This is a genomic window from Streptococcus sp. Marseille-Q8145, from assembly GCF_965112035.1.
On the sequence record NZ_CBCOPQ010000003.1, the window covers coordinates 1 to 57,671 of the forward strand.

At 43.7% G+C, this 57,671-nt stretch carries 55 protein-coding genes (1 of these 55 running past the window's edge); 46 read left to right on the forward strand and 9 right to left on the reverse strand.

The features are described 5' to 3' along the window. From ACWPVL_RS06355 to ACWPVL_RS06365, 3 genes are all read left to right on the forward strand, one after another. The coding region (locus ACWPVL_RS06355; RefSeq protein ID WP_454387695.1) for a DEAD/DEAH box helicase at window positions 1–1,392 on the forward strand (1,392 nt) is incomplete at its 5' end. Beyond that, the gene (locus ACWPVL_RS06360) at window positions 1,392–1,790 is read left to right on the forward strand and encodes a DUF2726 domain-containing protein (RefSeq protein WP_454387697.1); all 399 of its coding nucleotides are present in this window, start codon (window positions 1,392–1,394) and stop codon (window positions 1,788–1,790) included. The genes ACWPVL_RS06355 and ACWPVL_RS06360, both read left to right, overlap by 1 nt. A gap of 32 nt (window positions 1,791–1,822) precedes the next feature. Then, window positions 1,823–2,917 carry a nucleotidyltransferase gene (locus ACWPVL_RS06365; RefSeq protein ID WP_454387699.1) on the forward strand — a complete coding sequence of 365 codons (1,095 nt, stop codon included), beginning with the start codon at window positions 1,823–1,825 and terminating at the stop codon, window positions 2,915–2,917. A gap of 348 nt (window positions 2,918–3,265) precedes the next feature. On the opposite strand, the gene ACWPVL_RS06370 is transcribed toward ACWPVL_RS06365, so the two are convergent. The 3 genes from ACWPVL_RS06370 to rsmG form a co-directional block, all read right to left on the reverse strand. Then, entirely contained in the window at window positions 3,266–3,652 is a 387-nt protein-coding gene (locus ACWPVL_RS06370) for a bleomycin resistance protein (protein WP_454387701.1), read from the reverse strand. Between the two features lie 11 nt (window positions 3,653–3,663). Next, on the reverse strand, window positions 3,664–4,491 hold the full coding sequence (locus ACWPVL_RS06375) for an exodeoxyribonuclease III (protein ID WP_061909737.1): 828 nt from the start codon (window positions 4,489–4,491) through the stop codon (window positions 3,664–3,666). Between the two features lie 210 nt (window positions 4,492–4,701). Continuing rightward, window positions 4,702–5,415: a 16S rRNA (guanine(527)-N(7))-methyltransferase RsmG gene (gene rsmG / locus ACWPVL_RS06380; protein WP_454387703.1), complete on the reverse strand. Its 714-nt coding sequence runs from the start codon at window positions 5,413–5,415 to the stop codon at window positions 4,702–4,704. Window positions 5,416–5,706: 291 nt separating this feature from the next. Between rsmG and ACWPVL_RS06385 the strand changes: the two genes are divergently transcribed. Both ACWPVL_RS06385 and htpX read left to right on the forward strand, forming a co-directional pair. Next, window positions 5,707–6,264 (forward strand): LemA family protein, encoded by a 558-nt coding sequence (locus ACWPVL_RS06385; protein ID WP_454388204.1) that lies wholly within the window; start codon window positions 5,707–5,709, stop codon window positions 6,262–6,264. Window positions 6,265–6,273: 9 nt separating this feature from the next. After that, entirely contained in the window at window positions 6,274–7,170 is an 897-nt protein-coding gene (gene htpX / locus ACWPVL_RS06390) for a zinc metalloprotease HtpX (protein ID WP_454387705.1), read from the forward strand. A 54-nt stretch (window positions 7,171–7,224) separates the two neighbouring features. On the opposite strand, the gene ACWPVL_RS06395 is transcribed toward htpX, so the two are convergent. Next, entirely contained in the window at window positions 7,225–8,448 is a 1,224-nt protein-coding gene (locus tag ACWPVL_RS06395; protein ID WP_454387707.1) for an MFS transporter, read from the reverse strand. A 247-nt stretch (window positions 8,449–8,695) separates the two neighbouring features. On the opposite strand from ACWPVL_RS06395, the gene rsmH reads away from it, so the two are divergent. The 10 genes from rsmH to ACWPVL_RS06445 all read left to right on the forward strand — a co-directional run bounded on the left by rsmH (window position 8,696) and on the right by ACWPVL_RS06445 (window position 21,400). Beyond that, window positions 8,696–9,646 carry a 16S rRNA (cytosine(1402)-N(4))-methyltransferase RsmH gene (gene rsmH / locus ACWPVL_RS06400; RefSeq protein ID WP_454387709.1) on the forward strand — a complete coding sequence of 317 codons (951 nt, stop codon included), beginning with the start codon at window positions 8,696–8,698 and terminating at the stop codon, window positions 9,644–9,646. 5 nt (window positions 9,647–9,651) lie between these two features. Beyond that, on the forward strand, window positions 9,652–9,972 hold the full coding sequence (gene ftsL, locus ACWPVL_RS06405; RefSeq protein ID WP_005591835.1) for a cell division protein FtsL: 321 nt from the start codon (window positions 9,652–9,654) through the stop codon (window positions 9,970–9,972). Next, complete coding sequence (gene pbp2x, locus ACWPVL_RS06410) at window positions 9,965–12,250, forward strand: penicillin-binding protein PBP2X (protein ID WP_454387711.1); 2,286 nt, start codon at window positions 9,965–9,967, stop codon at window positions 12,248–12,250. The genes ftsL and pbp2x overlap by 8 nt, the downstream gene beginning before the upstream one ends. Before the next feature lies 1 nt (window position 12,251). Further along, window positions 12,252–13,235 (forward strand): phospho-N-acetylmuramoyl-pentapeptide-transferase, encoded by a 984-nt coding sequence (mraY, locus tag ACWPVL_RS06415; RefSeq protein ID WP_454387713.1) that lies wholly within the window; start codon window positions 12,252–12,254, stop codon window positions 13,233–13,235. Between the two features lie 100 nt (window positions 13,236–13,335). Further along, window positions 13,336–14,679 (forward strand): DEAD/DEAH box helicase, encoded by a 1,344-nt coding sequence (locus ACWPVL_RS06420; RefSeq protein WP_454387715.1) that lies wholly within the window; start codon window positions 13,336–13,338, stop codon window positions 14,677–14,679. A 208-nt stretch (window positions 14,680–14,887) separates the two neighbouring features. After that, entirely contained in the window at window positions 14,888–15,694 is an 807-nt protein-coding gene (locus ACWPVL_RS06425) for an amino acid ABC transporter permease (protein WP_454387717.1), read from the forward strand. Beyond that, window positions 15,694–16,437 (forward strand): amino acid ABC transporter ATP-binding protein, encoded by a 744-nt coding sequence (locus tag ACWPVL_RS06430; protein ID WP_454388206.1) that lies wholly within the window; start codon window positions 15,694–15,696, stop codon window positions 16,435–16,437. The genes ACWPVL_RS06425 and ACWPVL_RS06430 overlap by 1 nt, the downstream gene beginning before the upstream one ends. 94 nt (window positions 16,438–16,531) lie before the next feature. Continuing rightward, on the forward strand, window positions 16,532–16,756 hold the full coding sequence (locus ACWPVL_RS06435; protein ID WP_454387719.1) for a DUF4059 family protein: 225 nt from the start codon (window positions 16,532–16,534) through the stop codon (window positions 16,754–16,756). Window positions 16,757–16,824: 68 nt separating this feature from the next. After that, complete coding sequence (gene trxB / locus ACWPVL_RS06440) at window positions 16,825–17,736, forward strand: thioredoxin-disulfide reductase (RefSeq protein WP_454388208.1); 912 nt, start codon at window positions 16,825–16,827, stop codon at window positions 17,734–17,736. Between the two features lie 211 nt (window positions 17,737–17,947). After that, entirely contained in the window at window positions 17,948–21,400 is a 3,453-nt protein-coding gene (locus ACWPVL_RS06445) for a GBS Bsp-like repeat-containing protein (RefSeq protein ID WP_454387721.1), read from the forward strand. A gap of 290 nt (window positions 21,401–21,690) precedes the next feature. Here ACWPVL_RS06445 and ACWPVL_RS06450 read toward each other — a convergent pair whose 3' ends face one another. Next, window positions 21,691–21,975 carry a bacteriocin immunity protein gene (locus ACWPVL_RS06450; protein WP_454387723.1) on the reverse strand — a complete coding sequence of 95 codons (285 nt, stop codon included), beginning with the start codon at window positions 21,973–21,975 and terminating at the stop codon, window positions 21,691–21,693. A 523-nt stretch (window positions 21,976–22,498) separates the two neighbouring features. Here ACWPVL_RS06450 and glmU point away from each other — a divergent pair. From glmU to ACWPVL_RS06470, 4 genes are all read left to right on the forward strand, one after another. Then, entirely contained in the window at window positions 22,499–23,878 is a 1,380-nt protein-coding gene (glmU, locus tag ACWPVL_RS06455) for a bifunctional UDP-N-acetylglucosamine diphosphorylase/glucosamine-1-phosphate N-acetyltransferase GlmU (protein WP_454387725.1), read from the forward strand. An 8-nt stretch (window positions 23,879–23,886) separates the two neighbouring features. Then, on the forward strand, window positions 23,887–24,438 hold the full coding sequence (locus ACWPVL_RS06460) for an NUDIX hydrolase (RefSeq protein WP_454387727.1): 552 nt from the start codon (window positions 23,887–23,889) through the stop codon (window positions 24,436–24,438). A 12-nt stretch (window positions 24,439–24,450) separates the two neighbouring features. Next, complete coding sequence (gene macP, locus ACWPVL_RS06465) at window positions 24,451–24,762, forward strand: cell wall synthase accessory phosphoprotein MacP (RefSeq protein WP_015605302.1); 312 nt, start codon at window positions 24,451–24,453, stop codon at window positions 24,760–24,762. An 82-nt stretch (window positions 24,763–24,844) separates the two neighbouring features. After that, on the forward strand, window positions 24,845–25,537 hold the full coding sequence (locus ACWPVL_RS06470; RefSeq protein WP_454387729.1) for a 5'-methylthioadenosine/adenosylhomocysteine nucleosidase: 693 nt from the start codon (window positions 24,845–24,847) through the stop codon (window positions 25,535–25,537). 52 nt (window positions 25,538–25,589) lie between these two features. Here the strand turns inward: ACWPVL_RS06470 and ACWPVL_RS06475 are convergent, their stop codons facing one another. Next, window positions 25,590–26,477 carry a YitT family protein gene (locus ACWPVL_RS06475; protein WP_061423490.1) on the reverse strand — a complete coding sequence of 296 codons (888 nt, stop codon included), beginning with the start codon at window positions 26,475–26,477 and terminating at the stop codon, window positions 25,590–25,592. Window positions 26,478–26,657: 180 nt separating this feature from the next. Here ACWPVL_RS06475 and tmk point away from each other — a divergent pair, with 180 nt between their 5' ends. The 16 genes from tmk (at window position 26,658) to ACWPVL_RS06555 (ending at window position 42,052) form a co-directional block, all read left to right on the forward strand. Next, window positions 26,658–27,290 carry a dTMP kinase gene (gene tmk / locus ACWPVL_RS06480; protein ID WP_454387731.1) on the forward strand — a complete coding sequence of 211 codons (633 nt, stop codon included), beginning with the start codon at window positions 26,658–26,660 and terminating at the stop codon, window positions 27,288–27,290. A 2-nt stretch (window positions 27,291–27,292) separates the two neighbouring features. After that, on the forward strand, window positions 27,293–28,195 hold the full coding sequence (locus tag ACWPVL_RS06485; RefSeq protein ID WP_454387733.1) for a DNA polymerase III subunit delta': 903 nt from the start codon (window positions 27,293–27,295) through the stop codon (window positions 28,193–28,195). A gap of 9 nt (window positions 28,196–28,204) precedes the next feature. Continuing rightward, window positions 28,205–28,522, forward strand: coding sequence for a DNA replication initiation control protein YabA (gene yabA / locus ACWPVL_RS06490; protein WP_005591852.1), 318 nt, complete (start codon window positions 28,205–28,207; stop codon window positions 28,520–28,522). 2 nt (window positions 28,523–28,524) lie between these two features. Continuing rightward, on the forward strand, window positions 28,525–29,391 hold the full coding sequence (rsmI, locus tag ACWPVL_RS06495) for a 16S rRNA (cytidine(1402)-2'-O)-methyltransferase (RefSeq protein WP_454387735.1): 867 nt from the start codon (window positions 28,525–28,527) through the stop codon (window positions 29,389–29,391). 140 nt (window positions 29,392–29,531) lie between these two features. After that, entirely contained in the window at window positions 29,532–30,623 is a 1,092-nt protein-coding gene (gene serC / locus ACWPVL_RS06500) for a 3-phosphoserine/phosphohydroxythreonine transaminase (RefSeq protein ID WP_454387737.1), read from the forward strand. A 12-nt stretch (window positions 30,624–30,635) separates the two neighbouring features. Further along, window positions 30,636–31,811, forward strand: coding sequence for a 3-phosphoglycerate dehydrogenase family protein (locus ACWPVL_RS06505; RefSeq protein WP_454387739.1), 1,176 nt, complete (start codon window positions 30,636–30,638; stop codon window positions 31,809–31,811). A 135-nt stretch (window positions 31,812–31,946) separates the two neighbouring features. Next, complete coding sequence (locus tag ACWPVL_RS06510) at window positions 31,947–32,300, forward strand: arsenate reductase family protein (RefSeq protein WP_454387741.1); 354 nt, start codon at window positions 31,947–31,949, stop codon at window positions 32,298–32,300. A 167-nt stretch (window positions 32,301–32,467) separates the two neighbouring features. After that, window positions 32,468–33,403, forward strand: coding sequence for a peptide-methionine (R)-S-oxide reductase MsrB (msrB, locus tag ACWPVL_RS06515; protein ID WP_454387743.1), 936 nt, complete (start codon window positions 32,468–32,470; stop codon window positions 33,401–33,403). Window positions 33,404–33,567: 164 nt separating this feature from the next. Further along, the gene (locus ACWPVL_RS06520; RefSeq protein WP_005592291.1) at window positions 33,568–33,810 is read left to right on the forward strand and encodes a hypothetical protein; all 243 of its coding nucleotides are present in this window, start codon (window positions 33,568–33,570) and stop codon (window positions 33,808–33,810) included. Between the two features lie 198 nt (window positions 33,811–34,008). Continuing rightward, window positions 34,009–35,985, forward strand: coding sequence for a transketolase (tkt, locus tag ACWPVL_RS06525; protein ID WP_454387745.1), 1,977 nt, complete (start codon window positions 34,009–34,011; stop codon window positions 35,983–35,985). A 120-nt stretch (window positions 35,986–36,105) separates the two neighbouring features. After that, a complete protein-coding gene (gene yajC, locus ACWPVL_RS06530; protein ID WP_005591861.1) occupies window positions 36,106–36,441 on the forward strand; it encodes a preprotein translocase subunit YajC in 336 nt (111 codons plus the stop codon). A gap of 196 nt (window positions 36,442–36,637) precedes the next feature. Continuing rightward, window positions 36,638–37,387, forward strand: a complete 750-nt coding sequence (locus ACWPVL_RS06535; RefSeq protein ID WP_061909794.1) for an isoprenyl transferase — start codon at window positions 36,638–36,640, stop codon at window positions 37,385–37,387. Between the two features lie 15 nt (window positions 37,388–37,402). Next, complete coding sequence (locus ACWPVL_RS06540) at window positions 37,403–38,206, forward strand: phosphatidate cytidylyltransferase (RefSeq protein ID WP_454387747.1); 804 nt, start codon at window positions 37,403–37,405, stop codon at window positions 38,204–38,206. 69 nt (window positions 38,207–38,275) lie between these two features. Then, a complete protein-coding gene (rseP, locus tag ACWPVL_RS06545; RefSeq protein WP_454387749.1) occupies window positions 38,276–39,532 on the forward strand; it encodes an RIP metalloprotease RseP in 1,257 nt (418 codons plus the stop codon). A gap of 45 nt (window positions 39,533–39,577) precedes the next feature. Continuing rightward, a complete protein-coding gene (locus tag ACWPVL_RS06550; RefSeq protein WP_454387751.1) occupies window positions 39,578–41,428 on the forward strand; it encodes a proline--tRNA ligase in 1,851 nt (616 codons plus the stop codon). A 240-nt stretch (window positions 41,429–41,668) separates the two neighbouring features. Continuing rightward, window positions 41,669–42,052: a PH domain-containing protein gene (locus ACWPVL_RS06555; protein ID WP_185760303.1), complete on the forward strand. Its 384-nt coding sequence runs from the start codon at window positions 41,669–41,671 to the stop codon at window positions 42,050–42,052. Window positions 42,053–42,153: 101 nt separating this feature from the next. Here ACWPVL_RS06555 and ACWPVL_RS06560 read toward each other — a convergent pair whose 3' ends face one another. Together ACWPVL_RS06560 and ACWPVL_RS06565 are read right to left on the reverse strand one after the other, a co-directional pair. After that, complete coding sequence (locus ACWPVL_RS06560; RefSeq protein WP_454387753.1) at window positions 42,154–42,621, reverse strand: hypothetical protein; 468 nt, start codon at window positions 42,619–42,621, stop codon at window positions 42,154–42,156. A gap of 150 nt (window positions 42,622–42,771) precedes the next feature. Continuing rightward, window positions 42,772–43,314 carry a hypothetical protein gene (locus tag ACWPVL_RS06565; protein ID WP_045500872.1) on the reverse strand — a complete coding sequence of 181 codons (543 nt, stop codon included), beginning with the start codon at window positions 43,312–43,314 and terminating at the stop codon, window positions 42,772–42,774. 167 nt (window positions 43,315–43,481) lie between these two features. On the opposite strand from ACWPVL_RS06565, the gene ACWPVL_RS06570 reads away from it, so the two are divergent. The 4 genes from ACWPVL_RS06570 to ACWPVL_RS06585 all read left to right on the forward strand — a co-directional run bounded on the left by ACWPVL_RS06570 (window position 43,482) and on the right by ACWPVL_RS06585 (window position 49,629). Next, entirely contained in the window at window positions 43,482–47,870 is a 4,389-nt protein-coding gene (locus tag ACWPVL_RS06570) for a PolC-type DNA polymerase III (RefSeq protein WP_454387755.1), read from the forward strand. Between the two features lie 19 nt (window positions 47,871–47,889). Beyond that, the gene (locus ACWPVL_RS06575; protein ID WP_045500875.1) at window positions 47,890–48,042 is read left to right on the forward strand and encodes a hypothetical protein; all 153 of its coding nucleotides are present in this window, start codon (window positions 47,890–47,892) and stop codon (window positions 48,040–48,042) included. Window positions 48,043–48,063: 21 nt separating this feature from the next. Beyond that, window positions 48,064–49,305 carry an aminopeptidase gene (locus tag ACWPVL_RS06580; RefSeq protein ID WP_454387757.1) on the forward strand — a complete coding sequence of 414 codons (1,242 nt, stop codon included), beginning with the start codon at window positions 48,064–48,066 and terminating at the stop codon, window positions 49,303–49,305. A gap of 93 nt (window positions 49,306–49,398) precedes the next feature. Next, window positions 49,399–49,629 (forward strand): GlsB/YeaQ/YmgE family stress response membrane protein, encoded by a 231-nt coding sequence (locus ACWPVL_RS06585; protein WP_125372425.1) that lies wholly within the window; start codon window positions 49,399–49,401, stop codon window positions 49,627–49,629. Window positions 49,630–49,694: 65 nt separating this feature from the next. Here ACWPVL_RS06585 and def read toward each other — a convergent pair whose 3' ends face one another. Next, complete coding sequence (gene def / locus ACWPVL_RS06590) at window positions 49,695–50,327, reverse strand: peptide deformylase (protein WP_041826812.1); 633 nt, start codon at window positions 50,325–50,327, stop codon at window positions 49,695–49,697. A 194-nt stretch (window positions 50,328–50,521) separates the two neighbouring features. Between def and ACWPVL_RS06595 the strand changes: the two genes are divergently transcribed. From ACWPVL_RS06595 to ACWPVL_RS06625, 7 genes are all read left to right on the forward strand, one after another. Beyond that, complete coding sequence (locus ACWPVL_RS06595; RefSeq protein WP_454387760.1) at window positions 50,522–51,673, forward strand: MFS transporter; 1,152 nt, start codon at window positions 50,522–50,524, stop codon at window positions 51,671–51,673. 9 nt (window positions 51,674–51,682) lie between these two features. After that, window positions 51,683–52,411 carry a pseudouridine synthase gene (locus tag ACWPVL_RS06600; protein WP_454387762.1) on the forward strand — a complete coding sequence of 243 codons (729 nt, stop codon included), beginning with the start codon at window positions 51,683–51,685 and terminating at the stop codon, window positions 52,409–52,411. Window positions 52,412–52,525: 114 nt separating this feature from the next. Further along, window positions 52,526–53,020 (forward strand): DUF536 domain-containing protein, encoded by a 495-nt coding sequence (locus ACWPVL_RS06605; RefSeq protein WP_125447254.1) that lies wholly within the window; start codon window positions 52,526–52,528, stop codon window positions 53,018–53,020. A gap of 48 nt (window positions 53,021–53,068) precedes the next feature. Next, window positions 53,069–53,260 carry a hypothetical protein gene (locus ACWPVL_RS06610; RefSeq protein ID WP_454387764.1) on the forward strand — a complete coding sequence of 64 codons (192 nt, stop codon included), beginning with the start codon at window positions 53,069–53,071 and terminating at the stop codon, window positions 53,258–53,260. Between the two features lie 52 nt (window positions 53,261–53,312). Continuing rightward, entirely contained in the window at window positions 53,313–55,067 is a 1,755-nt protein-coding gene (locus tag ACWPVL_RS06615) for a glycerophosphoryl diester phosphodiesterase membrane domain-containing protein (RefSeq protein ID WP_454387766.1), read from the forward strand. A gap of 140 nt (window positions 55,068–55,207) precedes the next feature. Continuing rightward, a complete protein-coding gene (locus ACWPVL_RS06620) occupies window positions 55,208–57,184 on the forward strand; it encodes a peptide ABC transporter substrate-binding protein (RefSeq protein WP_454387768.1) in 1,977 nt (658 codons plus the stop codon). Window positions 57,185–57,249: 65 nt separating this feature from the next. Beyond that, window positions 57,250–57,671, forward strand: the 5' end (the start) of a protein-coding gene (locus ACWPVL_RS06625) for an ABC transporter permease (protein WP_454387770.1). 1,075 nt of this gene lie beyond the right edge of the window; 422 of the gene's 1,497 nt are visible here — the first part of the coding sequence; its start codon is at window positions 57,250–57,252; its stop codon lies off the right edge, out of view.

Below are 57,671 nucleotides of genomic sequence, written 5' to 3' on the forward strand. Positions count from 1 at the left end.
GAATATCAACATTTTCAAGATTACATGTCTGATAAGGATCTCTTTGAAGTAGATTTATCAAAGTTATCTCCAAAAGTTCTTTTGGATTTATTGTTAGAGTGTGAAAAAATTTTTGAACAAAATAGAAAAATCGGTTTTATATTTAAAATAAAAAGTATTTTTAAATATAAAATAAGAAATTTTAGTTTTTATAAGCAAAATCCAGATTTTTTAGCTGCAACGATTCAGAAGAAATTCTATGAGACTGAGTTGGAAAAACTTAATAAAAAGTTATCAAAACTCGAAAATGATTATGAAACGAATTTAGGTGATGAATATATAGCCAATATGATAGAATATTCAAAATCTATTTTGAAAAGTGCTTTGTTAGAAAAATATATTCCTGGGGCGCCTCGGAAAGTAAATAATACAGATAACTCTGCAAAGAATAGGCTAAATTTTTCTAAAAAAATTTTAAAAGATTATCCTATAATCTTAAGTACAACATTTTCTGCCAGAAACTGTGTAGCTGATTCTATGTTGTACGACTATTTAATTATTGATGAAGCCTCACAAGTCGATATTGCTACAGGAGCATTAGCTTTATCATGTGCTAAAAATGTAGTAATTGTTGGAGATATTAAGCAATTACCAAATATTGTTACAAGGGAAGCAAAAGAAAAGTCAGAATGTTTACGAAAGGATTTGAAGATAAAACCTATATATAGCTTTAAAAAGAGCCTTTTGGAAGTAATGGTAGAATTATTTCCTGAAGAGCCTGCTACCTTATTGAAAGAGCATTATCGCTGTCATCCTAAAATTATTCAGTTTTGTAATCAAAAATTCTATAATGGGAAATTATGTATTATGACTAAAGATTATGGCGAGAAAGATGTGCTTATTGCTTGTAAGTCTGTAGCGGGGAATCATGCACGCCAGCACTCAAATCAGAGAGAAATTGATATCATAAAAAAAGAGGTGATTGATTATTATCTATTAGATAATAATACTACAGGAATTATTGCTCCATATCGTAATCAGATTGAGTTGTCTCAAAATCAACTGGAGGAATATATTAGTGAAACTGTACATAAATTTCAAGGTAGAGAATGTGAAACAATAATCCTTTCTACAGTAGATAATCAAATAACACATTTTACTGATGATCCCCACCTATTGAATGTGGCTGTTTCAAGAGCTAAAAATCGACTTATTTTAGTTACTTCTGGTAATAAACAAAAATCAAATATGAATATAACAGATTTAATAGACTATATTGCATATCAAAATTGTGATATCAAAGACAGTATGGTTAGATCAGTATTTGATTATCTGTATAAACAATATGAAGAACGTAGACTAAATTATTTTAAAATCGGAGCAAACATTCAAAATATGATTCAGAAAATTTGATGTTTGAATTACTAAAAGAAATTCTTACTTCATATTCAGAGCTTGACTTTATCACACAGTACCGATTAAAACATTTGATAAAAGATTTTTCATTGCTGTCATCTGATGAAGCAACATTTGTTAATCAGAGTCGAACCAGTGTAGATTTCCTGATATTTAATAAGGTTACAAAAGTTCCAGTTCTAGCAATTGAAGTTGATGGGGTTAAGTATCATAGTAATCCTGACCAAATGAAGCGGGATTCGATGAAAAATAATATTTTCAAAAATTATCAACTTCCTTTACTAAGGTTAGCAACAAATGGTAGCGGCGAGGAAGAAAAAATAAGGATTGCTTTGGCTGATTATAAATCAACTGACGAAATCATTCAGTCAAAAGATATGATTAACAATATTTAAATAGTAATAATTCTATATTCGAGGAGGAATTAATGCCTATCACCGGTATTATCGCAGAGTTTAATCCTTTTCATAATGGGCACAAATATCTGCTGGAGCAGGCTTCTGGTCTGAAAATTATCGCTATGAGCGGCAATTTTGTTCAGCGAGGGGAGCCGGCTATCGTGGACAAGTGGACTCGGGCACAGATGGTTTTGGAAGCTGGAGCGGATCTGGTTCTTGAGTTGCCTTTCTTAGTCAGCGTTCAGGCGGCAGACTTTTTCGCTAAGGGGGCGGTGGACATCTTAGAGAGACTGGATATCGAACAGCTGACTTTTGGGACCGAGGAAGTGCTGGATTATGAGAGTATTTCTAGGGTCTATGGTGAAAAGGCAGAGCAGATGGAGGCTTATCTAGCTAGCCTGCCGGATTCCCTATCCTATCCTCAAAAGACTCAGGCCATGTGGCAGGAGTTTGCAGGGCTCAATTTCTCAGGCTCTACGCCCAATCATATTTTGGGCTTGGCCTATGCCAAGGCTGTGACGGGAAAGGTTATAAAGCTGTGCCCGATTCAACGTCAGGGTGCTGGCTACCATTCCTTGTCAGCTGATCAGGAATTTGCCTCCGCAACGGCCCTTCGTCAGAAGTTGGATCAGCCAGACTTTATCAAAAAATTCACTCCAGCCTATCACTTGCTTGACATGGCACCCAAGGTGACCTGGTCGGACTTTTTTCCCTATCTCCGTTACCAGATAGTGACCTGTCCAGATTTGACGGACTTTTATCAGGTCAATCAGGAATTGGCCGTTAGGATTAGAGAGGCCTTGAAAAGCAGTGAGACCATAGAAGAGCTGGTCGAGCAGGTGGCGACCAAGCGCTATACCAAGGCTCGGGTCCGGCGTCTGCTGACCTATATCCTGGTCGGAGCTAGACAAGAAGGGCTTCCGTCAGGGATTCATATATTAGGCTTTTCCGAGCAGGGGCGCCAGCATTTGTCCAAGCTTAAGGGAAAAGTTGAACTGGTCAGCCGAATCGGCAAGGAGCCATGGGACGGTTTGACCCAGCAGGCTGACAAAGTTTATCAGCTGGGCAATCCTGCACTGACGGAGCAGAATTTTGGACGCTTTCCACTACAAAATACTCTCTGATAGTATAGATAGATTTGAGAAGTTTACTTGTAAATAGAGAGTGGGACAGAAATCGGTAATTCGTTAGAATTCGATTTCGTCGTCCCACCTCCGCACAGTTGAGTAGGGCTGTAAAAGCTGATGAAATCAGCGTAGTAGAGCCCACTCAACCACTGCATCTTGCTTGACAATCCAAAGACAATTGAGGAGGTTGGGACAAAAAGATTTCAATTTTTAAAAATCTTAATTATTAAGTCCCTCAAATCTATAATTAAATGCGAAAAGCGAACAAAGCAGAATTCTGATTACCAGAAAACTAGTTTTGTTCGCTTTTTATATTTGAGGTCGGACTTTTGTCCCAGCCTCTTCTTATTCACTAAATCGTAGGAAATATCCATCTGGATCCAAAACCCCAAATTCATGGGGATAAATAAAGCTATCTCCTACTCGAAATTCTCTTTTGGTCAGCGGACGATGGATGGGATAGTCAGCTTCCAGTAGTTTTTTGTGGAGCTGAGGGACATCCTCGATGCCAAAGGAAATATTGACACCGCGTCCGAAAGGATAGGTCAGTTGGGCTAATTCTTCTGCGCTGCCTTCTTCTAGCATAAGTTGGCAGTCTTCAAGCGAGAGGAAGAGAAATTTGTCCTCTGGACGCTCGTATTCGACAGAGAATCCCAGCAAGTCGCAGTAGAAGTGGCGTGACTTGTCGATGTCAGATACCACGAATTCAGGAATGACAGCTTGATAGTCCATTAGCTTTCTCCTTAGAGCTCAATTTCCATGACAATCGGTGTGTGGTCTTGCCGTGCACCAGAGTCAATCATATCAGACTTGGTTACCTTGTCAGCCACGCGATTGCTGGTCAGCCAGTAGTCGATTCTCCATCCTGTGTTGTTGATTTTAGAAGTCTTGCTGCGCTGCGCCCACCAAGTGTATTGGTTAGGGATATCGCCGTGCAAGTGGCGGAAGGTATCGGTAAAGCCTTTAGCCAGCAGGTTGGTAAAGCCAGCGCGCTCTTCGTCGGTAAAGCCTGGTGAACGGCGGTTGCTGGCTGGATTGGCCAAGTCGATTTCCTTGTGGGCCACATTATAGTCACCAGTTGCAAGTACTGGTTTTTGTTCATCTAGTGAAGCCAAGTATTCAGCGTATTTGACATCCCAGACTTGACGCTCTTCCAAGCGTTTGAGACCATCGCCAGCATTGGGCGTATAGACCTGAGTGACGAAGAAGTCGTCAAATTCCAGCGTAATGATGCGACCTTCAACATCCATGGTTGACGGAGCGCCGATTTCTGGGAAGGTCACGATTGGTGTCAGCTCTTTTTTGTAGAGGAACATGGTTCCAGCATAGCCTTTGCGGGCTGGCTCTTGAGACGAACGCCAAGTGTTTTCATAGCCTGGGAAGAGCTCTTCTAAAATCTCAAGATGTTTTTTAGTAGGGCCTTTAGCAGAAAGCTTTGTTTCCTGAATAGCGATGATATCCGCATTTTCTGCTTGTAAGGTCTGAAGGACAGCCTGAGAGAGCTGAGCGCGTGCAGAATCACTGGTCAAGGCAGCGTTTAAAGAGTCAATGTTCCAAGAAATGAGTTTCATAAAATGTCCTTTTCTAGTAGAAATTTCCTGAGTTTATTATACCAAAAGATAGAGTTGATTTATAGCAAAGTGATTGTGAGAGGCTTGAAAAGCATGAAAGCTTTTCGACAATAGTTGGTGTATAAAATTTTAAATACTCGATTATCACAGATGGTGTTGCCCAAATTGATGTCTTGGAAGTTATTGACAAGACTGACGAATGTTTTCTTATTATAGTGGTCTTTTATTTGGCATACCGGCCTTGCGGGGGTATTTGTTGGGAGTTTCTTTCTTCTTTTCAACCACTGTGATAAAGCGGGGATCGCCGTTCGGTAGGGCATAACTGAGGTTGTCTTGGACCTTGCTAAAGAGTAAGTTAAGAGCATTTTTTGCTTCGTCCAGTTCTTCTGGAGCATTGGAAGCCTTGAGCGCCAGCAATTTCCCGCCAACTTTAAGGTAAGGAATGGTCAGTTCAGACAGGACCTGCATCCGAGCAACCGCACGGGCAGTGACTAGGTCAAATTGAGCCCGAAAAGCCTTGTCCTGAGCAAAGTCTTCTGCACGACCGTGGTAGAAATGAACCTTGTCCAACCCGAGCTCCTCTGCAAGTAGTTTTAGGAAGTTGATTCGTTTGTTGAGGGAATCAATGATAGTCACATCCAGCTGGGGACAGATGATTTTCATAGGGAGGCTAGGAAAGCCGGCACCGGCTCCGATATCTAATAGCTTAAGCTCTTGATTATCAATCAGGCCTTGCAAAACGGGCGCAATTGAATCATAGAAGTGCTTGAGATAGACTTCGTTTTTCTCTGTGATAGCCGTCAGATTGATTTTTTCGTTCCATTCGACCAAGAGTTCAAAATAACGCTCAAACTGGTCTTTCTGGCGGTCGGTCAGCTCAATTCCCTGCTGGCTTAGTAGCTGGTAAAATTCTTGCGGTGTCATAGTTTCATCCTTGTTTGTCAGTATTCATTCTATTATATCATAAAACGAGGCAAGGTGCTGCTGCCTATCAGCTTCTTGGGTACCCAAGGATTAGATACTGACTTGCCTTGATTTCCAGAATTTGTTTTCTAGAAAAGTGAAGAAGCTTTTTCTAGATTTCTGACTACTTTAGCGTTTGGATATTACTCAAGCTAAAGCTCTTTTGCTAGATGACATGTCAAGAAAGACAGGTTGAGCTTTTTTTGTTATAATAGGTGCAATCAAATCATAAGGAGTATCTTTATTATGTCCATGTTTTTAATTATTATTGCCGTTGTGGCAGTTGTAGCTATTTTCGTGATTTCTGTTTACAATGGTCTTGTTAAAAGCCGTATGCAGACTCAGGAAGCTTGGAGTCAGATTGATGTCCAGCTCAAGCGCAGAAATGACCTGATTCCCAACCTTTTAGAGACGGTTAAAGGTTATGGGAAATATGAGAAATCAACCTTGGAAAATGTTACTCGATTGCGTAACCAAGTAGCTGCTGCCTCATCACCTGCTCAAGCTATGGAGGCTAGTGACGCTCTGACTCGTTCGATTTCTGGTATCTTTGCAGTTGCTGAGAATTACCCAGATCTTAAGGCAAATACAAACTACTTGAAACTTCAGGAAGAGTTGACAAATACAGAAAATAAGATTGCTTATTCTCGTCAGCTTTACAATTCAGTAACCAGCAACTACAATGTCAAAATGGAAACTTTCCCAAGCAATGTCATTGCAGGTATGTTTGGCTTTAAAGCAGCAGACTTCTTGAAGACACCAGAGGAAGAAAAGGCTGTTCCTAAAATGGATTTTAGCGATTTGGGGTAGGTGGCTACTATGTTGTTTGACCAAATTGCCAGCAATAAAAGGCGTACTTGGGTTCTCCTCGTCGCCTTCTTTGCTCTTTTAGCTTTGATTGGGGCTGCTGTCGGCTATCTTTGGCTCGATTCTCCCTTTGGCGGAATGGCCATTGCCTTTATCATCGGTGGTATTTATGCTGTCAGTATGATTTTTCAGTCCACAGAGATTGTCATGTCAATGAACGGTGCGAGGGAAGTTTCCGAGCAGGAGGCGCCTGAACTCTATCACGTTGTGCAGGATATGGCCATGGTGGCTCAGATTCCTATGCCTCGGGTCTTCATCGTAGAAGATGCCTCGCCCAATGCCTTTGCGACTGGCTCAAAGCCTGAGAATGCGGCAGTGGCTGCCACAACTGGCTTGCTTGCCCTCATGAATCGTGAAGAGCTTGAAGGTGTAATGGGGCATGAAGTCAGTCACATTCGTAATTATGATATTCGCATTTCGACGATTGCAGTGGCGCTTACAAGTGCTGTCACGATGCTGTCTAGCATGGCTGGGCGCATGATGTGGTTTGGCGGTGGTGGCCGTCGAAGAAACGATCGGGACAATGACAATGGCTTAGGAATTGTTTTGATGATTGTCTCTATACTAGCTCTTCTTTTGGCGCCGCTTGCTGCAACATTGGTGCAGTTGGCCATCTCTCGTCAACGTGAGTACCTGGCAGACGCTTCAAGTGTTGAGTTGACCCGCAATCCTAAGGGCATGATCAATGCCCTGCTGAAGTTAGACAATAGCCAGCCCATGGAGCACCATGTAGATGATGCCAGTGCAGCTCTCTACATCAATGATCCGAAGAAAAAGGGTGGCTTGCAAAAGCTCTTCTACACTCACCCACCAATTTCTGATCGGATAGAAAGATTGAAAAATATGTAAGAAGGAAACCTAGGCTTCCTTCTTTTTTTGTATGGAATTGCGACGATTTTTACTCTAGTTATTTTTGAGGCTGAGTAGAAGGCAGACACCACCAAGCAGAGAGAAGACCAACCAAGCGCTTCCCATATTCCAAAGGCCGAGACTAGTGAAAAGCATGCTTCCTAGCGGAATGGAAAAGCTAAAAAGCATAGTGAGAAAGTTGGAGGTTTGGGCTAATACTTCTGGAGGAAGTTTACTCAGTAGCATGCTGTTGATTTTAGGATTGATTTTTCCAGAAATGTACATGAGAAAGGTCAGAAAGAAAATTCCCAAGAGAGCAGGAGCTTGGAGTAAATTGCTGATGCCTAAGAGGAGGAGAGCTAGCGAGCACCAAACGACGAGCCGCATCAGAGAGAGATTGGAAAAATAATCATTTGAGAAGGCACTAGCAGAGATAATCCCAATCACTGTGCAGGACTCGATAACTAGTAGAGACTGGCTCAGGTTTAGCCCCCAAAATGGGTGATCCAATAAATAGAGATTATAGAGTCCCATGATAGAGCCGGCCAGTGCATTTAAGAGGAGGACTTGAAGCAGCACTAGCAGGAAGTTTCCGATTTTCTCTTGTTCAAAAATCATTTGGACATTCTGGTAAAGGTCTTTCATCTGAGTCTTGAAAGGAAGTTTTTGCTCTGAAACAGCAGGGGCGTCATGGGTGAGTTTTTGGCGAATCAGATAGAGAGTGCTTGAGGAGAGTAGGAAGCAGAGGGCGTTGATGAGGGCGACCATAGCGAAATTCTGCTGGCTGATACTCAGTAACCAGACGCCCAAGGCTTGCCCAGCAAAATTTCCTAAAAAAGTAAGAAGTTGAGTGAAAGAGTAAGCTTCCATCAAATCTTTCTCTTCTATATTTTTCTGTAAGATAGGCATCTGTAGGCCACTGCGATAGTCGCTGATAATGTCGGAAAAGATATTGAGAAAGCAGACGGTAGCAAAGGCGAGGTAGGAGGCAGACTTGGTTAGGAGGGCGACTAAGATGAAGAGGAAGGCCTGCAAATAACCTAGATGAATAAGCCAGCGAGCCTTTCGATGGGTTTTGTCAGCTTTCATCCCGACAAAGACTGTGAAAAAGGTAGGAACAAGAACGATAAAATTAGCAATACCAACGGCAAACTTGGGCTGGGGCATGCTAGAAGCAAATACGATAAAAACGATGTTGTAGATAGAAGAGCCTAGGATATTAAAGACCCGTGACAGACTGATAGAGGCAAATAGTCTATTTCTTAAAGCAAGTTTCATAATAAATCTCCTTTGGGGACGAATCAATTTCGGAATGTGAAGGAATTCCAACTCGCAATGCATTGGTAGTTATGATTATAGCAAAATGTGGCATGCCCGCAAGACCTTTTCGCTGACTGGTAGAAGCTGGTAAGCTAAGTGGTAGATTTCTAAAAGTGACTTGCAAAAGCTATAAGGTAGCCTATCAAAAGCTGATATATTCTTTTAGATTTTTTTTTATACATGAATGTGATATAATAGATAGGATATGACAAAAGAATTTCATCACATTACTGTACTTCTTCACGAAACGATTGACCAGCTTGATGTTCAGCCAGATGGCATCTATGTTGATGCGACCTTGGGCGGAGCTGGTCACAGCGAGTATCTTTTGAGTAAGCTGGGAGACAAGGGGCATTTGTATGCCTTTGATCAGGATCAAACTGCGATTGACAATGCCAAAAAACATCTGGCTCCCTATATTGAGCGGGGTATGGTGACCTTTATCAAGGATAATTTCCGCAATCTCAAGACTCGTTTGAATGAAGTAGGGGTCGAGAAGATTGATGGAATTTGTTACGACTTGGGCGTATCTAGTCCGCAGCTGGATGAGCGGGAGCGCGGTTTTTCTTATAAACAGGACGCTCCGTTGGATATGCGGATGAATCAAGAAGCTAGCTTGACAGCTTACCAAGTTGTGAATCAATATCCTTATAACGACCTAGTCCGTATTTTTTTCAAATATGGCGAAGATAAGTTTTCCAAGCAGATTGCCCGTAAGATCGAGCAAGCGAGAGAAGTCAAGCCTATCGAAACGACGACGGAGCTGGCGGAGATTATCAAATCAGCCAAACCTGCTAAGGAACTGAAGAAAAAAGGTCATCCAGCTAAACAGATTTTTCAGGCCATTCGGATTGAAGTTAATGACGAGTTGGGGGCGGCCGATGAATCCATTCAGCAGGCCATTGACTTGTTGGCTGTAGGTGGTCGTATTTCAGTGATTACTTTTCATTCGCTGGAAGATCGCCTGACCAAGCAACTATTTAAAGAAGCTTCAACCGTAGATGTTCCCAAAGGTCTGCCTTTCATTCCAGATAATTTGCAGCCCAAGCTGGAGTTAGTTTCACGCAAACCCATTTTACCAAGCAAAGAAGAATTAGAAGCCAATAATCGCGCCCATTCTGCGAAGTTGCGCGTGGCTAGGAAGGTGCATGAGTAAGTTTCATGGCAGAAAGAAAGCAACACCCTATTCAAAAACGGATTCGGAAATTTTCTCGAGTCGAAAAAGCCTTCTATGGCTCCATTATTTTAACAGCGATTATCCTTGCAGTCAGTATTGTGTTTATGCAGACCAAGCTGCTGCAGGTCAATCATGATTTGACTGAAGTTAATGCTCAGATTGAGTCAGAACAGGCTGAATTGGATAATATTAAGCAAGAAGTGAATGAATTGACACGTTATGAAAGGCTGTCCCAGTTGGCCAGCTCTCAGGATATGAAACTCCAAAAAGGAAATCGTAAGACAGTGAGTACAACCAATGAGTAATAGATTTTTAAAAAATATTCAGCGATATGCTTTAAAAAATAGACAAAGCCCAGAATACAATCGACGAAAAGTTGGAAAAAGTATGAGTGCCTTGGCCGTCTTTCTTTTTTTCATTTTCTTAATTAATTTTGCGACCATTATCGGGACAGATCAGAAATTCGGTGTTAATTTGTCAAAAGGTGCCAAGCAAGTGCACCAAAAGACAGTCGTGGTCGCTGCCAAGCGAGGAACGATCTATGACCGCAACGGTGTCCCGATCGCTGAAGATGCAACGACCTATAACATTTATGCTGTTATTGATAAAAATTACAAATCCGCCGCTGGCAAGGTCCTCTATGTAGAGGAATCCCAGTATGAAAAGGTTGCTGAAATTCTTAATCAACATCTAGGAATGGATAAGGACTATGTTAAGCAGCAACTTGCGCAAAAGGATTTAAAACAGGTTTCTTTTGGTTCTCAAGGAAATGGAATCACCTATAGTACTATGAGCTCTATCCGGCAGGCAATGGAGAAGGAAAAGATAGAGGGGATTGATTTTACAACCAGCCCTAACCGTAGCTATAGTAACGGTATCTTTGCCTCGCAATTTATCGGTCAGGCTCAGATGCAAGAGGATAAAGATGGTAACAAAACTCTTGTAGGGAAATCCGGTATGGAGCAGTCGCTAGACCGTATCTTGGGTGGTCAGAATGGTCTGGTTACCTATGAAAAAGACAGCAAAGGGAACATCATCCCAGGTTCAGAGGAAGTTTCTGTTAAGACAGAAGACGGAAAAGATGTGTATACAACCCTCTCTGCCCAGCTACAGACATACTTGGAAACGCGGATGGATGCCTTCCAAGAAAAAGCTAAGGGAAAATTTGTCAGTGCGACTTTGGTCAGTGCTAAGACAGGCGAGATTCTAGCAACGACCCAGCGTCCGACTTATAATGCGGATACCAAAGAGGGCCTGAATGTAGATCATTTGAAAACTTGGAATAGCTTCCTTTACCAGACGCAGTATGAGCCTGGATCAACGATGAAAGTTATGACTCTAGCCTCAGCGATTGATAATGGATCCTTTAATCCAACCGGAACATTCGATAGCTCAGAATATAAGATTGCAGATGCTACCATCCGCGACTGGGATGTGAACATGGGGTTAGCAACAGGACAAGTCCTGACCTATGCTCAAGGCTTTATTTTCTCAAGTAACGTTGGTATGACACGCATTGAGCAGGATATGGGCAATGCCAAGTGGATCGATTATCTATCGAAGTTCAAATTTGGCTTACCGACTCGTTTTGGGATGGGCTATGAAGAATATGGTGCCCTGCCGGCAGATAATGCTGTAACCATTGCCATGAGTTCCTTCGGACAAGGGATTGGGGTAACCCAAGTACAGATGCTACGTGCCTTTTCAGCTGTGTCAAATGATGGTGTCATGTTAGAGCCGAAATTTATCTCTGCCATCTATGACTCAAAAACGGGTAGCGCTCGTAAATCTCAGCCAGAAATTGTCGGTCATCCAGTTTCAGAAAAAGCAGCGAAAACGACTCGAAATTATATGATTCAGGTCGGAACCGTTCCTTACTATGGAACCCTGAATATCGGTGGTGAGCCGGTTATCCAAGTTGCTGGGCAAGATGTGGCCGTAAAATCCGGAACAGCCCAAATTGCGACAGATAAGGGCTATTTGGAAGGGGAGAATAATAACATTTACTCCGTAGTAGCCATGACGCCGGCAGAAAGTCCAGATTTCATTATGTATGTCACTGTTCAGCAGCCTGAAGTTAAATTCTCCCCTCTTTTCTGGCAGGAAGTTGTCAATCCAGTCTTGGAAGAAGCTGTGGCACTTAAAGATAGCTTGAATCTAACTGGCGATAGCCCTGCCTTGGAATTGGTTGAAAAAGAAACAACCTACAAAATGCCATCTATCGATGGTTTGACCAAGCAACTGAAGTTAAAAAATCAAATTAGCCCAGGAGGCTTGGCTGATGAGCTTCGCCGCAATCTAGTGCAGCCAATCATTTTAGGAACAGGTAGTGAAATCAAGAAGATTTCTGTAAAAGAAGGGCAAGAACTGAAAGCCAATCAACAGATTTTGATTTTAAGTGATAACTTTGAAGATTTGCCAGATATGTATGGCTGGACCAAGGAAAATGTGGAGCAATTTGCTGAATGGCAAGGGCTGGAAGTCAATTTTAAAGGCAAAGGCTCAAAAGTTGTCAAACAGAAGGAAAAGGTCAATACAGACCTGAAAAAATTGAAAAAAATAACCGTTACATTGGGAGACTAGCATGTTAACAGCAATTATTGCAGGAATTCTGACCTTTATCCTAACACTTGTTGGGATTCCTACCTTTATCCGTTTTTATCACAAGGCTCATATTTCAGGCCAACAAATGCATGAGGATGTTAAGCAGCATCAGGCAAAGGCTGGAACGCCGACGATGGGGGGAACCGTCTTTCTGGTTGCTTCTGTTTTGGCTAGTTTTGTGACAGCTTTGCTTTCTCAACAACTATCCAACGGTTTGATTATGATTCTCTTTATCTTGGTTCTCTACGGAATCGTTGGCTTTTTGGATGATTTTCTCAAGATCTTCCGTAAAATCAACGAAGGTCTGAATCCTAAACAGAAACTAGCTCTGCAGCTGGTAGGGGGAGTTATCTTTTACTTCTTCTACAATCAGCACGGGGCAGGTGACTCTCTCAATGTCTTTACGATTCCAGTGCAGCTGGGCTTCCTCTATATCTTCTTCGTCCTCTTTTGGCTGGTTGGTTTCTCCAACGCTGTCAATTTGACTGACGGAATTGATGGCTTGGCTAGTATCTCCGTTGCGATCAGCTTGGTGGCCTACGGAGTCATTGCTCTGGAGCAGAAGCGCTTTGACCTTCTGATTGTCATTATCAGCATGATTGGTGGTTTGCTAGGCTTCTTTGTCTTTAACCATAAGCCAGCTAAAATTTTTATGGGGGACGTGGGCAGTCTTGCTTTGGGCGGTATGCTTGCGGCCCTCTCTATTGCCTTGCACCAAGAGTGGACCTTACTTCTCATCGGAATCGTCTATGTATTTGAAACGACTTCTGTTATGATGCAGGTGACTTATTTCAAGCTGACAGGTGGCAAGCGGATTTTCCGTATGACGCCAGTCCATCATCACTTTGAGCTTGGTGGCTTTTCTGGTCATGGCCAGCCTTGGAGCGAATGGAAGGTCGACTTCTTCTTCTGGGGCGTAGGCCTCTTAGCCAGCTTGCTGACTTTAGCCATTCTATATTTGTAATATGAAGGTGGGTGTAAGCCCGCCTTTTCTTGTCCTGAGCCGAGCAGAAAAGATATTTTTCTGGTATAATAGATAAGATTAAGAGTAAACAGAGGAAAAAATGAAATTTACAGAATTTAACTTTAAAGATTATATTCAGGAAGCCCTCAAGGATCTGAACTTTGTGGAGGCGACAGAGGTTCAAGAAAAGCTGATTCCGGTGGTGTTATCTGGCCGAGACTTGGTTGGAGAGTCCAAAACCGGATCAGGCAAGACCCACACTTTTTTGCTGCCCATCTTCCAAGAGCTGGACGAAGAGGCTGACAGTGTCCAAGCAGTGATTACAGCACCCAGCCGAGAATTAGCAACTCAGATCTATCAGGCAGCTCGTCAGCTAGCTAGCTTTTCGGAGCAAGAGATTCGAGTGGCCAACTATGTCGGCGGGACTGATAAGGCTCGTCAGATTGGCAAGCTAGAGTCCAGCCAGCCCCATATCGTCATTGGAACGCCGGGGCGGATTTATGACTTGGTTGAGTCAGGTGATTTGGCTATCCATAAGGCTCATACCTTTGTCGTGGACGAGGCTGATATGACGCTTGATATGGGCTTTTTGGAGACGGTCGATCGGATTGCTGCCCGCTTGCCTAAAGACTTGCAGTTTTTAGTTTTCTCGGCTACCATTCCGCAGAAGCTCCAACCTTTCTTGAGAAAATACCTGTCCAATCCAGTCATGGAGCAGATTAAGACCAAGACAGTGATCGCCGATACCATTGATAACTGGCTCTTGTCAACCAAAGGGCGGGATAAGAATGCTCAGATTTATGAGATCAGTCAGATCCTCCAGCCTTATCTGGCGATGATTTTCGTCAATACCAAGACTCGTGCGGATGAATTGCAGGCCTATCTAACTGCGCAAGGTCTAAAAGTGGCCAAGATTCACGGGGATATCCCGCCGCGGGAGCGCAAGCGTATCATGAATCAGGTCAAGAATCTGGATTTTGAGTACATTGTTGCAACGGACTTGGCAGCGCGTGGAATTGATATTGAAGGTGTCAGTCATGTCATCAATGATGCCATTCCACAGGATTTGTCTTTCTTTGTCCACCGGGTTGGTCGGACGGGACGAAATGGTCTTCCCGGCACAGCCATTACCCTCTATCAGCCGAGTGACGATTCCGATATTCGTGAGTTGGAAAAGCTGGGCATCAAGTTTACTCCTAAGATGATTAAAAATGGGGAATTTCAAGATACCTACGACCGAGATCGCCGTGCTAATCGGGAGAAGACCAAGGAGAAGCTGGACACAGAAATGATTGGTCTGGTCAAGAAGAAAAAGAAAAGAATCAAGCCAGGCTATAAGAAGAAAATCCAATGGGCGGTTAATGAGAAGCGCCGCAAGACCAAGCGAGCTGAAAATCGTGCACGTGGTCGGGCAGAACGCAAGGCTAAGCGCCAGACATTCTAGCCATAAATTCTTTTTATGGACGATATAGAAAAATTATATTTTAAAGACCAGTGAAACTATGATAGACTAGGATTACTGGTCTATTTTATTGTCATTTCCCACTTAGCTATTGAAGGTTTAAAGATTATCTATTCTTGATGCCAAATAGTTTGCATCTGGGGCAAATTATGATAGAATAATGCATTATCGAGAAAGAGAAGTAATTAAAATGTTTACAACTTATATCCTAGCTGCAAACTGGTATGAAGAGCTTTTGAAGCTCCTCCCAGACGGCAAATTATTTAGTTTACGGGCTGTTTTTGATGCCATTCCAGCGATTCTAAAAACCTTACCTGTCACACTTTTGTTGACGCTGGGTGGGGCATTTTTTGGCATTATCTTGGCCATGATTTTCGCAGTGGTCAAGATTAACCGCACAAGAATTTTGTATCCTATTCAGGCTCTTTTTGTGAGCTTCCTTCGTGGGACACCCCTTTTGGTCCAGCTCATGTTGACCTATTTTGGGATTCCGCTCCTGCTGAAAGCCATCAATCAAAAATATGGGACATCTTTTAATATCAATGCCATTCCTGCCTCAGTCTTTGCCATTATCGCCTTTGCTTTTAATGAAGCGGCTTATGCCAGCGAGACGATTCGGGCAGCCATTCTTTCGGTGGATCCGGGTGAGATTGAAGCAGCTCGCAGTCTGGGAATGACCAATCGCCAAGTCTATCTGCGGGTCATTATTCCTAATGCAGCAGTTGTGGCGACACCGACTCTGATCAACTCCCTCATCGGCTTGACCAAGGGAACATCTCTGGCCTTTAGTGCGGGTGTCGTAGAGGTATTCGCCAAGGCTCAGGCTATCGGTGGTTCGGATTACCGTTATTTTGAGCGATTCATTTCCGTTTCGATTGTTTACTGGATTGTCAATATCGTGATTGAGCAAATCGGTCGTGCGATTGAAAAGGCTATGGATATCAAGGCGCCAGCCAATCTGGACAAAATGGAGCAAGCGCAAGGAGGTAGGATTTGATGATTAAAATTTCCCAGTTAAGTAAGGGATTTTCTGGACAAAAGGTCTTGGATAATCTGAGTTTGGAAATTCAAAAAGGCGAAGTCATTGCTCTAATAGGCTCCTCAGGTGCTGGTAAATCAACCTTCCTGCGTAGCCTTAACTATCTGGAGCAGCCAGACAGCGGAAGGATTGAAATTGATAACTTTAAGGTGGATTTTTCAACTATTTCACCAGATGAGATTTTGACTCTGCGTCGAAAATTGGCCATGGTTTTCCAACAGTTCAATTTATTTTCCCGTCGGACGGCTTTGGAAAATGTCAAGGAAGGTCTGCTGGTAGTCAAGAACCTATCTGACCAAGAAGCGACTAAAATTGCCAAGGAAGAGTTGGCAAAGGTGGGTTTGTCTGATCGTGAGAATCATTATCCCAAGCATTTATCAGGCGGTCAAAAACAGCGGGTGGCTTTGGCGCGGGCCTTGGCCATGAAGCCAGATGTTCTCTTGCTGGATGAGCCGACCTCAGCCCTTGACCCAGAGCTAGTCGGTGAGGTAGAGAAATCCATTGCTGACGCTGCCAAAGCAGGACAAACCATGATCCTGGTCAGCCACGACATATCTTTTGTTTCCCAAGTGGCAGATCGGGTGCTTTTCTTGGATAAGGGGCATATTATTGAGTCAGGAAGTCCAGAGGAGATCATCAATCATCCCAAGGAAGCTAGAACCAAAGAATTCTTTGCTAGTTACAAACGGACTTATATTTGATATAATAGAAAAAGTGAAAGCTCAGTTGGCTAGACCAGCTGGGTTTGTTTTCGACTAAAACCTTTTTAAGGCAACTGATTATTGAGGAGCTGACATGTTAATTAAGATTTTTTCTCTCTATATCCAAAGTCTCATCTATACGGCGATTCTGGTAGGACTTGCCGATGGCTTGTGGCTTTTATTGCAGAGACTCGGTCGCAAGGACCGAACTCGTGCGGTAGGTCAAAGCCAAATTTACGATCTTCTTTTGATTACAATTATGACGATTCCAATCTTGTCTTTTGCAATTTTTGGCTTACTGATTGTTCTTAAAGCTTAAATACTTGTAAAAGATTAGTTAGTTTGTTAGAATAACAGTAGTTACAACAAAGAGAAAGGAAAAAGATGATGTACGATACAATGATTATTGGAGCTGGTCCTGCGGGAATGACGGCAGCTCTCTATGCAGCTAGAAGTAATCTTAAAGTGGCCCTGCTTGAACGCGGTATTTATGGCGGGCAGATGAATAATACTGCGGAGATTGAAAATTATCCCGGGTATGCCCGTATCAGCGGACCAGAGCTGGCTGAGAAAATGTTTGAACCCTTAGAAAATCTAGGTGTAGAGCATCTATTTGGTCAGGTTGAAAAGATTGAAGACCATGGCGATTATAAGAAAATCATTACTGAGGACGAAGTATTTGAGATCAAGACAGTGATTTTGGCTTCTGGTGCCAACCATCGTCATCTAGGAGTTCCTGGCGAGGAAGAATACAATAGCCGCGGAGTTTCCTACTGTGCGGTCTGCGACGGTGCCTTTTTCCGTGATGAGGATCTCTTAGTGGTCGGAGGCGGCGATTCTGCCGTTGAGGAAGCAATTTTCCTCACGCGCTTTGCAAAGTCTGTGACCATTGTTCACCGTCGGGACCAACTGCGGGCGCAGAAGCTCTTGCAGGAGCGGGCCTTTGCCAATGAAAAAATCAGCTTTATCTGGGACTCCGTCGTAAAAGAAATCAAAGGAGACGACCGCAGGGTAACCAGTGTGGCTTTTGAAAATGTAAAAACGGGACAAATCAGCGAGTCAGACTTTGGCGGCGTCTTTATTTATGTCGGCCTAGATCCTGTGAGCGACTTTATCAAAGATCTGGGTATTTGCGATGAAGCTGGCTGGATTGTCACGGATCAACATATGAAAACGGCTATTGACGGTATTTATGCCATTGGTGATGTCCGTCAGAAAGACCTACGCCAAATCACCACAGCCGTTGGAGACGGAGCAGTTGCAGGTCAAGAAGTTTATAAATACATCACAGAGCATTAAACAGGAAGAGGTTGGGAATAAGATCAAAAAATGATTCATTTTTTGGTCTGTCCCAGCTCTTTTTTTATTTTTGTTTACGAATTACATAATGGAAAGAATAGGTTTCGATTCAGTTTTGGATTAAGCGAAACAAATTTGTTACCAATTTGTAATAATTGTCCTATTATGCTACAATGAAGGTGTGCAACTCTAAAAAGGATGGAGAAAGCGTATGAAAACAAAAGGATTAGTTTATCTAGCTAGTACAGCTATTCTATTAGCAGCCAGTGCTAATAGCGTTTTTGCTGACGAAACAAATCAAGCAGCAAATGATAGACAGCAAACGGAGCCTTCAGTTGCTGTGACCAATCGAGATGCTTCTAAACAGTCTGAACCAGCTAGCAAGCCTTCAGAAGTAGATTCTGAGATAAAGAAAGATAGTGGTGTATCTGAAGCTTCTTTAGGCAAAGACGAACAAGTCGCTTCAAGTTCCTCTGAAAAGAATGGTAACTCGTCGCTTGAACAGTCTAAGAACAATTTGGTAACAGTCCCTTCAGAAGATCTTTCTTCAGGAAGAGCTTCATTTAGATCTGTGACAGCTTCTTCTGATAAGCCACAAGAAGCAGAAACAAGGGCAGAATCTGAGCCAAAAGCGAGAGTTTCTCGTGCAGTTGATGACAAGCCTCAAGGCACTATCAATATTACAAATGTTGATCCAAATGCTGGTACTTTCGATGTGCATGTAACCAATATCTCATCCCCTAAGCCTATTAAAAAAGTCGCCCTACCAACTTGGTCTAGCGTGAATGGTCAGGATGATATTATCTGGTACGATGCTAAACGACAAGTGGATGGCACCTATAAAATTAGTGTTACAGCTCGTGACCATAAGATGTCCACAGGTGAGTACAATATCCACCTCTATTATCTGTTGGAAGATAATCAGTTGGTCGGTGTAGGCGGTACAAAAACAACTGTTACCATCGGCAAACCACAAGGAAAAATTGATATTGTCAATAATAATCCAGACACAGGCAGTTTCGATGTTGTTGTCTCAGGAGTTTCTAATCCTTATGGTGTGAAAAAAGTTGTTGTTCCTGTTTGGTCTAGTGTCAATGGCCAAGACGATCTAGTTTGGTATGAGGCGCAGCGCCAGACCAATGGCAACTACACTGTCACAGTCAAAGCTTCCCACCACAAGAACTCTCTAGGTGAGTACAATATCCACCTCTATTATGTTCAGGATAATGGCCAGTTGGTCGGTGTAGGTGGTACAAGTACTGTGGTTTCTAAGGCTCAGCCTAAAGGGACGCTGAAAATTGAAAACAATAATCCAGATACAGGTAGTTTCGATGTTGTTGTTTCTGGTGTTTCCAGTCCTTATGGCGTCAAGGAAGTCAAGTTACCGACCTGGTCCAGTGATAAAGGTCAAGATGACCTGATCTGGTACACAGCAGTCAAGCAGGCGGATGGTACCTATCGGGCAACCGTCAAAGCAGTAAATCATAAGAAATCAACAGGCGAATACAATGTTCATCTTTACTATATTCAAGATGACGGTCAGCTGGTTGGTGTAGGTGGCACTCGAACAACAGTTAGCTTATCTCAACCTAAAGGAACCTTGAAAATTGAAAACAACGATCCAGCTACTGGTAGCTTTGATGTCGTTGTCTCTAGCGTTTCCAATCCTTTTGGTGTTAAGGAAGTCAAGCTACCGACTTGGTCTAACGATAAAGGTCAAGATGATCTAGTCTGGCATACAGCAATCAAACAGTCTGATGGTACTTATCGAGCTCGCATTCAGGCTCGCGATCACAAATATTCTTTGGGAGACTATACTGTTCATCTTTACTATATCCAAGATGACGGCCAATTAGTCGGTGTAGCAGGCACCCAGTTCAGTTTAGCAGCTAAGCCTAAAGGGACTTTGAAAATTGAAAACAATAATCCGGATACGGGCAGCTTTGATGTTGTTGTGTCTGATGTTGTCAGTCCTTTTGGCGTCAAGAGCGTGCATCTGCCGATTTGGTCTAGTGATAAAGGCCAAGATGATATTGTTTGGTATACAGCCACCAAGCAGTCCGATGGCACTTACAGGGCTAGCATTCAAGCCCGCAACCATAAGATGTCCACTGGTGAGTATCATATCCACCTCTACTATCTTCAAGATAATGGCCAGATGATTGGGGTTAGTGGCACAACAACTACTGTTTCTGTTGCTAAACCAAAGGGAACTCTCACGATTGCCAATAATAATTCAACAACAGGTAGTTTTGATGTTGTCGTGAGCGGAGTGAGCAGTCCAGAGGGAGTTCGTGAAGTGCTTCTGCCAACTTGGTCTAGCACTAATGGTCAGGACGATATTATCTGGTATCGAGCTGCCAAGCAAGCTGATGGTACCTACAAGATGAATATTAAGGCGAGCGACCATAAATATTCTACAGGTGAGTACAATGTCCATCTCTATTATGTAGGGAATAATGGCCAGTTGGTCGGAGTTGGAGGGACCAAGACGATCGTATCTCTAGGAACCCCGAAAGGTAAGCTGACTATCCAGAATAATGATCAACAGACAGGCACCTTTGAAGTGGTGGTTTCTGAAGTCGAGAATGCTTATGGTGTCAAGGAAGTCAAATTGCCAACTTGGTCAAGTGCTAATGGTCAGGACGACATTATTTGGTACACAGCAGTCAAGCAAGCGGATGGTACTTACAAGGCACAGGTCAATCTACGTGACCACAAGTATTCTACAGGCGAATACAATATCCACCTCTACTATGTTCAGAATGATGGCCGTATGGTCGGGGTCGGAGGCACGAAGACAACAGCGAATGTAGCTTCAGAGCACATTAAGCCAACGGGTCAAATCACCATTAAAAATAATAATCCTCGATTAGGCACATTCGAAGTTGTAGTAACCAATGTTTATAGTCCAAAAGGAGTCCAGGAAGTCAAATTGCCGACTTGGTCAAGTGTTAATGGTCAGGATGACATTGTTTGGTATCGGGCTCAAAAGCAAGCCGATGGTAGTTATAAGGCCCTAGTACGCACCTCTAGCCATAAATATTCTACTGGGGAATACAATATTCACCTCTATTATGTTCAAAATGATGGTAGTTTGGTAGGCGTTGGTGGAACGACTACAACAGTCAGCAGAGGAGTTTATGATACGCCATATTATTCACAACGTGATCCTAGATGGGCTGGTTTATATTATGGAAAATATAATTTAGCAGCTACTGGCTGTGTTCCTACCACATTAGCAATGACTATTTCTGGTATTACAGGTCAAACGGTTTTACCAACAACCGTAGCGGACTTCCTTTATCATCATACGGACTCCTTTAACAAAAATGGTCTATTTGGAACGTCAAGTAAGGGGATTGTCCAAGGGGCACAGAACTGGGGACTGACTACAGATGTCTTGCATTCATCAGCAGCCCTTAAAGAAGCTTTGGCAGCAGGCCATCATGTCATGGCGGCTGTTGGCAATAGCGTCTTTGCTAGCTATCCTGTTACCCATGAGATAGTCTTAAGAGGCTATCAAAATGGCCAAACCCAGGTCTATGATCCTTATAATGCTAATAATAACGGTTGGTATTCAGTGGATTATATCTTTGGTTCCAAGAGCGGAGCGCCTGAAGATAATACAGAAGGTTCACCGTTTATCTCTGTGAGAGCTTAGATTGTAGCTGATCACAAAATAATTTATAAGGGACTTTAGCACATGTTCGTATGCTAACAGTACCTACATTCAGGAGGTTTGGACAAAAGAGTCCTAACCTCTTTTTTATGGCTAGATTGTAAATATCGTACAAGAAAAAAACTCACAGAGCCTCACTAGTGTAAATTGTAAGTCATTAGACCAACAGCTCCACTAGGAGATTCTATGAGTTTTTATCGTCTTATCATATTGGAAGATGATTTGCGTATTCATCTTGAATGCTTTCAAAAGTGCCAGTTGCAACTTATGCCCTAACGAATGAGCACACTTCCCCAATAATATTTCCATCTTGTTTTTTCAAGGTATTTTTTGAATGCGATCAATTCATCGGACTTATTCTTGAGCACCTCGTCACATACAAAAGGATACAACTTAAATGCCAAATAACTGATTTGATCCCCTTTCTGTAGCCCTTTGGCACTACTTAGGAGCTCTTCCCGTAACTTTGAGCTAATGATGATACTATCGTTATTATAGATCCTGTCAATCTGTTGGTAGTATTCGTCTCTCTTCTTGCGATTTTTAGCAAACATCATAACCAAGATCTCCTTACAATTTTAAATATATAATTAGCCAGATAAAAACAAGAAAACTAGACAGTGGAGCTCACAATCCTTGGATCGTATCATTCCACAGTGGATCACATAATAATAGCATTGTCCTAGTAGATTATAGAGTTTTCTGCACCTCATAAGGCAGGGGTGAAGATTTGATTTTATGTCATTATAGCAAATATTTCATTACTTATCAATTTTAAATGTGTAATCGCCAACAAAATTTTGATAATAGAAGCAATAGACCTATAGTGTTTAAGGAGAACAATTTGCTGGTCATTCGCTGCTATCAAAGCTAGTGTAAACGAAGGAAAAAACGTATTTAAGCTCCACAAGAAGATTCTAAAGAATTGGTCTGGATGGAGTAGATTGCGAATTGAGCAGAGTGATTTGGTCCATAAACCTTTTTCTCTAAGTGCGATTTCCTGCTTCTGCAATTAGCATTTTAAAAAATTATCTTTTAGTGGTATAATAAAGGTAATATCTTAGAGAAAAGAGTTCATTTATGACAAATTATGCCGTTATTTTGGCTGCGGGTAAGGGTACTCGCATGAAATCAGATTTACCAAAAGTATTGCACAAGGTAGCAGGAATTTCTATGCTAGAGCACGTTTTCCGCAGTGTTAGTGCGATTGAACCTGAGAAGACTGTCACTGTTATTGGGCACAAGGCGGAGCTGGTTGAGCAAGTCTTGGCAGGTCAGACCGAGTTTGTCCGTCAGACCGAGCAGCTGGGAACTGGTCACGCGGTTATGATGGCTGAGCCTGTTTTGGAAAATCTAACTGGTCAAACATTAGTTATTGCTGGCGATACTCCCCTGATTACGGGAGAAAGCTTGAAAAATTTGATTGATTTTCATATCAACCACAAGAATGTAGCGACGATTTTGACGGCAGAAGCGGACAATCCATTTGGTTATGGCCGGATCGTGCGCAACCAGCATGGAGAAGTCATCAAAATTGTCGAGCAGAAGGATGCTTCTGACTTTGAGCAACAAATCAAGGAAATCAATACGGGGACTTATGTCTTTGACAATGCCCGTCTCTTTGAGGCTCTCAAAAATATCAATACCAACAATGCTCAAGGCGAATACTATATCACAGATGTGATTGGTATTTTCCGCGAGAATGGCGAAAAAGTCGGTGCTTATACGCTGAAAGACTTTGACGAAAGTCTCGGTGTCAACGACCGCGTGGCTTTGGCGACAGCTGAAAGCATTATGCGCCGCCGGATTAACCAGCAGCACATGATTAACGGTGTCAGCTTTGTCAATCCAGATGCGACCTATATCGATGTGGATGTGGAAATTGCGCCTGAGGTTCAAGTTGAAGCGAATGTTACCCTGAAAGGTCAGACCAAGATTGGGGCAGAGACGATCCTGACCAATGGGACTTATATTGTAGATTCAGAAATTGGTCAGCGAGCTGTTATCACCAGCTCTATGATTGAAGAATCTATCGTTGCAGATGGAGTGACGGTCGGGCCTTACGCTCACATTCGTCCAGGTTCTAGTCTGGCTAAGGATGTCCATGTCGGCAACTTTGTAGAAGTTAAGGGTTCTTCTATCGGTGAAAATACTAAGGCTGGACATCTAACCTACATCGGGAATGCTGAGGTTGGCGCTAATGTCAACTTTGGTGCGGGAACAATTACGGTCAATTATGATGGTCAGAAGAAGTACAAGACTATCATTGGCGATAATGTCTTTGTTGGTTCCAACTCGACCATTATTGCCCCAGTTGAGCTGGGTGACAATTCACTGGTCGGTGCGGGTTCTACGATTACGAAGGATGTGCCAGCAGATGCTATCGCTCTGGGACGTGGCCGTCAGATTAACAAGGAAGATTATGCTAAGCGTCTTCCTCATCATCCTCAAAATAAGTAGGTTTAGTCATGGAATTTGAAGAAAAGACCGTCCAACGGACGGAGATTTATCAAGGACCGATTTTTAAAGTGGTTCAGGACCAGGTAGAGCTGCCAGAGGGCAAAGGCCAAGCCCAACGGGATTTGATTTTTCATAATGGTGCAGTGGCTGTGATTGCTATCACTCCGGAAAATAAGATGATTTTAGTCAAGCAGTACCGCAAGGCGATTGAAGCGACTTCATACGAGATTCCAGCTGGCAAGCTGGAGCTAGGAGAGAATGCTGATCCCCAAGCAGCGGCCCTCCGAGAATTAGAAGAAGAGACAGGCTACACAGGACAGCTGGAGTTGGTCTATGATTTCTACTCTGCCATCGGTTTTTGCAATGAAAAAATCAAGCTCTACAGCGCCAGCTATTTAACAAAGGTCGAAAACCCTCGTACTCAAGACGAGGATGAAACATTAGAACTTTTTGAAGTCAGTCTGGAGGAGGCACATCAGTTGCTGCAAAACGGTGACATCTGCGATGCTAAGACCATCATGGCCCTTCAGTACTGGCAACAAAAAAATCTAAATAAATAGGAACGTAGATCAATGGGAAAAGCTTTATTAACAGATGAAATCATTGAGCGGGCCAACCGTGGAGAACATATTGATGGTCCCTTGCTGATGGACGATGAAGAAACTAAGGTCATTTCTATTGCTAGAAAAGGAACTTTCGGCTATGCTGCTCCACGGCAAGCTGTCACTCAGGATACTCTGCAGATTGAAGTTGAGCCGACAGTTATCAAAAGTCGTCGAATCGAAAATCAAAAACGAAGTATTTTTCAGGCTAAGTTAAACAAAATCCTGTTCTGGATTGTACTTCTCTTGATTGGATTAATTGCGGCCATTATTTGGCTATGATAAAGAAGGGGAGTGACGGAAACGAGAAAATGAAACTCTGCTGCCTCTCCCTCTTTTTAATGTAAAAAGGAAAGAATAAATCATGAAAATCGGAATTATCGCGGCTATGCCTGAGGAATTGAAGCTGCTGGTAGAGCATCTGGAGATGGCTGAGAAACACCAGCGCCTAGGGAATGTTTATTATACTGGTCGGATTGGCCATCATGAGGTTGTCTTGGTGGAAAGTGGAATCGGCAAAGTCATGTCGGCCATGAGTGTAGCCGTGTTAGCTAATGACTTTGAGGTGACGGCGGTCATCAATACGGGTTCCGCTGGAGCAGTAGCTTCGGGCTTAGAAATCGGAGATGTAGTGGTGGCAGATCGTTTGGTCTACCATGATGTGGATGTGACAGCTTTTGGCTATGACTACGGTCAAATGGCACGGCAACCCCTCTACTATGAAGCCAGTCGCTACTTGGTTGAGGAGATGAAAGCAGTGCTGGAAAAGGCCCAGCAGACGAGCCGAGTTGGCTTGATTGCGACGGGAGATAGTTTTATCGCTGGGCAGGACAAGATTGACCAAATTAAGGAGCATTTTCCTGATGTTTTGGCAGTCGAGATGGAGGGAGCAGCCATTGCCCAAGCCGCTCATTCTCTTGGTTTGCCTTTTATGGTTATTCGTGCGATGAGCGATACAGCCAGCCATGATGCCAATATCACTTTTGATGAATTTATCCTAGAAGCAGGGAAGCGCTCAGCTGAAACCCTCATTCAATTATTGAATAACTTAGAATAAAAAAGACTTCAGAATGATTATTCATTCTGAAGTCTTTTTGTGTAGGATTAATTTATTTGACGATAGGCTGTTTATTAGAGTCTAAGGTAAAGCCTTCTCCTAAGATTTCATGGGCTTCTGTAATGGTTGTAAAGGCAAACGGATCGATATCATTGATGAGTTTCTTCATTTGCTGCATTTCGTTACGAGAGACAACACAATAAACGATTTGCAAATCTTGCTTGCTATAGAAGCCCTGTCCTTGCAGATAGGTAACGCCTCTTCCAAGTTTTTCATTGATGGCTTCAGCTAGTTCTATTGGTTTGCTGGTGACAATCAGGAAGCCTTTGCCCGCGAAACCACCTTCAGCAATCAAGTCAATAACACGAGAGGTGATAAAGACAAACATGAGTGTATAAGAAACCATGCGCAGATCTTTAAAGACTAAGAGAACCAGAGAAATCACGATAAAGTCCACTGTCAGCATGAGGCGGCCCATGGAGATGCTGGTATATTTATTGAAGATACGAGCTACGATATCGGTCCCACCAGTCGTTCCCCCAGCATTGAAAATGATTCCTAGACCAACTCCAAGAATAATTCCCGTTCCAAGGCAGGCCAGTAAGACATCGCCATCCAAGGAAGAGAAGAAATAATCTTGTAAATGTTTGGAAGCAGGTAGCAATTCGAATAGTTTAAGCCAAGCTGATACAGAGAAAGTCCCTAAAATACTAAGGTAAAGGGTGCGATTTCCCAGTAATTTCCAAGCGAGAATAAAGAGTGGAATATTGATGACCAAATTGGTGGTTGACACAGGAATCTTGAAGAGGTAGTAGACAATCAAGGTGATCCCCGTTGCTCCACCTTCATACAAATGAAATGGAATTACCAAATAATGAATCCCAAAAGAAAAAATTCCAGCCCCCAGAATGATGGCCAGTATATTTTTAAATTTAAACATCAGACTCTCCTAAGAATTTTCTGACTCTATTTTATCAAAAGTTTTCATTTTTGAAAATAATATGAAATAGTTTTCGAGAAATTCTTCTATGGGCTTTTGGGATAATTTTTGGTACAATAAAGCATAGACTAAAATAGGAATTTCTGTATCCATTGGCAGAATGAATGTAAAAGGAAAACGATGAAAAAAGGTGTTTTTATATCGCTAGAAGGGCCAGAAGGTGCTGGGAAAACCAGTGTTTTAGAGGCTTTGCTTCCTCAGCTGAAAGAGATGGGCTGTGAGTTGCTGACGACGAGAGAGCCTGGCGGTGTGGCTATTTCTGAAAAAATCCGCGAGGTGATCCTAGATAAGAGCCATACACAAATGGATTCTAAGACGGAGTTGTTGCTTTATATTGCTAGCCGACGTCAGCATCTGGCGGAGAAGGTTCTGCCTGCTTTGGAGCAAGGGACATGGGTCTTGCAAGATCGGTTTATTGATAGCTCGGTGGCTTATCAAGGCTATGGACGGGGCTTGGCAGTTGACGATGTGGAATGGCTTAACCAGTTTGCGACTGATGGACTCAAGCCAGATTTGACCCTTTATTTCGATATTGATGTCAAGGAAGGTCTGGCTCGCATTGCTAGAGACCAAGAGCGCGAAGTCAATCGTTTGGATCTGGAAGGTCTCGACCTGCATGAGCGCGTGCGTCAAGGCTATCTGGCTATTTTAGAAAAGGAACCAGAACGTGTCGTCAAGATAGATGCTAGTCAGCCACTGGAGCAAGTCGTGGCCGACAGTTTGGCAGTTATCAAAGAACGTTTGATTAAATAAAAATGACAGTAGAAGATTTACGTCAGGCCCAGCCTCAGCTTACAGAAACTTTTCAGCAAATCTTAGAAGCAGGGCGTCTCAATCATGCTTATTTATTTTCGGGGAATTTTTCTAGTTTTACCATGGCTTTGACCTTGTCCCAGAGTCTCTTTTGTGAGAATCGTCAGGGAGTTTGGCCCTGCGGTACTTGCCGAGCTTGTCGCTTGATTGAGAGTGAGGATTTCTCAGATGTGACGGTTTTGCGGCCGGTGAATGGCATTATTAAAACGGAGCGCATTCGTGAGTTAGTGAGAAATTTCTCCCAGAGCGGTATGGAAGGCAACAGACAGGTCTTTATCATCTGTGATGCAGATAAGATGCATGTCAATGCTGCTAATTCCCTCCTCAAGGTCATCGAAGAGCCCCAGAGTGAGATTTACATCTTTCTTTTGACGGCCGATGAGCATCTGATCCTGCCCACCATCAAGAGCCGAGCGCAGATTTTCCACTTTCGGAAGAATCAGGCAGCTCTCCAGCACCAGCTGGAAGAGGCTGGTTTGATCAAAAGTCAGGCTGAGTTGCTGGCTGCTTATAGTCAGACACAAGAAGAGGCCGATCAGTTGGTTTCCAACAAGTCTTTCTTTGAGCTGGTCAGTGAGAGTCAGCGATTTGTCAAGGCTGCCCTGACAAATGAGAATCAGGCTTATCTCCAAGTGGCCAAGCTAGCTAAACTGGCTGAGGACAAGGATAAACAGGAGCAGGTCTTTAAAATCTTGGAAGTCTTGCTGGCCAAGGAACTTGGAAGCGAGATAGGTCGCAAGAAACTGGAAGATCTCTTAGAAGCAAAGAAGATGTGGCGAGCCAATGTGTCTTTTCAAAATGCTCTGGAATACATGATTTTAAAAGCCAGTGCCCAAGCAAGATAGGAGCAGACAATGAATAAAAAAGAACTATTTGATGCCTTGGATGATTTTTCTCAGACGCTTTTAGTGACCCTTGCTGAGGTAGAGGCCATTAAGAAAAATCTTAAGAGTGTCGTAGAGGAAAATATCGTCCTCCAGCTAGAAAATGACAAGCTGAGAGAGCGACTAGGTGAGGTAGAGCAAGCAGCACCGGTTAAAATCAATAAAAATCGGGACAACCTCCGCAAACTGTACTACGATGGTTTTCATGTGTGTACAGATTTCTATGGTCAACGCCGAGAAAACGATGCAGAGTGCATGTTCTGCGATGAGTTGTTATTCAGGGAGTAGAAATGCAGATTCAAAAGAGTTTTAAGGGACAGTCGCCCTACGGCAAGCTGTATTTGGTGGCGACTCCCATTGGAAATATGGACGACATGAGTATTCGCATGGTCAATACCCTCAAGGAAGTGGATGTCATTGCAGCCGAAGATACCAGAAATACAGGTCTTCTACTCAAACACTTTGGAATTGAGACGCGGCAGATCAGCTTTCATGAGCACAATGCTCAGGAAAAGATACCGGTCTTGCTGGACTTGCTCAAGTCAGGTCAAAATCTAGCCCAGGTATCCGATGCTGGCTTGCCTAGCATTTCGGATCCGGGGCATGATTTGGTCAAGGCTGCTATTGCTGAGGACATTGCTGTGGTGACGGTTCCGGGCCCCAGCGCCGGGATTTCTGCTCTAATTGCCAGTGGTTTAGCGCCTCAGCCTCATATTTTTTATGGTTTCTTGCCTCGTAAGTCTGGACAGCAGAAGGAATTTTTCGAGAGTAAAAAGTCTTATCCAGAGACACAGATCTTTTACGAATCTCCTCATAGGGTCAAGGCTACGCTGGAAAATATGCTGGAAGTTTACGGCGACCGCTCGGTGGTCTTGGTTCGGGAATTAACCAAAATTTATGAAGAATACCAACGAGGAAGGATTTCTGAGTTGATAGACTATCTGGCGGAAAATTCCCTCAAGGGCGAGTGCCTCCTGATTGTGGCTGGTGCAAGTCTGGAGAAGGAAGACAAAGCGGATGCGGATCTCTTGGCTGAAATTGATAGCTTGGTCCAATCCGGTAGTAAGAAAAATCAGGCTATTAAAGAAGTGGCCAAAAAATACGGGCGCAATAAGAGTCAGCTCTATGCCCTCTATCATGAAGAAGAAAGAAACTAGTCCTATCGGGCTAGTTTTTTTTGTTCAAAATCCTCCTTTTGTTCGGGAATTCCCCCAAAAGAAAAATATCTTTGAAAGAATTATAGAAGTTTTCTGAACATTGTGATATGATAGACAAAATACATTTTTGGAGGTAGGATATGACCATTTACAATTTTTCTGCTGGACCGGCAGTATTGCCCAAGGAAGTCTTGAAAAAAGCTCAGGCTGAGTTTTTAGACTATGCCCAAAGCGGCATGAGCGTGATGGAGCTATCCCACCGATCCAAAGAATTTGACGATATTATCAAAGAAGCTGAGAGCTTGCTGCGTGAGCTCATGGCTATTCCGGATAATTACCGCGTACTCTTCCTGCAGGGCGGGGCATCTACCCAGTTTTCTATGATTCCGCTCAATCTCGCCAAGGGCGGCAAGGCCTATTACCTAGTAGCTGGATCTTGGGGCAAGAAGGCCTACACAGAAGCAGTCAAGCTGGCTAAGTTCATTCCATTTGAGCCTATTCTCTTGGCTTCGTCAGAGGACTTAAATTACACGGAAATTCCTTCTTTTGATGAAAAAGAGATTGATCCGCAGGCGGCCTATGTACATCTGACAACCAATAATACTATCGAAGGAACTGCTATTTATAACTTGCCAGCGACCAATGGCGTGCCGATTGTGGCGGACATGTCTTCTAATATCCTAGCTGCTCAGTACCGAGTAGAGGATTTCGGTTTGATTTATGCTGGGGCTCAGAAGAATATCGGACCTGCCGGCGTGACAGTTGTCATCATCCGAGAAGACTTGCTGGATGACGAACCAGTTCTATCTAGCATGTTAGATTACCGCATTCAGGCGGACAATGACTCTCTCTACAATACACCACCGACTTTTGCCATCTATATGGCCAAGCTGGTCTTTGACTGGGTCAAGGAGCTGGGTGGCGTAGCAGAAATGGAAAAGTGCAATCGTGAAAAATCTGGCCTTTTGTACGACTTCATTGAGCAGTCTGACTTTTACCGCAGTCCAGTCCGTTACAAGGAGCAGCGCTCTGTGGCCAATATTCCCTTTGTGTCTCCTAGCCCAGAGCTGGATGCTAAGTTTACCAAAGAGGCTGCAGCAGCGGGATTCAAGAATATCAAGGGACACCGCAGTGTAGGCGGCATGAGAGCGAGTCTCTACAATGCCTTTCCGCTCCAAGGTGTCAAGGACTTGATTGCCTTTATGCAGAAATTTGAAGAAGAAAATTCTTAAGAGAGGGAAACTATGGTTTTTAGTGTCAAAACCTTTAACAATATCAATCAAATCGGGCTTAAGGAGCTGGGCAATGCTTTTCAGATTGACGGAGATAAGTCGGACAATCCAGATGCTTATATCCTGCGCAGTCAAAACCTGCATGGACAGGAATTTCCAAGCAAGCTCAAAGCCATCGCGCGGGCAGGCGCAGGAACCAATAATATTCCTGTTGACCAGGCAACAGCGCAGGGAATTGTGGTCTTTAACACTCCAGGAGCTAATGCTAATGCGGTGAAAGAAGCTGTCTTGGCTTCCATTCTCCTGTCTGCCCGTGACTATATCGCTGCTAACAGCTGGGCTAATGGCCTTTCTGGAGAAGATGTTCCCAAGCAAGTGGAGGCTGGCAAAAAGCAGTTTGCGGGTACCGAAATTGCCAATAAAACTCTTGGTGTCATTGGTCTGGGAGCTATCGGTGGCCGTATTGCTAACGATGCCTATCGTCTGGGGATGAATGTCCTTGGCTATGATCCTTATGTATCCATTGAAACGGCTTGGAATATCTCTAGCCATGTCAAGCGGGTAGCAGACATTAAGGAAATCTTTGAAAAGAGCGACTACATAACTATCCATGTGCCCCTGACTGATGATACACGCGCTACTTTTGATCTGGCTGCTTTTGGTCTTATGCAAAAGGGAACAACCCTCATCAACTTTGCTCGTGGCGAGCTGGTGGACAATGTCGCCCTCTTTGAAGCTTTGGAAACAGGTGTTATCAAACGCTATATCACAGACTTTGGTGTAGAAGAGCTGCTCCGTCATCCGCAGATTACAGTCTTTCCGCATCTGGGCGGCTCAACAGAGGAAGCTGAGCTCAACTGTGCCATTATGGCTGGGAAAACCATCCGCCGCTTCATGGAAACGGGCGAGATTATCAACTCAGTGAATTTCCCTAATGTCCGTCAGGCTCTCTCAGCCCCTTATCGGATTACCCTGATTAACAAAAATGTACCGAATATTGTAGCTCGGATTTCAACAGCGGTCAGTGATTTGAATATCAATATCGACAATATCATCAATCGTTCCAAGGGTGATTATGCCTATACTTTGCTGGATCTGGATGAGTCGGATGAAAGCAAGATTCAGGACTTGGTTGATAAATTTGAAAATAGCGACAATATTGTGCGCGTGCGTCTGATTAAAAAATAATCGAAAAATAGAGGTGTTTCTTTATGGAATGCGTCTGTGCCTGCCGATGAGCATTTCGCTTGTCGGCTTTTTCTAATGAGTCTCGGCTTGACAAGAAGGAGCTAGCTGGGCTATCATAGGGACGGAGGAAAAACAATGTTACAATTTATTGAATACCCAAAATGCTCTACCTGCCGTAAGGCCAAAGCTGAGCTTAATCAATTAGGAGTAGACTTTGAAGCGGTGGATATTATCAAGGAAACGCCTAGCCAAGAGCAACTTTTGAAATGGATGACTCATTCAGATTTAGAGATTAAGTCTTTCTTTAATACCAGTGGTATCAAGTACCGAGAGTTGGGGCTCAAGGATAAGGTGCCTCAGTTTTCTGCTGAGGAGGCAGCCGCACTTTTGGCGACCGACGGCATGCTGATTAAGCGACCACTGCTAGTCCAAGATGATCGGATTGTGCAAGTTGGCTATCGGACCGAATACAAGGAATTAAACCTGTAATCAAAGATGGGAAATTTCCTGTCTTTTTATATTTTGCTGAAACAATTGAATTTGGCTAATCCATAGAGGAGCAGTATTTGATATGATTTCTAAGAAAGTCCCAATCAAAATCCTATAAAAGTTTCTCTTTTTATGAGAAAATAGAGGAAACGATTGGAGGGATGTTTATGGCAGAAATTTATCTAGCAGGCGGCTGTTTCTGGGGCTTGGAGGAATATTTTTCTCGGATTGAAGGCGTTGAGGAGACGACAGTAGGCTATGCCAATGGACAAGTAGAGTCCACCAACTACCAGCTCATTCACCAGACCGACCATGCGGAGACGGTGCACTTGATTTATGACGAAGAAAAAATCAGCCTGCGGGAAATTTTGCTCTACTATTTCCGAGTCATTGACCCCTTATCCATCAACAAACAGGGGAATGATATTGGCCGTCAGTATCGGACAGGTGTTTACTATGTCCGTGAGGAAGATCGCGCCACTATCGAGCAGGTTTTTGCTGAGCAGGAGGAGCAATTAGGGCAAAACTTGGCTGTAGATCTAGAGCCCTTGCGCCATTATATCTTGGCCGAGGATTATCATCAGGACTATCTCAAGAAAAATCCGACGGGTTATTGCCATATCAATGTCAAGGATGCTGAGCAGCCCTTGGTAGATGCGGACCATTATCCTAAGCCTAGTCAGCAGCAACTCAAAGCAGTGCTAAGTGAGGAGCAGTATCAGGTGACCCAGCAGAGTGCAACGGAGCGCCCCTTCCATAATGCTTACAATAGCACTTTTGAGGCAGGGATTTATGTTGATGTGACAACTGGCGAACCACTCTTTTTTGCGGCTGACAAGTTTGAATCGGGTTGCGGCTGGCCTAGCTTTGCTCGTCCTATCGCTCGCGAAGTTATCAAATATTATCAAGATTTGAGTCATGGCATGGAGCGAATCGAAGTACGGAGTCGCTCAGGAAATGCCCATTTGGGTCACGTCTTTACCGACGGTCCTCAAGAATTAGGTGGCTTGCGCTACTGCATCAATTCAGCAGCTCTGCGATTTATCCCGAAAGAGCAAATGGAAGAGGAAGGCTACGGCTACCTGCTACCCTATATGGACTAATACTCATTTTTGTCGCTTGTCAACCTTTTCAAAATCTAGCTAAACTAGATAGCAAAAATCAGCTAATTTCCTCTTTTTTAACGCTCCAAGCATTTATATATGTAAATACCATAGAAAAGTGTATAATGGTTAGGAAAAGATAAATGTTATGGAAGGAATGCAAAATGGAGAAATTGGATATTACTACAATGTCTGATTATAAAAAGGTAGAAGCTGTTATTCAATTACTAATCGATGGAGTTTTGACCAGCTATCGTGTGGCGACAGATGCCAACATCAGCAAAATGAGTATCTTGACACTGGTCAAAGGTAGCAGCAAGATTAAAAATATTACTTATCAAACAGCTATTGCTCTGATTAATTGGTACGAAGAAAATCATGAAAAATACGGCATTACTATTCAATAAGTAGCTGATTTTACTGGGAAATATATATAACTGGAATTCTATGAGTGCTTGCTTGTGGGATTCTTTTACTGAAGGAAAGAATGACCTTTCCATTATTGCAGGAAAGGCAAAAATTTCATATAATGGAAATAAGAAAAATGAGCGTAGGAATGTCTGCTGGTTGTAGCAGCCCGCTAAATTTTTTATAAGGAGAACTCAATGTCACAATTATCTGTTAATGCCATTCGCTTTTTAGGAATTGACGCAATTGAAAAGTCTAAGTCAGGTCACCCTGGCGTCGTGATGGGCGCTGCGCCGATGGCTTACGACCTATTTACCAAACAGCTGCGCATCAATCCAGAAGAGCCAAATTGGATTAACCGCGATCGCTTCGTTCTATCTGCAGGACATGGCTCTATGTTGCTTTATGCCTTGCTCCATCTGTCTGGCTTTAAAGATGTCAGCATGGAGGAAATCAAAAACTTCCGCCAATGGGGCTCTAAGACACCAGGTCACCCAGAGTTTGGTCATACAGCTGGAGTTGATGCAACGACTGGACCATTGGGACAAGGGATTTCTACAGCGACTGGATTTGCTCAAGCAGAGCGTTTCTTGGCTGCTAAGTACAACCGTGAAGGCTACCCGATTTTTGACCATTACACTTATGTCATCTGTGGTGATGGCGATTTGATGGAGGGAGTTTCAGCTGAGGCGGCTTCTTACGCTGGCCTGCAAAAGCTGGACAAGTTGGTTGTTCTCTACGATTCAAATGATATCAACTTGGATGGGGAAACCAAGGATTCCTTTACAGAAAATGTTCGTGCCCGCTATGAAGCCTATGGTTGGCATACTGCTTTAGTCGAAGACGGAACAGACCTAGCTGCGATTGATGCAGCTATCAATGAAGCGAAAGCTTCCGGCAAGCCATCTTTGATTGAAGTCAAGACGGTTATCGGGTATGGTTCACCAAACAAGCAAGGAACCAATGCAGTTCACGGTGCGCCTCTGGGAGCAGAAGAAGCGGAAGCTACTCGTCAAGCCTTGGGGTGGGACTATGCGCCATTTGAGATTCCTGAGGAAGTCTATGCTGACTACCGTACAAATGTAGCAGAGCGTGGTGCTGCGGCATACGATGCTTGGAAACAGCTGGTAGAGGCCTACAAGCAAGCCTATCCAGAATTGGCGTCAGAAGTAGCAGCTATCATTGCTGGTCAGGATCCAGTAGAAATCAAACCAGAAGATTTCCCAGTGCTTGAAAATGGCTTCTCTCAAGCGACTCGTAATTCTAGCCAAGATGCCCTCAATGCAGCAGCTAAGGTGCTTCCGACTTTCCTCGGTGGTTCTGCTGACTTGGCTCATTCTAATATGACCCATATCAAGGAAGATGGCCTGCAGGACGACGCCCACCGTCTCAACCGCAATATCCAATTTGGTGTGCGCGAGTTTGCTATGGGTACGATTCTTAACGGTATGGCGCTTCATGGTGGTCTTCGTGTTTACGGTGGTACATTCTTCGTCTTCTCAGACTATGTCAAGGCAGCTGTTCGTTTGTCTGCCCTGCAAGGTTTGCCAGTGACCTATGTCTTCACACACGATTCTATTGCAGTTGGTGAAGATGGACCGACTCACGAGCCAATTGAGCATTTAGCTGGTCTGCGTGCGATTCCAAACTTGACTGTTCTTCGCCCAGCAGATGCGCGTGAAACTCAGGCAGCTTGGTACCTAGCCCTTAAGAGCCAATCCACTCCGACTGCTCTGGTCTTGACCCGTCAAAATCTGACAGTTGAAGAAGGAACAGACTTTGACAAAGTAGCTAAAGGAGCTTATGTGGTTTACGAAACAGCATCAGATTTCGATACTATCTTGCTGGCTTCTGGTTCTGAGGTTAATTTGGCTGTTGCAGCTGCTAAAGCACTTGCAGCAGAAGGTGCTAAAATTCGCGTGGTCAGCGTGCCATCAACAGAGCTTTTTGATGCTCAAGATGCAGCCTACAAAGAAGAAATTCTGCCAAATGCAGTTCGTCGCCGTGTAGCGATCGAAATGGCAGCTAGCCAGCCTTGGTACAAGTATGTCGGTCTGGACGGCGCAGTTGTCGGAATTGATCAGTTCGGTGCCTCTGCTCCAGCAGGTAAGGTTCTGGAAGAATACGGCTTTACAGTTGAACACGTAGCAGAAGTTGTCAAAAATCTTAAATAAAAAGACATAAAATCGGGATGCCTTGCATCCCGATTTTTTTGGGAATCATTTTCCTGCCTTGTCAAACGTGCCAAAATCTGCTATAGTAATTACGTAGATGAATTCCAAAGGAGAAGAGAAATGAATCCAACAATGATGATTATTTTTTTCGTTGTACTAGTGGGAATGATGTATTTCCAAGTACGGACACAGAAAAAGCAAGCTGAAAAACGGATGGAAAGCCTTAATAAACTGCAAAAAGGCTATGAAGTCATTACTATTGGTGGTCTTTACGGAACTGTTGACGAAGTTGATTCAGAGCGTAAGACTGTTGTCTTGGACGTAGACGGTGTTTTCTTGACATTTGAATTGGCAGCCATTAAGACTGTTTTGCCATTGACAGAAGGTATCCCAGCTGCTGCGGGAGTGGAAGGCGATATCGCTGTGTCTGATGAAGATACTGCCATTGAAGAATAGAATATAGGACAGTCTAGAGGCTGTCTTTTTTATTTTAAGGACATATTGTAAACTCATCTTTTACAATATTATAGTTGTGCGATACAAGCGAAACCTGCCTGCATATACTACCAGCTATTCATCATCAGCTCTCCTGCCCACATTTAAAGGATTTATGATATAATGAAATGATAAAACTTTAAATAGGATAAAAAATATGTTTAGTTTTAAGAAAAAAGAAAAGCTCGATGAGGCCTTGCTTGTTCCCAAGCATATAGGGATTATCATGGATGGCAATGGTCGTTGGGCTAAAAAACGTATGCAGCCACGCGTCTTTGGTCATAAGGCTGGTATGGAAGCTTTGCAAGAAGTGACGATTGCAGCCAAGGAGATGGGTGTGCAGGTCTTGACAGTCTATGCCTTTTCAACGGAAAACTGGACACGACCAGAAAAAGAAGTGTCCTTCATTATGAATTTGCCGGTTGAGTTTTATGATCGCTATGTGCCAGAATTGCACAGAAACAATGTGAAAATTCAAATGATTGGCGACACGAAGCGACTTCCTAAAGCTACTTTTGAGGCCTTGGAGAAAGCTGAAGATCTGACTCGCTTGAATACGGGGCTGATTTTGAATTTCGCCCTAAACTATGGCGGACGAGCTGAAATCAATCAAGCGGTTCAGAAGCTTGCCCAAGATGTTTTAGATGCGAAAGTTCAGCCAGCGGATATTACAGAGGAAATGCTTGGAGATTATCTTTATACCAGCAGTTTGCCTGCAAGTTTACGGGATCCTGACTTGGTTATTCGTACGAGTGGCGAGCTGCGCCTTAGCAATTTCTTGCCTTGGCAGACAGCATATAGCGAGTTGTATTTTACAGATATTCTTTGGCCGGATTTCGATGAGAAGGCTTTGAAGGATGCGGTTGTAGAGTATAATCGTCGCAATCGACGCTTTGGCGGTGTATAAAGGAGGGAGAAAAAGATGAGTTTAGATCTACAAAGACGTCTTCTTTTTGGAGGAATTGCTCTAGCAATTTTTATTCCTCTAGTGAAGATGGGAGGGATTCCCTTCCAGATCAGTGTTGGTCTTTTAGCTATGCTGGCAGTGCATGAATTGCTTAAGATGAAGGGGCTTCCGACAGCGACCTTGGAGGGCGGATTGGCTATGCTGGCAGCTTTCGTCTTGACCCTGCCACTTGAAAATTACTTGAAGTTTTCGCCCGTGGACGGCAATGTGATGGCTTATGGCTTGGTTGTTTTCGTCTTGTTAGGAGCGACTGTTTTAGGTTCCTCTTATAGCTTTGAAGATGCGGCTTATCCGATTGCTTCTAGTTTTTATGTCGGCCTAGGTTTTAATGCTTTGATCGATGCTCGTTTGGTAAATGTGGACAAGGTTTTGCTGGCTCTCTTTATCGTCTGGGCGACAGACAGTGGGGCCTATCTGGTCGGTACCCGCTACGGGCGGAGAAAATTATTGCCAAAGATATCGCCAAATAAAACCATTGAAGGCAGTTTAGGAGGCATTATCTCAGCGGTGCTGGTTTCTGCGATTTTTATGTCTGTCCGTCCGCAAGTTGCCACTCCATATAGCTTTGTGACCATGCTGCTCATGACAGTTGTCTTTAGTATTGCTGGCCAATTCGGTGATTTGGTAGAGAGCGCTATTAAGCGTCACTTTGGTGTCAAAGACTCAGGGAAATTTATTCCTGGGCATGGCGGCGTTTTGGATCGCTTTGATAGCTTGCTTTTTGTCTTTCCACTGATGCACCTCTTTGGCCTGTTCTAAGGAGTTTGGTGGCCAAGCAGCCGAAAGCCTTCTTGGCTAATGAACAATCTTAAGAGAAAGATTAGACTTATGCAGATTATTACATTTATTATTGTTTTTGGGATCATCGTGGTGGTTCATGAGTTTGGACATTTCTACTTTGCCAAAAAATCAGGCATTCTAGTTCGTGAGTTTGCCATTGGGATGGGCCCGAAAATCTTTGCTCATATTGGCAAGGATGGAACAGCCTATACGATTCGGATCTTACCGCTCGGTGGTTATGTCCGCATGGCTGGCTGGGGCGAGGATTCGACAGAAATCAAAACAGGTACGCCAGCTAGTCTAACTCTGAATGAAGAGGGAAAAGTCGTCCGCATCAATCTGTCTGGCAAGAAAATTGATCAGACGGCTCTGCCTATGAATGTAACCAGTTTTGATTTTGAAGAAAAACTGGAGATTACAGGGCTGGTCTTAGATGAGACCAAGACTTATTCTGTTGATCACGATGCGACCATTGTTGAGGAGGACGGAACGGAAGTTCGGATTGCTCCGCTGGATGTCCAGTATCAAAATGCGACTATCTGGGGACGCCTCATCACCAATTTTGCTGGTCCCATGAACAATTTCATTTTGAGTATTCTAGTTTTTATGTTCTTGGCATTTCTGCAAGGCGGTGTCCAAGATGAAAACAGCAATCATTTTCAGGTGCTGGAAGGTAGCGCCGTTGCCAAGGCAGGGGTGAAAAGCAATGACCAGATTCTGAAAGTCAATAATTATGAGATTGCAAACTGGGATGACCTGACTAAAGCCGTGTCAGAAGCGACGAAGGATAAGGCAGATGCACCAACATTGACCATCACTTATAAGAGCGGCAGTCAGACTCATAAAGTTGACATTGAGCCTAAAAAAGAGGGTGATCGCTATCTATTGGGCGTTTCACCTGCTATCAAGACTGGTTTTTGGGACAAGGTAGTTGGAGGCTTTACTGCTACGTGGACGACTACAGGTCGGATCCTAACAGCCTTGAAAGATTTGATTTTTAACTTTAATTTAAATAAATTAGGCGGTCCGGTTGCTATTTATAATGTCAGCAGTCAGGCGGCTCAGCAGGGCTTGCTGGCTATTCTGAATCTTTTAGCTATGCTGTCCCTTAATATCGGGATCTTTAATCTAATTCCGATTCCGGCTTTGGACGGTGGAAAAATTGTCCTCAATATCCTTGAGGCTATCCGTCGCAAACCCTTGAAACGGGAAACAGAAAGCTATGTTACCCTCGCAGGGGTAGCTGTCATGGTTGTCCTTATGATCGCTGTGACTTGGAATGATATTATGAAATTGTTCTTCTAACATTTTAAAAGACTGAAAAATATTCTATGAAGGAGTTTTGTTTTTATGAAACAAAGTAAAATGCTAATCCCAACGCTGCGCGAAATGCCAAGCGATGCTCAGGTTATCAGCCATGCCCTTATGTTGCGGGCTGGCTATGTTCGCCAAGTTTCTGCGGGAGTATACTCTTATCTGCCACTGGCTAACCGTGTTATTGAAAAAGCTAAAAAAATCATGCGGGAAGAGTTTGATAAGATTGGTGCAGTTGAAATGCTGGCGCCAGCCCTGCTCAGTGCGGACCTCTGGCGCGAGTCAGGTCGTTACGAGACCTACGGTGAAGACCTCTACAAGCTAAAAAATCGTGAAAAATCAGACTTTATCCTAGGTCCGACACACGAAGAGACCTTCACTTCTATTGTCCGTGACTCTGTTAAATCTTACAAGCAATTGCCGCTTAACCTTTATCAAATCCAGCCTAAGTACCGCGATGAAAAACGCCCACGTAATGGACTTCTTCGTACCCGTGAATTTATCATGAAAGACGGTTATAGTTTCCATGCTAACTATGATAGTTTGGATGTAACTTATGATGAGTACAAATCTGCTTATGAGAAAATCTTCACTCGCAGCGAGCTAGATTTCAAAGCCATTATCGGTGACGGTGGTGCCATGGGTGGTAAGGACAGCCAAGAATTTATGGCAATCACACCTGCTCGTACAGATCTTGACCGTTGGGTCGTTTTGGATAAGTCAGTTGCCTCGTTTGATGAAATTCCTGCAGAAGTACAAGAAGAAATCAAGGCAGAATTGCTTAAATGGATGGTTTCTGGGGAAGATACCATTGCCTACTCTAGCGAGTCTAGCTATGCAGCCAACCTAGAAATGGCAACCAATGCTTACAAACCAAACAAAAAAGTAGTGACTGAAGCAGAGTTGGTGCGTGTAGAAACTCCTGACTGCAAGACCATTGATGAGGTAGCAGCTTTCCTACAAGTTGATACAGAAGGAACAATCAAGACCTTGGTTTACATGGCTGATGAAAAGCCTGTCGTAGCGCTTCTTGTCGGCAATGACCAACTCAATGAAGTCAAGTTGAAAAACCATTTGGGTGCAGATTTCTTTGAAGCCGCTAGTGAAGAGGAAGTTCGTCAGCTCTTGGGTGCAGGCTTTGGTTCGCTAGGCCCAGTCAATCTGCCAGCAGATGTGACCATTATCGCAGACCGTAGAGTCCAAGACCTTTCTAATGCTGTGGCAGGAGCCAATGAAGATGGCTACCACTTGACTGGTGTTAATCCAGGCCGTGACTTTAGCCCAGAGTATGTGGATATCCGCGAAGTTCGCGAAGGTGAAGTGTCTCCAGATGGCCAAGGTATCCTCAAGTTTGCTCGTGGGATTGAGATTGGGCATATCTTTAAATTGGGAACACGCTATTCTGACAGCATGAATGCCAATGTCTTGGACGAAAATGGCCGTGCCGTACCGATGATTATGGGCTGCTACGGTATCGGTGTCAGCCGTCTCCTGTCCGCTGTTATGGAGCAGCATGCCCGCCTCTTTGTCAATAAAACTCCTAAGGGTGAATTCCGCTATGCTTGGGGCATCAACTTCCCGAAAGAGCTGGCACCATTTGACGTTCACCTGATTCCGGTCAATGTCAAGGACGAGGAAGCTCTTGCTCTCACTGATCAAATCGAGGCTAACTTGCTAAGTGCTGGTTATGAGGTCTTGGTGGATGATCGCAATGAGCGCGCGGGTGTTAAGTTCAGCGACAGCGATTTGATTGGTCTCCCAATCCGCGTGACAGTTGGTAAAAAAGCCGCAGAAGGCATTGTCGAAGTCAAGATTAAGGCTACGGGCGATACCATTGAAGTCCACGCTGACAATCTGCTCGAAACTCTGTCTATTTTGACAAAATAAAACAAGAGTTTAGGACAAAAGTCCTAGCCTCTCAATTGTCTTTGGATTGTCGAGCAAGACGCAGTGGTTGAGTGGGCTCTACTACGCTGAATTCATCAGCTTTTACAGCCCTACTCAACTGTGCGGAGGTGGGACGACGAAATCGAATTCTAACGAATTTCAGATTTCTGTCCCACTCTCTTTCTTTTGCTTATTGGCCTTGAAAATGCTATAGTAGGGAAAAATGGATTGGAGGAATGAATGATGGGATTATTCAGTGGTTTATTGGGCAATGCTTCTCAGAAGGATATTGAAAAAACAGAAAGAGAATTGGAGAACATTTTGACGCCAGCAGAAAATGTGGAGCTGGCTTTCAGTCTCATTCGCGACTTGATTGTCTTTACAGATAAGCGGTTGATTTTGGTGGATAAGCAGGGAGTTACAGGCAAGAAAACGGCTTATAAGTCTTATCCTTATCGCTCCATTTCTCGCTTTTCGGTGGAAACGGCTGGCCACTTTGACCTAGACGCTGAGCTGAAAATCTGGGTTTCCAGTGCTGAGGAACCAGCTGAAACCCTAACCTTCCGAAGTGATAAAAGTGTCATTGCCATCCAAAAAGCGCTGGCAGAAGCAGTATTGAGATAAAAAGCGGTTTCAACCGCTTTTTTTTGCAAACAAAAACTAACCATAGCTTATTGGCTTGGTTAGTTCATAAATAAAGACTGACGATCAAAAGCAATTTCTATTTAGTTGTCTTCACTAGGGAAAGATTCACCAAAATGCAGCTCAGAGTATGGAGTTTCAAAATGACCTCCGTCATAAGTTACCTTGACTGAAGTTATTCCAAAGTCAACGATTATTGGTTTTGCAGCTGTTACAAAGACATAGCGATTAGCGTTTTGCTTTATATCATAGACTTTTACTGCTCCGTAAATGGAATCGAAAGAATAGATATCTCCATTTTTAGTCGATTTGGTTATTTCAATGGTCTTCTTAGCAGGAGAGTAGGATAAATTATAAGCTTCTTTTTTTCCAATGCCTTGTGTAATAAAAGTTTCGTTGTCATCACTTTTAGCTTGAAAGTGAATAAAATTTTTATCAAAACTTTGCTGAGCGTTGTTCATGACGAGAAATACATTTACTCCCCATGCAGCTAAGCCCACAATAAGAAGAGAAGCGATACCAATAAAAACAGTTTTTTTAGTTAAGCGCATAAAAACTCCTTGAAAATCATGCTATTGGAGAAGTGAAAGCCAATAGCTTGCTCTAAAAAATATTTTCTACGTTTTTTCTTGCTGGCGAACTAAGGACTTGGCTAGCAAGACAGGATAGTTTCTAAAGTAAAAAATAAGTCAGAAAAGATTTTATTCTTCTGTGAATCCTTGAGATAGCAGAAAAGCAAAGAAATCTTCGGGCTTTTCCTTAAGCTTTTTGAATAGGTTATCTTTAGTTGTTTCCCCTAAAGCAGCCATGACTTGTTTTTCTTTTGCTTTGCTGAGATCAAAGTGGGCAACTTGTGCAACGGTTTTCTTGTCCTCTGAAACTTTGACTTCAAGTGTGACTCCATCTAACTTGCTGAATTTATCATAAAAGTCACCAGCTTTTAATTCTTCTTGATAAATGTTGCTGATTTCTTCAGGACTCTTACTTTGTTCGTCCTCTTGAGTCGGTTTCGTAGCCATAAAATCGAAGGCTCGAATCTTATCTTTTTGATAATAAGCGACAATTTTATTATTGTATCCGTTAGGCATGTTGTAAGCAAAAGTCTTGGTTTTTACTTTCTCTTCTTTTTTTGGCTTGCTTTGGCTCTGACTTTGGTTGGGTTTGTTTTCATGCTTTGTTTGCTTAGGCATGCTGCAGGCAGTCAAAGCCAGCAGACAGGCGCTAGCCAGTAAAATTTTCTTCACAGTTAAGACTCCTTTGGATAAATGTTTTTTCTATTATATCATAACTTAGTTTTAAGACAAGAAAACATATAAATATATAGACATCAACAACTTTACTCCGCTCTTTTTCTGTCGAAAAAAGTGTTGATTTATGGTAAAATAGGGTCACTACTGTACGAGGAAATGTCATGTCAAACAAGTTTGAAATTTTAATGCATCAGCTGGATATGCCACTGGAAATGAGAAATTCAGAGGCCTTTTTGAATGCTGAAATTGAGGAAGTTCTGGTCCACAAGGTCAGTCGGGTCTGGGAGTTTCATTTTTCTTTTACGAATATTCTGCCTATTGAGATTTTTCGGGAGTTGCAGAAGCGCTTATCTCAAGAGTTTTCTAAGACGGGCAATCAAGCCGTTTTTGAAATTCACTGTCAGGCTCCCCAAGTGTCGGATGAGCTCTTGCAGGCTTATTACCAGCTGGCCTTTGAGGAGGGGCCTTGTGCCAGCCATGGCTTTAAGAGTCTGTATCAGGATTTACAGGTTCATTTGGATGGGGACAAGCTGCTGATTGAGGGGGCTTCGACTATTGATACGGAGCATTTTCGTAAGAATCACCTGCCAAATCTCAGTCGCCAGTTGGTCAAATACGGCTTTCCTCAGCTGATCTGTCAGGTTCAGCACAGCGATGAGCTGACCCAGCAGCAAGCGGAGAATTTCCAGGCGGAGAATGACAAGATTGTTCAGGCGGCCAATGAAGAAGCGCTCAAAGCCATGGAATCTCTGCAACAGATGGCACCACCGCCAGAGGAAAAGCCAGCCTATGACTTCCAAGCTCGCAAGGCTGCAGCAAAGCCAAATCTAGACAAGGCAGAAATTACCCCTATGATCGAAGTTCAGACTGAGGAAAACCGTCTTGTCTTCGAGGGAATGGTTTTTGACTTGGAGCAGAAGGTCACTCGGACCGGCCGGGTCTTGCTCAACTTCAAAATGACAGACTACACTTCCAGTTTCTCCTTGCAGAAATGGATGAAAAACGAGGAAGAAGCCAAGAAGTTTGACATGATTAAGAAAGGTGCCTGGCTGCGCGTGCGTGGAAATGTGGAGATGAACAATTTTACCCGCGATCTGACCATGAATGTGCAGGATGTCCAGGAAGTTACCCACTATGAGCGCAAGGACCTCATGCCTGAGGGGCAGAAGCGGGTTGAATTTCACGCACATACAAATATGTCTACTATGGATGCTTTACCTGAGGTCGAGGAAATTGTTGCAACAGCCGCCAAGTGGGGCCACAAGGCTGTCGCCATTACCGACCATGGCAATGTGCAGAGCTTTCCCCATGGCTACAAGGCTGCCAAGAAGGCTGGTATCCAGCTGATTTATGGTATGGAGGCCAATATTGTAGAAGACCGGGTGCCCATCGTCTATAATGAAGTGGACATGGAGCTGAGCGATGCGACCTATGTAGTCTTTGACGTGGAAACGACAGGCCTTTCGGCTGTTTACAATGACTTGATTCAAGTCGCTGCCAGCAAGATGCATAAGGGCAATATCATCGCTGAGTTTGATGAGTTTATCAATCCCGGCCATCCTCTGTCGGCCTTTACGACGGATCTGACTGGGATTACTGATGAGCATGTCCGCAATGCCAAACCGCTTGAGCAAGTTCTGAAAGAATTTCAGGAATTTTGTCAGGACAGCGTTCTCGTTGCCCATAATGCTACCTTTGACGTGGGCTTTATGAATGTCAACTATGAGCGGCATGGCCTGCCCAAAATCACTCAGCCAGTCATTGACACGCTGGAATTTGCCCGCAATCTCTATCCAGAGTACAAGCGCCATGGTCTGGGGCCTTTGACCAAGCGTTTCCAGATTGCTCTAGAGCACCATCACATGGCCAACTATGATGCAGAAGCAACTGGCCGCCTCCTCTTTATCTTTATCAAGGATGTGGCTGAAAAGCATGGTGTGACCAACCTTAAGGATTTGAATACGGATCTGGTCGATGAGAATTCCTACAAGAAGGCTCGGGTCAAACATGCGACCATTTATGTGAAAAATCAGACGGGACTCAAGAATATTTTCAAGTTAGTCAGTCTGTCCAATACCAAGTATTTTGAAGGTGTCCCGCGGATTCCACGGACCGTGCTGGATGCCCATCGTGAAGGCCTGATTCTGGGCTCAGCCTGTTCAGAAGGCGAAGTCTATGATGCTGTTGTCTCTCAGGGGGTGGATGCGGCTGTCGAAGTGGCCAAGTATTATGACTTTATCGAGGTTATGCCGCCGGCTATCTATGAGCCGCTGATTGCCAAGGAGCAGATCAAAGACCAGGAAGAACTGCAGATCATTATTCGCAATCTGATTGAGGTTGGCGATCGCTTGGGCAAGCCTGTCCTTGCGACGGGGAACGTCCACTATATCGAGCCGGAAGAAGAAATCTATCGAGAGATTATCGTCCGTAGTCTCGGTCAGGGAGCCATGATTAACCGGACTATTGGTCACGGTGAAAATGCCCAGCCGGCTCCGCTTCCGAAGGCTCACTTCCGAACCACCAATGAGATGCTGGACGAATTTGCATTCTTGGGTGAGGACTTGGCTAAGAAGTTGGTCATCACCAATCCGAATCAGCTGGCAGAGACCTTTGAGCCGGTCGAGGTGGTCAAGGGCGACCTCTATACACCTTTCATTGACAAGGCCGAGGAGACAGTTGCTGAGCTGACCTATCAAAAGGCCTTTGAGATTTACGGCAATCCGCTGCCAGATATCGTAGACTTGCGGATTGAAAAAGAGCTGACCTCTATCTTGGGGAATGGTTTTGCCGTGATTTATCTGGCTTCGCAGATGCTGGTGCAGCGATCCAATGAGCGGGGTTATCTGGTAGGTTCACGGGGGTCAGTCGGATCCAGCTTTGTCGCGACCATGATTGGGATTACCGAGGTTAATCCTTTGTCGCCCCACTATGTCTGTGGCACATGCCAATACAGCGAGTTCATCACGGATGGATCTTATGGTTCTGGCTTTGATATGCCGGATAAGGACTGTCCAAAGTGTGGCCACAAACTTAGCAAAAATGGGCAAGATATTCCTTTTGAGACCTTCCTTGGATTTGACGGGGACAAGGTGCCCGATATTGACTTGAACTTCTCTGGAGAGGATCAGCCGAGCGCCCATTTGGACGTGCGGGACATCTTTGGTGAGGAGTATGCCTTTCGGGCTGGAACCGTTGGTACCGTTGCGGCTAAGACAGCCTATGGATTTGTCAAGGGCTACGAGCGCGACTATGGGAAATTTTATCGGGACGCCGAAGTTGAGCGTCTGGCGCAGGGAGCTGCCGGAGTCAAGCGGACGACTGGACAACACCCAGGCGGAATCGTTGTTATCCCTAACTACATGGATGTTTATGACTTTACACCAGTCCAGTATCCAGCTGATGATGTGACGGCCGAGTGGCAGACCACCCACTTTAACTTCCACGATATTGATGAAAATGTCCTCAAGCTAGACGTTCTGGGACACGATGATCCGACCATGATTCGGAAGCTTCAGGACTTGTCTGGCATTGATCCTAATGACATTCCTATGGATGATGCTGGCGTCATGGCCCTCTTTTCTGGGACAGACATTCTGGGGGTGACTCAGGAGCAAATCGGCACGCCGACTGGTATGCTGGGGATTCCAGAGTTTGGAACCAATTTTGTACGGGGAATGGTTGACGAGACCCATCCGACCACCTTTGCCGAGCTCTTACAGCTATCTGGTCTTTCTCATGGTACGGACGTATGGCTAGGCAATGCTCAGGACTTGATCAAGCAAGGGATTGCTGACCTGTCCACCGTTATCGGCTGTCGGGACGACATCATGGTTTACCTCATGCACAAGGGCTTGGATCCTAAGATGGCCTTTACGATCATGGAGCGCGTGCGGAAGGGCCTTTGGCTGAAGATTTCTGAAGAAGAGCGCAATGGCTACATCGCAGCCATGAAGGAAAACAATGTGCCAGAGTGGTACATTGAGTCCTGTGGAAAGATCAAGTACATGTTCCCCAAGGCCCATGCGGCAGCCTATGTTATGATGGCCCTGCGGGTGGCCTACTTCAAGGTGCATCATCCGATTTATTACTACTGTGCTTATTTCTCCATCCGGGCTAAGGCCTTTGATATCAAGACCATGAGTGGCGGTCTTGATGCCGTCAAGCGTCGGATGAACGAAATCGCTGAGAAGCGTAAGAACAACGAAGCCTCCAATGTAGAAATTGACCTTTATACAACCTTGGAAATCGTCAATGAAATGCTGGAGCGGGGTTTCAAATTCGGAAAGTTAGATCTCTACAAGAGCCATGCAACTGAGTTTCTCATCGAAGGAGATACCCTTATTCCACCATTCTCCGCTATGGACGGTCTGGGTGACAACGTTGCCCGCCAAGTAGTCAGAGCGCGCGAAGAAGGCGAATTTCTCTCTAAGACAGAACTCCGCAAACGCGGCGGCCTCTCTAGCACCCTAGTCGAAAAAATGGACGACATGGGTATTTTAGGAAATATGCCCGAGGATAACCAGTTGAGTCTGTTTGATGAGTTTTTCTAAAATATAGAAAGAGGTTTTTATGAAATTGACCATTTCCGCTCAGGATAAGCCTGCGCAAAAGGTGTTTGATTACCAGCTGGAGTTTGATCCAGATACGATTTTGAAAATGACCGCCTTGATTTGCGGTACGGTGGCAGCGATTAGCCTGCTGTCCCTGTTTAAAGAGAAATAACGAAAGAAAAGGAGAAGCAGAATGGTTCTGCCAAATTTTAAAGAAAACTTAGAGAAATACGCTAAACTCTTAGTTGCCAATGGTATCAACGTGCAGTCGGGTCACACCTTGGCTCTCTCTATTGATGTGGAGCAGCGTGAGTTGGCGCATTTGATCGTGAAAGAAGCCTATGCCTTGGGTGCTCATGAGGTTATCGTTCAGTGGACAGATGATGTCATCAACCGTGAGAAATTCCTCCACGCACCAATGGACCGCTTGGACAATGTGCCAGAATACAAGATTGCTGAGATGAACTATCTCCTCGAAAAGAAAGCTAGCCGTCTTGGGGTTCGCTCATCTGACCCAGGTTCCTTGAACGGAGTGGATGCGGACAAGCTTTCAGCTTCTGCTAAAGCTATGGGACTTGCGATGAAGCCAATGCGTATCGCAACTCAATCCAACAAGGTTAGCTGGACTGTAGCAGCCGCTGCTGGACTTGAGTGGGCCAAAAAAGTCTTTCCAAATGCTGCGAGCGATGAAGAAGCAGTTGATCTCCTTTGGGACCAAATTTTCAAAACTTGCCGTGTTTACGAAGAAGATCCTGTTAAGGCTTGGGAAGAGCATGCAGCTATCCTCAAGAGTAAGGCAGAAATGCTCAATAAAGAACAATTCTCAGCCCTTCACTATACTGCACCAGGAACAGATTTGACACTTGGTTTGCCAAAGAACCACGTTTGGGAATCAGCTGGTGCTATCAATGCACAGGGAGAAGGATTCTTGCCAAATATGCCGACAGAGGAAGTCTTTACTGCGCCTGACTTCCGTCGTGCAGATGGCTATGTCACTTCTACAAAACCACTTAGCTACAACGGAAATATCATCGAAGGCATTAAAGTGACCTTTAAAGACGGACAAATCGTGGATATCACTGCCGAGAAGGGTGATCAGGTCATGAAGGACCTTGTCTTTGAAAATGTGGGTGCGCGTGCCTTGGGGGAATGTGCCTTGGTACCAGATCCAAGCCCAATTTCCCAGTCAGGCATTACCTTCTTCAATACCCTTTTTGATGAAAATGCTTCAAACCACTTGGCTATCGGTGCAGCCTATGCGACCAGCGTTGTTGGTGGAGCAGAGATGAGCGAAGAAGAGCTTGAAGCTGCGGGCCTCAACCGTTCAGATGTTCACGTGGACTTTATGATTGGCTCTAATCAAATGGATATCGATGGTATCCGTGAGGATGGAACACGAGTTCCTATCTTCAGAAATGGAGACTGGGCAATCTAAGATTTCAAGTTACTCTGGATGGCACTTCAAGTCTAGTAGCTCCCACCTGCTTCTTGAAAAGTATTCTTAGAAACATAGAAAGAAGGATCCTATATGATTGGTAGTATGTTTGTCGGTTTTATTATTGGTCTCATGGCTGGGGCTATTACCAGCCGCGGGGAGCGTATGGGCTGTATCGGAAAAATCCTCTTGGGCTGGTTCGGTTCATGGCTTGGGCAATTGCTTTTTGGCCACTGGGGACCGATGTTAGCGGGCACAGCCATTCTTCCCTCAGTCTTGGGTGCTGTGATCCTCTTGGCTCTTTTCTGGGATCGAGGCACCTAGAATAGTGTAAAAGAAATACCTAGGCGTGAAAACGTCTAGGTATTTTTGATTGCAAATATGGTCGTTTATTCCAGTACCAGCATACCGTCTTTCACTGCAAATGGATCTTTTTCATTGATGCGGTCGTAGAACATGATGCCGTTGATATGGTCAATCTCGTGTTGAACCACGATAGAATTGTAGCCCTTGAGTTTGATGCGGTGTTTTTGACCGTCCTTGTCAAAGTAATCCACGGTCACTCGTGCATGACGCACGACATAGCCTGGTACTTCGCGGTCGACGGAAAGGCAACCCTCGCCGTCAGCCAGAGCTGCATCTTGCACAGAGTGGGCCACAACTTTAGGATTGTACATGACCTGAGCCAGTGAGTAGGCTTCTTTAGGCGGATTTCCTTCTTCGTCCTCCAGATTTGGCACCAGCACAGCGATGATTCGCTTAGAAATATCCAGCTGAGGCGCTGCTAGACCGACTCCGCCACGGAGACCCATTTTTTCCGCCATGACAGGATCTTGAGAATGTTTCAAAAACTGCATCATTTTCTCACCTAAAATGATTTCCTGATCAGATAAGGGAAAGCTGACTTCCTCAGCCACCGCACGCAAGGTAGGATTTCCCTCGCGGATAATATCGCTCATATCAATCAAATGAGCTGCCTTGGTTAATTTATCCATAACCGATTTTTTTTCAATAACAGACATGATTCTCTCCTTTTTCTTCCCTTCATCATAACACAAATCCCGCCAGAAATAAAGAAAGGGCTTGTCCTTTTGTCAGAGGAGAAATTTTTCGAAAGAATAATCTTTTTAATGGCCGAATTTTTAAGAAAAGATGATTGCGTCTTTTTCTAAAAAGCTGTATGATAGAATGAGTGTGATTTTTAAAGGAAAATAGAATGAAAAAGTTTATGGAAAAAGTGAGTATTCTCTCACTTTCTTTAGTGTTGACGACCTCCTTTTCGATTTCCAGTGCCCAGTCGGCCATGTTTGCTTATTATAAAGACCTGCCGGAAAGCTGGATAGAATTGTTGGTTTCTCTCCCATCGGCTGGGATTATGCTCATGCTAGTTTTAAATGGCCTAGTGGAGAAATATTTATCAGAGCGAAAGATGATTGTGACGGGGCTCTTGATTTTCTCTCTTTGCGGCTTTGTTCCTCTCGTGAATAAGGAATATTGGGTGATTTTTGCCTCGCGCCTGATCTTTGGTATGGGAGTTGGTTTGCTCAATGCTAAGGCCATTTCGATTATCAGCGAACGTTATGAGGGCAAGGAGCGGATTCAGACTCTCGGTCTACGTGGATCGGCTGAAGTTGTAGGGACGGCTCTCTTGACGCTTGGAGTGAGCCAGTTGCTTCGCTTTGGCTGGGAAATTTCTTTCTTGGTCTATGCGTCGGGGTTGATCGTTCTAGCCCTCTACCTGCTCTTTGTGCCTTATGGCAAGGAGGAGAAGCATCATGAGGCTCATCAGGAAGGAAAGGGTCTGACAGCTGCACAGTGGTTTCTGACAATCGGCCTAGCCCTGGTAGCAGCCGTGATTGTCTTGACGAATGTAGTTATCAACGTGCGCGTGCCCGGACTGGTTGAAAAGTCTGGTATGGGGAGTGTTCAGACGGCAGGTTTGATTCTTTCAACTATGCAGTTGATTGGTATTGCCGCAGGCTTGTCCTTTGCACCTCTTCTTCATTATTTCAAGGAAAATTTATTGACGGTTGCGGGAGTGGCCTTTGGTCTTACTTCGATCATGATTGGCCTAGCACCAAATCTCTTTCTCTTGAGTGCCGTTACTATCGCTTCTGGCTTTGTTTATAGTGTCAGTCTGACATCGATTTTCCATATTCTTTCCGAGAGAATCCCTAGCAAATCCCTGAATCAAGCGACTTCGATTGTGATTTTAGGTTGTAGTGCTGGAGCTACCGCTACAACTTTCTTTTTGTCATTGATTAGTCAATTTTCAAGCCAAGCTTCCTTTATTTTTGGCGTTTTGGGAAGTCTGATGGTTTTAATGGCAGTGCTGGCATTCGGCATTCTCAAGAAAAAGTTTGCTTAGGAGAAGAGTATGCGTCTCGATAAATTTCTAGTGGAAAGTGGGCTTGGCTCGCGCAGTCAGGTCAAGCAACTATTGAAAAAAGGTCAAGTCTGGGTCAACGGGACAGCAGTCACGTCAGCCAAGACACAGATTGATGAACGGTCGGATCAGATTGTGGTGGATGGTCAGACCTTGGTTTATGAAAAATTTGTCTACTATCTCTTGAACAAACCAAAGGGTGTCATTTCCGCAACTGAAGATGACCGCCATAAAACAGTTTTAGATTTATTAGACGATACTGCCCGTCAAAAAGAAGCCTTTCCTGTGGGGCGCTTAGATGTGGATACGCATGGTCTTCTGCTTTTGACCAATAATGGTCAGTTATCGCACGCTATGCTGTCTCCCAAACGCCATGTGGCTAAGGTTTATCAAGCTCAGGTTGCCGGTCTGATGGATCAGGCAGATGTTGAGCGTTTTGCTCAAGGAATCGAACTCAAAGATTTCACTTGTCAGCCTGCCCAACTCGAAATTCTTGAAAGAGATGAGGTGGCGAAGACCAGTCTGGTCCGTATCACCCTATCAGAGGGTAAGTTTCATCAGGTGAAGCGGATGGTTTTAGCTTGTGGGAAGGAAGTCACCGACCTTCAGCGTTTGTCTATGGGACCTTTGCAGCTAGATCCAAATCTGGAACTGGGGCAATGGCGACGCTTGACTAAAGAAGAAATGCAGAGCTTGGAAATTTTTCAAGTTGAACTATAGAAAGCTAGGAAAGTGGAGCAATGGATTGCTTCACTTTCTTGCTCTATTTGACAGTTAAGCCTTGATATGATAAGATTTAGGTAACTATATCTAGAAAAAGTTTCAGAGGAAATTATGGCAATTGAAAAGACAGTCAGCGAGCTGGCCGAGATTTTAGGAGTCAGCCGTCAGGCAATCAATAATCGTGTCAAGGCCTTGCCGCCAGAAGATACAGAAAAAAATGAAAAAGGTGTCACAGTCGTGACCCGCAGTGGCCTGATTAAGCTAGAAGAAATTTATAAAAAGACCATTTTTGAAGATGAGCCAGTCAGCGAAGAAGTCAAACAGCGCGAGTTGATGGAAATCTTAGTGGATGAAAAAAATGCTGAGATTTTGCGCCTTTATGAGCAACTAAAAGCTAAAGATAACCAGCTAGCTAAAAAAGACGAGCAACTCCGTATCAAAGATGTGCAGATTGCCGAAAAAGACAAGCAGCTAGACCAGCAGCAGCAGTTGACAGCCAAGGCTATGAGTGAGCGGGAGACTCTCCTTTTGGAGCTGGATGAAGCCAAGGAGAAGGTACAAAAGCAGGAAAACAAAGGCTTTTTTGCTCGTTTGTTTGGTAAATAAGAAAGAAGAGGCTGGGATAAAATTCCTAGCCTCTCAATTGTCTTTGGATTGTCGAGCAAGACGCAGTGGTTTAGTGGACTCTACTACGCTGATTTCATCAGCTTTTACAGCCCTACTCAACTGTGCGGAGGTGGGACGACGAAATCGAATTCTAACCAATTACCGATTTCTGTCCCACTCTCTATTTGTCAAAGAAGGGGTGGATCCAAGATGGCAATAATAGGAGCGGACTCACTGTAGCCACTGTAACTTGACTGCCCTGTTTCTCCCAAATTTCTGAAAGAAGAATAAGATGAAACCAGAAAAACTTAGCTTTAAGCGCTTTTATCATAATTTAGACAAGATCCTAGTTCTCTTTTTCATGGTCTTTATGATGATGGAGTATGCATGGATCCCCTTTAATTCCTACGCAGCAGAATACCTACTCAAACAGACAGGCTATCTTTTTTTGTCTTACAACAATGTCTGGGCAGTCCTCAGCTCTAATTGGCTGGTCGGTCTAGGTTTTCTAGTCCTTGTTGTGGTCAATCTCTTTGTCGCCTATTTCCAGAGTGGCATGATTTTCATGGGGATTCGCAATCTTTTGGATAAAGAAAACCGACCAGTATTCGCTTTTCTTGGAAAAACATTTAGGGACAGTTTTGCCATTGTCAAGAAGGCTGGACCAGGAAAAATGCTCTTTATCGTACTTTATATCGGCTTTCTTTTTCCCTTCTTGCGCCAAATTTTGAAAATATACTATCTCAATAAAATTTTGGTTCCGGATTTTATTGTCACCTATTTGGCAAATAATATTTTGTTCGCTGTTTTCATGGGACTTCTTGTGGTCAGCATGCTTCTAGTGGCAGTGCGACTAATGTTTGCCCTACCACAGCTCTTTTTTGAGCACGCAACAGTTCCTCAGGCAATTCGCTTTAGTCTGGCCAAGACCAAGAACCGCCTTTTCTTTTACACTAGGCATCTTTTTTGGATTATTATCAAAAGCTTTCTGCTTTATACTTTTCTCTCAGCTCCAGCTATACTGGGACAGCGATACGCGAACACTCAACCAAATGAGGTTGTCCTCTTTAGCGGTATTGTAGCTTTTGTCCTGATTAAGTTTGCCTACTATGCTATGTTGTCCTATTTCCTTCTCAAATTTGTCTCCTTCCTGACGGATCGTACCTTAAATGACTATCCACCGAAAAGAGGCCTGTCTCTAATGCGTTGGTTTGTTCTGACTATTGCTAGCTTAAGCTTTGCATTAGAAGGCTATGTCTATCTAAATTTCCCTTTGGAGAACGTTCCGATTACGATTTCCCATAGAGGGGTCTCGAGGGAAAATGGAATCCAAAATACCGTAGAAGCGCTGGAAAAAACAGCCTTGCTCAAGCCTGACCTAGTAGAAATGGATGTGCAGGAAACTAAGGATGGGCAATTTGTCATGATGCATGATGCAAACCTGAAGCAGTTGGCAGGCCTTGATGCCCAACCTCAAGACTTAACCTTGGCCGAGCTAACTTCGCTAGAGATTTCAGAAAATGGCTATCGGGCTAAGATTTCTAGCTTTGACGATTACTTTACTCGTGCCAATCAACTCGGTCAGCGCCTCTTGATTGAAATCAAGACGAGCAAGAAAGATTCCAAGGACATGATGGAACGATTTTTGAGCAAGTATGGTGCCAAGATCAAGGTTTATCAACACCAGATTCAGTCCTTGGACTACCAAGTCATCGATCAGGTTGTCAAATATGACTCCTCTATCCCTAGCTTCTTTATCCTGCCTTATAATACAATCTTTCCACGAACCAAGGCTTCTGGCTATACCATGGAATATTCAACCTTAGATAATAATTTTGTCAATAAGCTCTGGCAATCCGACAAACGTCTCTATGACTGGACCATTAATGATGAGGATAGTATCGTCAAATCTTTTCGCTTAGGAGTGGATGGGATGATTACAGATGATTTGGAGTTGGTTCAAAGTTCCATCAAAGAACTCAAGGATGATCCGGACTATACTACCCTTCTATTAAATAAGTCTTTAGACTTGCTAAGTTTTTCTTAGGATAGCAGTGGAAAATGAACACGAGTAATAGAGTAGAGTCATTGCATGGCTACCATAATATTCAGAAAATTTAGTTTACTTTTTTCCTTTCTTGTGCTATAATCCTAAGTAAACCTAAAAAACAAAATTGGAGAATTCGTATGAAAAAAAGCAAAGTATTAGCTTTAGCTGGGGTTAGCCTTCTTTCAGTAGGCGTTTTAGCTGCTTGTTCTGGTTCATCAAAAGGAAACAGTGCATCTAAAGCTTATAACTATGTCTATGTCGCTGATCCAGAAACATTGGACTATGTGACATCTGGTAAAGCTTCAACAGCTGACCTCGTGACAAACGGTGTGGACGGTTTGTTGGAAAATGACCAATATGGTAATTTTGTACCGTCTATTGCAGAGTCTTGGACTGTTTCTAAAGATGGTTTGACTTATACCTATAAAATCCGTAAAGATGCTAAATGGTACACTTCAGAAGGTGAAGAATACGGCGATGTGACAGCTCAGGACTTTGTGACAGGCCTCAAGCATGCTGCTGATAAGAAATCTGAAGCCCTATACCTTGTTCAACATTCTGTAAAAGGCTTGGATGACTATGTGACTGGTAAGACAACTGACTTCTCTACTGTCGGTGTCAAAGCAGTTGATGACCACACTCTCCAATATACTCTGAACCAACCTGAACCACAGTGGAATTCAAAAACAACTTCACAAGTTCTTTGGCCAGTTAACGCAGATTTCCTTAAGAAACAAGGGGACAAATTCGGTCAATCTACTGACCCATCTTCTATCCTTTACAATGGACCATTCTTGATGAAGTCTATCACTGCTAAGTCTGCTGTTGAGTATCAAAAGAATGAAAACTACTGGGATAAGGAAAATGTTCATGTCGATACTATCAAGTTGTCTTACTTTGATGGACAAGACCAAGATGCCCTTGCTCGTAACTTTAAAGACGGTGCCTACACAGTAGCTCGTCTCTACCCTACCAGCTCAAACTATGCTGGAGTAGAAAAAGACTTTAAGGACAACATCTACTTTACTGCACCAGCTGCTACTGTAAATGTGATGAGTATCAACCTTGATCGCCAAGGTTACAATCACACAAGTAAAACAACGGATGCTCAGAAGTCTGCTACTAAGAAGGCCATTCTTAACAAAGACTTCCGTCAAGCCTTGAACTTTGCTATCGACCGTAAGTCTTATTCAGCACAGGTCAATGGTGAAGAAGGTGCTCCTTACGCTGTTCGCAATACTTTTGTACCGCCAACTTTTGTTCAAGCCGGCGATAAATCTTTTGGTGATCTAGTCGAAGAAAAAGTTGCAGCCTTGGGTGACGAATGGAAAGGTGTTCAACTTGAGGACGGTCAAGACGGACTCTATAATGCTGAGAAGGCAAAAACAGAGTTTGCAAAAGCAAAAGCTGCCTTGCAAGCAGAGGGAGTTGAATTCCCAATCCATCTAGATCTTCCAGTTTCTCAAACATCGAAACCATTGATCAACCGTGCTCAATCCCTTAAGCAATCTGTTGAAAAGGCTTTGGGATCTGAAAATGTGGTGGTAGATATCCAACAAATGTCAGAAGATGACCTCTTCAATATTACTTACTACGCACCAAATGCTGCCGCTGAAGATTGGGATATCTCAATCCTCGTTAGCTGGGGTCCTGACTATCAAGATCCATCAACTTACACAGACATTCTGAAAACTTCAGCAGCTGAAACGACAAAAACCTACCTTGGCTTTGAAGGAGCAGATAATGCTGCAGCTAAGCAAGTTGGTTTAGATGAATATGATCGCTTGGTAGATGAAGCGGGTAAAGAAACTTCAGATATTGTTACTCGCTACGAAAAATATGCAGCGGCTCAAGCTTGGTTAACAGATAACTCTATTATTGTTCCATTGATGGCAAACCAAGGAGCGGCACCATTTATCTCACGTATCGAGCCATTCTCAGGCGCTTATGCCCAAACTGGTAATAAGACAAGTTCTACTTACTTCAAACGTCTTAAAGTTCAAAATGAAGTAGTAACGAAGAAAGACTACGAAGCAGCTCGTAAGAAATGGCTGAAAGAAAAAGAAGAGTCAAATGCGAAAGCACAAAAAGATCTCGAAAGTCATGTAGAATAAATCGTTCACTAGAACTTTCTCTAATAACGAGAGAAAGTTCTTTTGAAATTTAAAGGAAACGATAAATGAAAAAATACATTTTTATGCGTATTTTACGCTCACTTGTGTCGATTTTCTTGGTAACGACCTTGACCTATACTATTATTTATACAATGGTTCCGAGAAGATTGATTTTCAAACAAGACCCAAACTATAATAAAATAGCCACAACCGAAGATAAAAAGACAAACTATGAAAATACAGTCTATGAGCGGATGGGCTATGTTGACTACTATGATACAAAAGAGTTGCAGGAAAAAGCCAAGAAAGAAAATAAATCTGTAACGACCGAGCCGACCGAAGAGAACAAGAAGATCTACGAAGCCTATATTGAGAAACTTGGCAAAGGTTGGAAATTGTATCAATTCAAAGAAAGCAAGGAATTCTATGCTGTTCGTGAGGTTCCAGTTTACGAGCGTGTCATTGAGTTTTACGCAAATCTGATTCA

Bases quoted from the DNA above. Each gene is read 5' to 3' on its own strand.
- ACWPVL_RS06360 (WP_454387697.1), top strand. From the start codon at position 1,392: ATGTTTGAATTACTAAAAGAAATTCTTACTTCATATTCAGAGCTTGAC.
- ACWPVL_RS06365 (WP_454387699.1), top strand. From the start codon at position 1,823: ATGCCTATCACCGGTATTATCGCAGAGTTTAATCCTTTTCATAATGGG.
- ACWPVL_RS06370 (WP_454387701.1), bottom strand. From the start codon at position 3,652: ATGGACTATCAAGCTGTCATTCCTGAATTCGTGGTATCTGACATCGAC.
- ACWPVL_RS06375 (WP_061909737.1), bottom strand. From the start codon at position 4,491: ATGAAACTCATTTCTTGGAACATTGACTCTTTAAACGCTGCCTTGACC.
- rsmG (WP_454387703.1), bottom strand. From the start codon at position 5,415: ATGACACCGCAAGAATTTTACCAGCTACTAAGCCAGCAGGGAATTGAG.
- ACWPVL_RS06385 (WP_454388204.1), top strand. From the start codon at position 5,707: ATGTTTTTAATTATTATTGCCGTTGTGGCAGTTGTAGCTATTTTCGTG.
- htpX (WP_454387705.1), top strand. From the start codon at position 6,274: ATGTTGTTTGACCAAATTGCCAGCAATAAAAGGCGTACTTGGGTTCTC.
- ACWPVL_RS06395 (WP_454387707.1), bottom strand. From the start codon at position 8,448: ATGAAACTTGCTTTAAGAAATAGACTATTTGCCTCTATCAGTCTGTCA.
- rsmH (WP_454387709.1), top strand. From the start codon at position 8,696: ATGACAAAAGAATTTCATCACATTACTGTACTTCTTCACGAAACGATT.
- ftsL (WP_005591835.1), top strand. From the start codon at position 9,652: ATGGCAGAAAGAAAGCAACACCCTATTCAAAAACGGATTCGGAAATTT.
- pbp2x (WP_454387711.1), top strand. From the start codon at position 9,965: ATGAGTAATAGATTTTTAAAAAATATTCAGCGATATGCTTTAAAAAAT.
- mraY (WP_454387713.1), top strand. From the start codon at position 12,252: ATGTTAACAGCAATTATTGCAGGAATTCTGACCTTTATCCTAACACTT.
- ACWPVL_RS06420 (WP_454387715.1), top strand. From the start codon at position 13,336: ATGAAATTTACAGAATTTAACTTTAAAGATTATATTCAGGAAGCCCTC.
- ACWPVL_RS06425 (WP_454387717.1), top strand. From the start codon at position 14,888: ATGTTTACAACTTATATCCTAGCTGCAAACTGGTATGAAGAGCTTTTG.
- ACWPVL_RS06430 (WP_454388206.1), top strand. From the start codon at position 15,694: ATGATTAAAATTTCCCAGTTAAGTAAGGGATTTTCTGGACAAAAGGTC.
- ACWPVL_RS06435 (WP_454387719.1), top strand. From the start codon at position 16,532: ATGTTAATTAAGATTTTTTCTCTCTATATCCAAAGTCTCATCTATACG.
- trxB (WP_454388208.1), top strand. From the start codon at position 16,825: ATGTACGATACAATGATTATTGGAGCTGGTCCTGCGGGAATGACGGCA.
- ACWPVL_RS06445 (WP_454387721.1), top strand. From the start codon at position 17,948: ATGAAAACAAAAGGATTAGTTTATCTAGCTAGTACAGCTATTCTATTA.
- ACWPVL_RS06450 (WP_454387723.1), bottom strand. From the start codon at position 21,975: ATGATGTTTGCTAAAAATCGCAAGAAGAGAGACGAATACTACCAACAG.
- glmU (WP_454387725.1), top strand. From the start codon at position 22,499: ATGACAAATTATGCCGTTATTTTGGCTGCGGGTAAGGGTACTCGCATG.
- ACWPVL_RS06460 (WP_454387727.1), top strand. From the start codon at position 23,887: ATGGAATTTGAAGAAAAGACCGTCCAACGGACGGAGATTTATCAAGGA.
- macP (WP_015605302.1), top strand. From the start codon at position 24,451: ATGGGAAAAGCTTTATTAACAGATGAAATCATTGAGCGGGCCAACCGT.
- ACWPVL_RS06470 (WP_454387729.1), top strand. From the start codon at position 24,845: ATGAAAATCGGAATTATCGCGGCTATGCCTGAGGAATTGAAGCTGCTG.
- ACWPVL_RS06475 (WP_061423490.1), bottom strand. From the start codon at position 26,477: ATGTTTAAATTTAAAAATATACTGGCCATCATTCTGGGGGCTGGAATT.
- tmk (WP_454387731.1), top strand. From the start codon at position 26,658: ATGAAAAAAGGTGTTTTTATATCGCTAGAAGGGCCAGAAGGTGCTGGG.
- ACWPVL_RS06485 (WP_454387733.1), top strand. From the start codon at position 27,293: ATGACAGTAGAAGATTTACGTCAGGCCCAGCCTCAGCTTACAGAAACT.
- yabA (WP_005591852.1), top strand. From the start codon at position 28,205: ATGAATAAAAAAGAACTATTTGATGCCTTGGATGATTTTTCTCAGACG.
- rsmI (WP_454387735.1), top strand. From the start codon at position 28,525: ATGCAGATTCAAAAGAGTTTTAAGGGACAGTCGCCCTACGGCAAGCTG.
- serC (WP_454387737.1), top strand. From the start codon at position 29,532: ATGACCATTTACAATTTTTCTGCTGGACCGGCAGTATTGCCCAAGGAA.
- ACWPVL_RS06505 (WP_454387739.1), top strand. From the start codon at position 30,636: ATGGTTTTTAGTGTCAAAACCTTTAACAATATCAATCAAATCGGGCTT.
- ACWPVL_RS06510 (WP_454387741.1), top strand. From the start codon at position 31,947: ATGTTACAATTTATTGAATACCCAAAATGCTCTACCTGCCGTAAGGCC.
- msrB (WP_454387743.1), top strand. From the start codon at position 32,468: ATGGCAGAAATTTATCTAGCAGGCGGCTGTTTCTGGGGCTTGGAGGAA.
- ACWPVL_RS06520 (WP_005592291.1), top strand. From the start codon at position 33,568: ATGGAGAAATTGGATATTACTACAATGTCTGATTATAAAAAGGTAGAA.
- tkt (WP_454387745.1), top strand. From the start codon at position 34,009: ATGTCACAATTATCTGTTAATGCCATTCGCTTTTTAGGAATTGACGCA.
- yajC (WP_005591861.1), top strand. From the start codon at position 36,106: ATGAATCCAACAATGATGATTATTTTTTTCGTTGTACTAGTGGGAATG.
- ACWPVL_RS06535 (WP_061909794.1), top strand. From the start codon at position 36,638: ATGTTTAGTTTTAAGAAAAAAGAAAAGCTCGATGAGGCCTTGCTTGTT.
- ACWPVL_RS06540 (WP_454387747.1), top strand. From the start codon at position 37,403: ATGAGTTTAGATCTACAAAGACGTCTTCTTTTTGGAGGAATTGCTCTA.
- rseP (WP_454387749.1), top strand. From the start codon at position 38,276: ATGCAGATTATTACATTTATTATTGTTTTTGGGATCATCGTGGTGGTT.
- ACWPVL_RS06550 (WP_454387751.1), top strand. From the start codon at position 39,578: ATGAAACAAAGTAAAATGCTAATCCCAACGCTGCGCGAAATGCCAAGC.
- ACWPVL_RS06555 (WP_185760303.1), top strand. From the start codon at position 41,669: ATGATGGGATTATTCAGTGGTTTATTGGGCAATGCTTCTCAGAAGGAT.
- ACWPVL_RS06560 (WP_454387753.1), bottom strand. From the start codon at position 42,621: ATGCGCTTAACTAAAAAAACTGTTTTTATTGGTATCGCTTCTCTTCTT.
- ACWPVL_RS06570 (WP_454387755.1), top strand. From the start codon at position 43,482: ATGTCAAACAAGTTTGAAATTTTAATGCATCAGCTGGATATGCCACTG.
- ACWPVL_RS06575 (WP_045500875.1), top strand. From the start codon at position 47,890: ATGAAATTGACCATTTCCGCTCAGGATAAGCCTGCGCAAAAGGTGTTT.
- ACWPVL_RS06580 (WP_454387757.1), top strand. From the start codon at position 48,064: ATGGTTCTGCCAAATTTTAAAGAAAACTTAGAGAAATACGCTAAACTC.
- ACWPVL_RS06585 (WP_125372425.1), top strand. From the start codon at position 49,399: ATGATTGGTAGTATGTTTGTCGGTTTTATTATTGGTCTCATGGCTGGG.
- def (WP_041826812.1), bottom strand. From the start codon at position 50,327: ATGTCTGTTATTGAAAAAAAATCGGTTATGGATAAATTAACCAAGGCA.
- ACWPVL_RS06595 (WP_454387760.1), top strand. From the start codon at position 50,522: ATGAAAAAGTTTATGGAAAAAGTGAGTATTCTCTCACTTTCTTTAGTG.
- ACWPVL_RS06600 (WP_454387762.1), top strand. From the start codon at position 51,683: ATGCGTCTCGATAAATTTCTAGTGGAAAGTGGGCTTGGCTCGCGCAGT.
- ACWPVL_RS06605 (WP_125447254.1), top strand. From the start codon at position 52,526: ATGGCAATTGAAAAGACAGTCAGCGAGCTGGCCGAGATTTTAGGAGTC.
- ACWPVL_RS06615 (WP_454387766.1), top strand. From the start codon at position 53,313: ATGAAACCAGAAAAACTTAGCTTTAAGCGCTTTTATCATAATTTAGAC.
- ACWPVL_RS06620 (WP_454387768.1), top strand. From the start codon at position 55,208: ATGAAAAAAAGCAAAGTATTAGCTTTAGCTGGGGTTAGCCTTCTTTCA.